The sequence below is a fragment of the Streptomyces europaeiscabiei genome (genome assembly GCF_036346855.1).
GTDB lineage: Bacteria > Actinomycetota > Actinomycetes > Streptomycetales > Streptomycetaceae > Streptomyces > Streptomyces europaeiscabiei.
The window spans coordinates 8,268,749-8,326,419 of sequence record NZ_CP107841.1; the positions used below are offsets into that span (position 1 = coordinate 8,268,749).

Sequence of the window (57,671 nt, forward strand, 5' to 3'; positions counted from 1 at the left end):
TGAGGAGGCGAACAACGACGACGGACGACCTCTTACGTGACGTCGGGAGCGAGGAGAACGGGATGGGCAGCCGCACCGCACTGGTGGAGGACCTGATGGAGAGGTTCCCGCACGTGCCACGGGAAGCCGTCTTCAAGGAGGACCTGCTCAGGGGTGGTGTGGCCTTCGACGCCTCCGCGCTGAGCGACAACGAGAAGGGCGACGTCAAGCCGAAGTCGTACTTCATCTTCTCCTTCGACCACGGCACCCTGCCCGAGCTGGGCGAGGCCGCCCTGCGCCGCCCGCCGGAGGAGATCATCCTCACCGGCGGCCCGTACGACCTGCGGCGCACGGTCGTCTCCGTACGGGTCAACCCGTCCTCGCCCTACCGGGTGGCGTCCGACGAGGAAGGCCTGCTCGGCCTCTACCTCGACGGCCGACGCATCGCGGACGTCGGCGTCCCGCCCATGCCGGAGTACTACCGGCACACCCTCTCCAACGGGAAGTCCGTGATGGAGGTGGCCCCGACCATCCAGTGGGGTTACCTGATCTACCTCACCGTCTTCCGCGTCTGCCAGTACTTCGGCGCGAAGGAGGAGTGCCAGTACTGCGACATCAACCACAACTGGCGCCAGCACAAGGCGGCGGGCCGGCCGTACACGGGTGTGAAGGACGTCGACGAGGTCCTCGAAGCGCTGGAGATCATCGACCGGTACGACACGGCGAAGACGTCCACCGCGTACACGCTCACCGGCGGCGCCATCACCAAGACGGTCTCGGGCCGTGACGAGGCCGACTTCTACGGCCACTACGCCAAGGCCATCGAGGAGCGCTTCCCGGACCGCTGGATCGGCAAGGTCGTCGCCCAGGCGCTGCCCCTTGACGACGTCAAGCGCTTCCACGACTACGGCGTGAAGATCTACCACCCCAACTACGAGGTGTGGGACGAGTACCTGTTCAAGATGTACTGCCCCGGTAAGGAGCGTTACGTCGGCCGCGACGAGTGGCACAAGCGCATCCTGGACTCGGCGGGTGTCTTCGGCGCGCGCAATGTGATCCCCAACTTCGTGGCGGGCGTGGAGATGGCCGAGCCGTTCGGGTTCACCACGGTCGACGAGGCCATCGCGTCGACCACCGAGGGCCTGCGTTTCTTCATGTCGCACGGCATCACGCCCCGTTTCACGACCTGGTGCCCGGAGCCCACGACCCCGCTCGGCAAGGCCAACCCGCAGGGCGCGCCGCTGGAATACCACATCCGGCTGCTGCAGGCCTACCGCGCCACGATGGACGAGTTCGGGCTGTCGTCGCCGCCCGGGTACGGTCCGCCCGGACCCGGCAACGCCGTCTTCTCCGTCAGCTCCTTCATGGACAGCCTCCCGGCCGTCGAGGAGACCGCCTCGGAGACCGGCACGGAGAGTGCCGAAGAGGTTTCCGCTCAGTAACTCCTGTGGCGGTTGAGTCGATCGGGGTCGGCGTACGTACAACTCCACAAGCGTGACCACTGGTAGCCGCGTTGCGAGACGCGGCTTGTCAGTTGTGTGGGAACCGTGAAAAGCTCTGGGGCGTTCGCAAGGTGGTCCCCCCAACTCCCCTGAAACAAAGGGCAGTTGACCACTTTTGCGAACTTCCCCCCTCGCTCTGTGGATGCAGGAGACCCATGCCTGACCTGCCGAAGCCCCAGGACGCCGCCGAGGCCGCGTTGTTTTCGGAGTGCTGGGACGCGGTCCTTTCGTACGCCGACCTGTGCACGTCCGGTTCGACCGCGGCGACCGAACTGGCCACCGAGGCGTTCACGAACGGCATGCACGAGGCGCACGCCCTGGAGACCGAGGCGGGGGGCGACCGCGGCGCCGGACGGCGTGCCATGCGGCTGCCTCGAATACCGTTCCTCCTGACCTGGGTCAGGACCAGCGCCGCGGCGTGGGAGACGGGCGGCCAGGGCCACCGGCTCGACCCCGACCTGCGCCTCTGGCTCAACTCGGACAAGGCCGCGCGCTACACCGGCCCGCCGCTGCACCGCCCCCTCGCCCTGCGTGCCCTGCGGGACATGCAGGAACCCGACGCGGCCCTGCTGTGGCTGGCCGAGGTCGAGTCGCTGCCGCTGGGCTCGGTGGCCCGCCGACTCGGCCTGGATCCGGCGGTCGCCAGGAGCGAACTCGACCAGGTGCGGGCGCTGTTCAGGGACCGGTGCCATCGCAGCCAGATCGACACGCCCATGCACGTCGACTGCCGCAGCTACGCCCGGCTGCTGGACGCGGTCACGCGTTCACCCGGCACCGACACCCCCGACGACCTGTCGCGGCACCTTGCCACCTGCGTGGAGTGCGCCGAGGCCGCGGCCTGCCTCGGCCTGCACGGCGGCGGCCTGCCCGCGGCGCTCGCCAGCGGCGTGATCGGCTGGAGCGGACTCGCCTATCTGGAGCGTCGCCGCCGCGCGGCCGACGCCGGGCTGCTCCCCGGGTGCGCCGACGCTTCCGGCGCCGACCGGGGGCTCTCGCCGGGCAGGGAAGCAAGGCCCCGGTTCGGCCGCAACGGGCTGCTCGCCGGAGCAGGCCTCGTCTCCGTGCTGGCGCTCGCCGTCTCCCTCATGCCCTTCGGCGAGGACGAGACGGTCGCCGACGGCACCTCCGCCGGCGAGTCGTCGGTGGTGCAGCGGGACCCGCGGTTCCCGGTGACCCTGCCCCCGTCCGGCGGCGGGTCCGAACTGCAGAGCACCACCCGGCCCCAGGCCACCGGCTCCGGCGACGAGGACGACAAGGGCGAGGGCGGCGGCAACGGCAACGAGGAGCCCCAGGGCGACTCCTCGACGCCGGCCCGTGTCTCCCACAAGCCGGTCGACCCCGGCAAGTCGCCCGACGCCACCTGCCACGTCCGCTACCAGATCGTCAACGAATGGCCCGGCGGCTTCCAGGCCACCCTCACCGTCACCTCGGCCAAGGCCGTCGACGGCTGGCAGGTCGGCTGGACCTACGCGGCCGACCAGCGCGTAACCCAGATGTGGGACGGCGCCTTCGACCAGAACGGCTCCCAGGTCGCCGTCACCGCCGCCGACTACAACAAGACCGTCGCGGCGGGCGGCACCTTCGGCGTCGGCTTCCTCGGCATCTGGCAGGGCTACGACAACCCCGAACCCGTGGACTTCACGCTCAACGGGAGCCCCTGCGAGCGGGGGGACTGAGCACCGGTGGGGCGTGGACGGGAAGCGATCGATTCGGTCGGCGCGGGCCCATGAGCCCTCGCCACGGTGAGATCACCGAGCGCGGCGGCCGTTGAGGCCGCCGTCACCGGACGACGAGTGGGACCGGAGGTGCCGGCCGATGGCTGTCACCGCGATGGGCTCTGCCCGCGTCCGGGCATCCGTCGAGTCCACCTCGACGGTCACCGGGCTGACCCCCATCCACGGGTAGTAGGCACTGGTTCGTTTTCTCGCCCCCTGGCCCCTGGCCCCCTGGCCCCTGGCCCCCTGGCCCCCTGGCCCCCTGGCCCCCTGGCCCCCTGGCCACGAGCCACTGGCCGCCGGGGAGTTCGAGGCTTCCGGGAGGTGGAGCGGTTCCTGCTCACGACGTACGACGGCGGCCACGCCCTCACCCGGGCCGAGTGGTCCAAGGGCTGGGGTCAGACGACCGGGACGACTCCGGTGCGGACGCGCTCGCCCCGGACGGCGCCGAGGGCCTGCTCGCCGACCGGCCCCGGAAGGTCGGCCTGCGTCGTCACGACAGCGGTGGACCGTGCTGTCGACGGCGATGCGTCGTGCTGACCCCTCGCGGCCCGGTGTCATGGCTTCGCACCCGGGCCAACCGCCCATGAACGCGCAGGCGAACGAGCGCTCTGCCCACCAGTGACCAGACCACCCCCACGGATCTCGGCCTCCGCGCGACGCGGCTACGACCAGGTGGGTCAGGCGGTCCGGGCGGGTCAGGCAGGTCCGGGCGGGTCAGGCGGTCCAGGCGGGTCAGGCGGGTCAGGCGGGTCAGGCGGTCCGGGCGGGTCCGGGTGGGTCAGGCGGGTCCAGGCAGGTCCAGGCGGGTCAGGAGGTCCGGGCGGGCCAGGCAGGCCAGGCGGGTCAGGCGGGTCAGGCGTCGGACTTTCGCGACGGCCATCAGCCGCATGATCGGCGGACAGGTTCTTCAAAGGTTCTTCATCGTCTCCGTCCTACGGTCGGCCTGCCCGTCGCATTCGCGCACGGTCCGACAGGAGAGCAGGAGAACCGATGGGGAAGAGTCGGGTATTACTGGCCGCGGTGGCCTCGGTCGTGGCCTTCACACTGACCGGCTGCGGCGGCGACGACGCCGGCTCGAGGGTCCCGACGGCCGGCGGTGGGGACTCGTCCACCTCGGCCACGGCGACGGGCGAACAGGGCGGCGGGGACGAGGTGGCCGCGTACGTGAAGGCGCAGCGGGACTGGGTGCGGTGTCTGCGGGACAACGGCGTCGACGTGCCGGACCCGGACGAGAAGGGTGAGGTCGACTTCGGCGGCGGCGACGGAACACGTGCCTTGAAGAAGGATCCGAGATTCCTCGACGCGTCGAAGAAGTGCGCCGACAAGAAGGCCACCGTTCCCGAGAGCATCGAGGATGCCAACCGGCCCGAACTCACTGCCGCGCAGATCAAGGCCGCACGAGACTACGCCGCCTGCATGCAGAAGAACGGTGCCCCCGACTACCCCGACCCCGGCCCCGACGGATACCAGAGGAACAACAACTCGGGCATCCCCGAGTGGGACCAGAGCTCGGCCGGTGCGCAGCGCGCGACACGTATCTGCGCACCGATCTCCGGCAACCCGACGAACCAGCCCCCGGCCAAGGGCTGACGATGACGGAGACAGTGACGCGGATCGACGACGCGGGCGGGACGGCTCCCGCGCCGCCTCCGCCTCGCGAGCCGCTCCTCGGCCGACGCGGGCGGCGTACGGCGCTGATCGCCTCGGCCGTCGTCGTGGCGGCGGTCGCCGTGGTCGGCGCGCTCGGGCTCGGCGGCAACGAGGACAAGGGGCCGAGTGTCCCGCCCCGGACCGGCTCCGTCGTATCGGTGACGCGGGAGACACTGACCGAACGCACCACGGTGGAAGGCCAGTTGGGCTACGGAACGGAACTGCCGCTGCCAATCAAGGCGACCGGGACCGTGACCTGGCTGCCCGAGCAGGGCGCGACGGTGGAGCGCGGCGACGAGTTGCTCCGGGTCGACGACCGGCCGGTGATCCTCATGTATGGACCGCTGCCGATGTACCGGAGCCTCGGGCTGACCACCCAGGACGACGAGCGGGACCCGGCGGTCGACCAGGACCCGGGCGGGCGGCAGCCGAGCACCGGGGACGGCAAAACCCCGGCCCCTTTCGGTTCCCCGGCCCCTTCCGGTTCCCCGGCGCCGGAGGGCACCGGAACCGGAGGAGACACCGGCGCCTCCCGGACGCCGGGCGAACTGTGGGGCATGGATGTCATGCAGTTCGAGACCAACCTGGCCGCCCTGGGCTACACCGGCTTCACGGTGGACGAGCGATTCACCACCGGCACCGCCGCGGCGGTCGAGCGTTGGCAGAAGTCGCTCGGACTGGCCGAGACCGGCGTGGTCGGGGTGGGCGACGTCATCCACTCCGCCGGGAAGGTACGGATCGGCTCCGCCGTCGCCCGGCTCGGCTCGGCGGCCGGCGAGAACACCCTCACGTACACCGGTACCGCCCGGAAGGTGATCGTCAACGCCTCCGCCGCGGACGCCTCCTGGGCCGTACGCGGGTCCGCCGTCACGGTCGAACTGCCCGACGGCACATCCGTGAAGGGCAAGGTGGCCTCGGTGGGCAAGCAGGCGACCACGCCCGACGGTGGCGGCGAGGGCGGCTCGGGACAGCCCGCCGCCACGATTCCCGTGACCATCACGATCGAGGACCAGAAGACCATAGGGCGGTTGGAGAGCGGCCCGGTGACGGTCGAGTACGTGGGCAACGAGGCCAAGGACGTGCTGGCCGTCCCGGTCGCCGCGCTGGTCGCCCTCGCCGAGGGCGGGCACGGCCTGGAGACCGAGGACGGCCGGTTCGTCGCCGTGCGGACCGGTCTCTTCGCCGACGGCGACGTGGAGGTCAGCGGTCCCACGGTCCGCGAGGGCATGAAGGTGAGGATCCCGGAGTGACGGCGGTCGTGGAGTTCGACGCGGTCTCCAAGACCTACCCCGGAGGCGTGGCGGCGGTACGGGATGTGAGTCTGCGCATCGGACGGGGTGAACTGGTCGCGATCGTCGGCCCGTCGGGCTCCGGGAAGTCGAGCATGCTCAACCTCATGGGCAGCCTCGACCACCCCTCCGCCGGCCGGGTCCTGGTCGACGGCCACGACGTGGCGAGCCTGTCGGACCGGGAGGTCTCCGCACTGCGGGCCACCCGGATCGGCTTCGTCTTCCAGCAGTTCCACCTCTCGGTCGGCGTTTCCGTTCTGGACTCGGTCGCGGACGGCCTCCTCTACGCCGGCGTGCCGATACGCCGCCGCCGTGCCAGGGCGGCGGCCGCGCTGGCACGGGTCGGGCTCAGCCACCGCGTGCACCACCTGCCGCACCAGCTGTCCGGAGGCGAGCGCCAGCGGGTCGCGGTCGCCCGGGCGGTGGTCGGCGGACCCTCGGTGCTGCTGGCCGACGAGCCGACCGGAAACCTCGACTCGGCATCGGGCACGACCGTCCTCACCCTGCTGCGGGAGTTGAACGCCGCCGGTACGACCGTCGTCGTCATCACCCACGACCGCGACATCGCGGCCGGGTTGCCGCGCCGCATCGAGATGCACGACGGCCGTCTGGTCGCCGACACGGCACGGAGCACGATGATCGGGGCACCTCGGTGACGGACCGCACGACGAACTCCTCCGGGCAGGACCCGGACTCCCGTCCCACGGCGGCCGGGGCCCCAGATTCGGAGACCCCGGAGTTCCGCGCCCCGGCGCCCCCGTCCTCCGACACCACCGCTCAGGTCCCGGAGCCGGCGCGGCTGCGCGCCGCGCGACTCGGTCCCGTGGACGTCGTACGGCTCGGCGGCACCGGCCTGCGGACCCGTCCGCTGAGGGTCTTCCTCTCCGCGCTCGGCATCGCCATCGGTGTCGCCGCGATGATCGCGGTGGTCGGTATCTCCGGCTCCGGGCGGGCGGAGGTCGACCGTCGGCTCGACGCCCTCGGCACGAATCTGCTGCGGGTGGCCCCTGGCCGGACACTCGCCGGTGACGAGGCCGAGCTTCCCGCGGAGTCCGTGGCGATGATCCGCCGTGTTCCGCCGGTGCGACAGGCCGCCGCCACCGGCGAGACCGGTGCCGACATCTACCGCAACGAACGCATCGCCATCGGCCGCACCGGCTCCCTGCACGTCCTGGCGGCAGGCGCCGAGCTGCTGCCGGCCGTCGGCGGACAGGTCCGCGAGGGTCGCTGGCTGGACTCCGCGACGGAGGAGTACCCGGCGGTGGTGCTCGGCTCGACCGCCGCCCGGCGGCTCGACGTGTACACCCCCGGCACCCGGGTCTGGCTCGGCGAGCGCTGGTTCTCGTTGGTCGGCGTCCTCGATCCGGTACCGCTCGCACCGGAGATCGACAGTGCCGCCCTGGTCGGCTGGTCGGCTGCGGAGAGGTACCTCCGTTTCGACGGCCGTCCCTCGACGGTGTACGTCCGTGCAGAGGACAGTCAGGTCACGTCCGTACGGGCGGTGCTGGCGGCCACGGCGTACCCCGAGAAGCCCGACGAGGTGCAGGTCTCCCGCCCCTCGGACGCTCTCGCGGCCCGCGAGGCCGCCGAGTCGGCTCTGACCGGCCTGCTGCTCGGCCTCGGCGGCGTGGCACTCCTGGTCGGAGGGGTCGGTGTCGGCAACACCATGGTCATCTCCGTCCTGGAACGCCGCTCCGAGATCGGCCTGCGCCGCGCCCTGGGAGCGACGCGGGGGCAGATCCGCACACAGTTCGTCACGGAGTCCCTGCTGCTGTCGCTGATCGGCGGGCTCGGCGGAACGGCGCTCGGGACGCTGATCACGGCCGGATACGCCCTCAGCCGCGACTGGCCGACGGTCGTCCCGCCGTGGGCGAGCGCGGCGGGCATCGGTTCGACGCTCGTCATCGGCATGATCGCCGGCCTGTATCCGGCGGTCCGAGCCAGCAGGCTGGCCCCGACGGAGGCGCTGTCCGGTACATGAGCCGACCGAAACCGGTGGCCTTCCGTACGGTGACCTTCCGTGCAGTGGCCTTCCGCGCGGTGGCCTTCCGTGCAGTGGCCTTCCGTACGGTGACCTCCCGTACGAACCCGGGGCGGTCTCGACCGGGACCGCCCCTGACCCGGCACCATCCAGAAGGAGTCCCGTGCGATGAGTTTCCGGCTCCGGGTCCTCGCCCTGCTCATGCTGGTCGCGATGGCCGCCACCGCCGCCACCGCCTGGCTGACCCTGCGCCAGGCGAACCGCCAGGTGCGGGAGACCGTCACGGCCGGTCGGCAGGAGGTCTCCCGGATCACCGGCGAACTCCGTGCGTACGGGTTCGCGCACGGCACGTGGGACGGACTCTCGCCGACGGTGGCCCGGCTCGCGAAGGACACCGGCCAGCGCGTCCGGGTGGCCACGGATTCCGGCGTACTGATCGCCGACTCCGACGCCCTCGCCGGCCGTGATCCCCGAGCGCCGAGCAGCCAGCCCCCGGTCCTGGTCGACCCACGTCCCGTCCTGCGGCTCCCCGAGGGCCAGGTACCGCGGCTCTCGCTGAAGCAGGCCGCCCTGGCGATCGCCGACTACCGCGCCGCAGTGGCGTACGCGGCCTGCCTCACGCGGGCGGGGGCCGAGCCGACGGCCAGGCCGGACGAGCGGGGTGTTCCCCGGATCAGCACGGACCGCCGACCCACGCGGTGCGAGGAGCCCGACGGGGCAACGGATCCGCGCATTCAGCAGGATCTCGACGCACTGTGGGTATGCGAGTCCGAGCCGCGGTTCACCGCCTGTGTGCAGCGGGTGTTCGACGAGCGGGTCGGTTCCGTCGCCCCCGCGCGTCTGTCGATCCGCCTCGGTGTCCGGAACGAGATGCCACCCACCCTGGCCGCCGCGCCCACCGTGGCCGTCGCGGTGGGGGTCGCCCTCGCGGTCATCCTCGGCGCCCTGCTCCTGAACAGGGCCGTACTGCGCCCCGTCCGTGCCATGACGCTCGCCGCGAAGGGGCTGGGCGAGGGCGAACTGGGGCGGCGGGTCCCCGTCTCCGGCCGCGACGAGATCGCGCAGCTCGGCGGCGCCTTCAACCGCATGGCCGACTCCATCCAGGCAGGCGAGGAACGCCAGCGGCGCCTCACCAGCGACATCGCACACGAACTGCGCACCCCGCTGGCCAATCTGCGCGGCTATCTGGAGGCTCTGCGGGACGGGATCGTCGAGCCGACCCCCGACCTGCTCGCCTCCCTCCACGAGGAGGCGCTGCTGCAGCAACGGATCGTGGACGACCTCCAGGACCTCGCCCTGGCGGAGGCCGGCGCACTCACCTACCACCGCTCCGAGGTCGACCTGCGCGAACTCCTGGAGACCGGCCGCAGGGCCCATCGGGCCCAGGCCGAGGCGCTGGGCATCGGACTTGAGCTGGAGGCGCCACGGCCCGTGTACGTGACCGCCGACCCGGACCGGCTGCGCCAGGTCGTCGGCAACCTGGTCGGCAACGCGCTGCGGGCCACGGCCCCGGGCGGCACCGTGACCCTGGCCCTGATCCCGAACGGCGAACCGGCCGTCGTGGAAGTACGCGACACCGGCAGGGGGATACCGGCAAAGGACCTGCCGTATCTCTTCGACCGTTTCTGGCGGGCGGACGCGGCACGGGGCCGCACGACCGGCGGCAGCGGCCTGGGGCTGTCCATCGCCCGCCAGATCGTCACCGACCACGGGGGGACGATCGATGTGCGCAGTGCGGTCGGGGCAGGCACGACGTTCACCGTCGCACTGCCCACGGCTCCCGGAGGAGACCTCTCAGGAGAGCGCTGAGCCCGAACCGTCCGCGAGGCGGTAGCCCCGCCCGTACACCGTCTCCAGGTGGCCGGCCCGGCCCGGAGCCACCTCCAGCTTCCGCCGCAGATTCATCACGTGCGCATCGACGGTCCGTTCCTGCACGTCCCGGTCGAACCCGAAGACCCGCTCGATGATCTGCGCCCGGGTGAAGACCCTGCCCGGTTCACGGGCCAGTGCCTCCAGGATGGAGAACTCCTTGGCGGTCAGCGCCACCGGCCGCCCCTCCACCCGGACTTCGAAGCGTGCGGTGTCCAGCCGCACCTCGCCGACCCGCAGCACCGCGGGTTCCCCCGTGCCGCCGGTCTTCTTTGACCTGCGCAGCAACGCCCGTACGCGCGCGGTCAGTTCGCGGGGACTGTACGGCTTGGTGAGGTAGTCGTCGGCGCCGAGATCGAGGCCGAGGAGCATGTCCTCCTCGGTCGTGCGGGCGGTGAGCAGCAGAATCGGGACGTCCGACTCGGCGCGCAGAATGCGGCACACATCGAGCCCGTCGACCAACGGCAGCATCACATCGAGAACGATGAGATCCGGCTGCGCCGAACGTGCCCGTTCCAGCGCCGCGCGGCCGTCGGCCACGACCTGCACCGCGTTTCCTTCTCGCTCCAGATAGATCCGGATCAGTCGAGACTGCTTCTCGTCGTCCTCGGCGACCAGAATCCGAGCGCTCAACGATTCTCCCCCAGCAAGGTTTTGCGCATCCCGGAACCGTAGTGAACCGTAGTACAGAAACAGTCGGCACTTCCCGTCCGGGGCCGGCCGCCCGCCTGTACGCGTCGGAGCGGTGACAACCCTTCCCGGGCAGGTGCCGACGGATGAGGGAGACGGAGAGGTGGCCGGTCGTCGTGAGTGAAGAGCGCCGACGACGTCCTGAGACGGTTTGCCGCATATCTTGATCGACTTGTGGGTGCAGGCCCTTAACATGGGGATATGGGCACTCCCACCTCGCTGTTGCGGGCCTTTCGGCCCCAAGTCCAAGAGCGTCTCTACGACTTCTACGAAGAGTTGAGGAGCGCCGACGATGTCTTCTGGGACCGCGCCCTGGGTGCCTGGGTCGCCACCGGGCACGCGGTGGTCAGCAGAGCCGCAGGTGACCCGGGGCTGTCCTCGGTGCGCTATCCCGACATCGAGGCCGTCCCCGAGGAACTCCGGCCGCTGGCCCGGGTCCTTAGGGCGTGCAGATCATTAACTCGCGGCTTTCTGCTCGGTGGTTCGTTGGTCTGGCATGAGCGGGTTGAATGGGCAACGGGCCGTGCTGGCAGCCAAGTTCGAGGCGATTTTGCCGCACCTCGACGAGCGGCAGCGTCGCTTGTTGATAGGGGCGGAGGCCCAGTCCCTCGGCCACGGCGGGATCAGAGCGGTCGCCCGTGCCGCCGGTGTTCGCGAGGCCACTGTGTCTGTCGGAGTGCGGGAACTCGACTCCGGCCAGGCTCCGTTGGGACGTATCCGCCGGCCCGGCGCCGGCCGCAAACGCGTCGTCGACCGCAACCCTGCCGTTCGGGAGGCACTCCTTGCGCTGGTCGAGCCCGACGTCCGCGGAGATCCCATGTCGCCGCTGCGCTGGACCACCAAATCCACCCGCAAGCTCGCCGAGCAACTGACTCGGCAAGGCCACAGGATCTGTGCGGATACGGTGGGCGACCTCCTGCGCGAGGAGGGCTTCAGCCTGCAGAGCAACGCCAAGACCATGGAAGGCAAACAGCACCCCGACCGGGACGCACAGTTCCACTACCTCAACGAACAGGCCCGCGACCACCAGGACGGCGGAGCTCCAGTCATCAGCGTGGACACCAAGAAGAAGGAACTGGTCGGCCCGTTCAAGAACAACGGCCGTGAATGGGAGCCGAGAGGCGAGCCGGTGCGGGTCGACACCCACGACTTTCCCGACCGCGAGCTGGGCAGAGCGGTGCCCTACGGCATCTACGACGTCGCCGCGAACACCGGCTGGGTCAACGTGGGCACCGACCACGACACCGCCGCGTTCGCCGTCGAGTCGATCCGCCGCTGGTGGAACGGCGCCGGGAAAGCCGCCTATCCGACGGCCGGCCGACTGCTGATCACCGCCGATGCGGGCGGCTCCAACGGCTATCGCACCCGCACCTGGAAGACCGAACTCGCCCGGTTCGCCGTCGAGGCCGGCCTGACGATCACTGTCTGCCACCTGCCTCCGGGCACGTCGAAGTGGAACCGGATCGAGCACCGGCTGTTCTCCCACATCACCATGAACTGGCGCGGCAGGCCCCTGACCAGCCACGAAGTCATCGTCGAAAGCATCGCGGCGACCACCACTAAAACCGGCCTGACCGTGCATGCCGAACTCGACACCAACGCCTACCCCACCGGCATCCAGGTCAGCGACGACGACATCGCCGCCCTGCCGATCACCCGGCACCGCTTCCACGGCGACTGGAACTACACCCTGCACCCCCGGCACCCGCTGGACGCGACGCCGGACAACAGCACCTCAGACCAGGCCCCGGCGACCAGACCGCCCGGCCTCACGCAGCACGCGCTGCAGGACCCAGAACTGACCGGCATGACCCGCCAACAGCTCAGCGAACTCATCAACGCGCTCACTCCTGCGCTGGAGGTTCAACGCGAGCAAGTGCTCCGCACACGTCGCGGTCACGAGCGCCTGGTCGCCCCTGGCACTGGTGCCAAAGCCAAGCTCACCCCAGCCGACCGGATCCTGGCCACCGTGCTCCACCTGCGCAAACTCGCGACTATGGACCTCCTCGGGCAGCTCTTCGACGTCACCGCTCCGACCATCAGCCGCGCGAAACAGGAAGTCCGCCCACTCCTGGAAGCACACGGCCACCACATCAACGCCTCAACCGCACGCCTCCGCACACCAGCCGACGTCGCGACCTTCCTCGTTTCCGACCCCACTCGAAGCAAGGTCAAAAAGACGAGTTAATGATCTGCACGCCCTTAGGAGTCCTTGCAGAAAGATCGTGTTGTGGCACGGTGGAGATGTACGTGATCCCGTCTTCTGTGGGGTGTGAGCATGGCGCGGCGGAAGCCGTGGGAGATCAGCGACGAGTTGTGGGCGGTGATCGAGCCGCTGTTGCCGAAGCATGAGCGGCGGTTCCGGTACCCGGGGCGCAAGCGGATCGATGACCGCAAGACGCTCCAGGGAGTCCTGTTCGTCCTGTACACCGGTGTCCAGTGGGAGTTCCTGCCGCAGGAGTTGGGGTTCGGTTCAGGTCCCACCTGCTGGCGGCGGCTGGCCGAGTGGCAGGAGGCCGGAGTGTGGGAGGAACTGCAGCGGGTGCTGCTGGACCGGTTGCGGGCTGCGGACCGCCTGGACTTCTCCCGCGCCACGATCGACGCCTCGCACGTGCAGGCCAAGCGGGGGCGTGGCAGCCCAAAAGTCGGTCCGAGTCCGGTTGACCGCGGGCGGCCGGGCTCGAAGCATCACGTGCTGACCGACGCGCATGGCACCCCGCTGCGGGTGTCACTGACCGGCGGTCACCGCCACGATGTCACCCAGCTTCTGCCGCTGGTCGACGGGATGCCGCCGGTGCGGGGCAAGCGGGGCCGGCCCCGGCGCAAGCCCCGGACCCTGTATGCCGACCGCGGCTACGACTACGACGTCTACCGCCACCGGCTGCGTGAACGCGGCATCACACCGAAGATCGCCCGGCGCGGACAGCCGCACGGTTCTGGCCTGGGCAGGGTCAGGTGGGTTGCCGAGTCCGCCATCGCCTGGCTCCACGGCCCCCGCCGCTTACGGACCCGCTGGGAAGCCCGAGACGACATGCACGACGCCTTCCTCCAACTCGCCCACTGCATGATCCTCGCCCGCAAGAACCCAGCATTCTGAAAGGACTCCTTAGCCGGCAGATGCTCTACAGCGACGCCCCCGACCACTCCCGGCTCCGGGCCCTGATCAGCAGGGCCTTCACTCCCCGGGCGGTGGAGACACTCCGCGCCCAGATCTTCGAAGCCGTCGACCGGATCATCACCCAAGCGGCGCCGACCGGGCGGATGGACATCGTCGCGGACCTCGCCCGACCGCTGCCGCTCACCATCATCTGCGACCTCCTCGACGTACCGCAGCAGGACCGCCCCGCCCTCCACGCCTGGTCCGAGCCGGTCGCCGAAGCCATAGGCAACTCCCGGCTCGACGCCGACCGCAACCGCGAGGCCTCGCAGAGCATGACGGACATGCTCGCCTACTTCCGCGAACTCCTCACCCGCCCCGACACCCGGCCGGCCCCCCACACCCTGCGCGCCCTGGTGACCGCGCAGGCCGAGAACACCGACCAGGACTTCGACGAACTCCTCGCCAACTGCGCCCTGCTCCTGATCGCGGGCCACGAGACCACCACCCACTTCATCGGCAACGCCACACTCGCCCTGCTCCGCCACCCGCACGCGGCCGACCAACTGCGCCGTCGGCCCGATCTGATGCCCGCCGCGGTCGAGGAACTCCTGCGCTACGACGCCCCGGTACAGCTGATGCTGCGCCGGGCGCGACACGATCTGGACCTGGCGGGCCGCACCGTCTCCGAAGGGCAGACGGTGCTCCTGGTGTGCGGCGCGGCCAACCGGGATCCGGAAGTTTTCCCCGATCCGCATGTCCTGGACTTCGAGCGGCCCGGCGGGCGGCACCTGGCGTTCGGACACGGCCCGCATTTCTGCCTCGGTGCCGCGCTGGCCCGGCTGGAAGGCGCGATCGTCCTGGAAGCACTCCTCACCCGGCTCCCCGGCCTACGGCTCGACGGCACCGCGCCGCAGTGGCAGCGCAGCCTCAACTTCCGCGGTCTCACCCGCCTGGACGTCGCCTTCACGCCGCCTTCGGACGATCACGACAGCGGTACGCGGGCCATGCCGACCGAGGATTCCCGAGGCGGCCCCGGCAACGCGACACCGGTCGGGACCTGCCCCGTCAGCACGGGGGCCGGCGGTGTCGCGGGCGCTTGACGGGGCTCCGGCGCGCCGCCCCGGACGTGGCGCGGGCCGACGACGACCGTGGGCTCGCTGCCACTGAGCCGACCGGCCTGGCGGACGCGTTCCGCCCGGCCGCGTTCCGCCCGGCCGCGTGCTCGGTCCCCGGCGGCTGCCGACGCTCGCGCACCGCGTCGGTGCCCCTGCCCTCCGGCCCGCCGCGAGAGTGACGTCGCCACCCTGTTCGACGGCCAGTTCCATTAGCCACGCTGTAGTGCCACTTCAGAAAATCTTGCTTGTAGTGAAGCCGCACTGCACGGATGATCGAGTCATGAACGAATGCGACGAGCTGTGGCGTGTGCGGTTCGACGCCGACGTGACCTCCCTGGGCGGTGGTGGCCCGCGCACCCAGGGTCTCCTGTTGGACGTGACCGCCCCGAAGTCCGACGCCCCTGACCCGGCCCACCTGTTCGTCCGCCACCACGGGCTGCCGATGGTGGACAGTCAGTGGGCCGTGGACCGGGAACTGCCGCTTTCGCACGAGGTCACCGGGACGGGCACCTCTCCGGCGCGGGCCCTCGGGCCGGTCGACCACGAGGCAGGCGAAGGCAACGATCGGGGTCAGGGCCGGTGACCTGGGCCGAGGGGCTCGTCGCCGCCATCGGCTGGGGCGGAGCAGGGCTGTTGCTCACCGCGTACGCGATGGCGTCGACCGAACGGATCTCCGCCGGGGGCCGCGCCTTCCAGCTGCTGAACCTGTTCGGAGCCGCCGCCCTGACCGTCAATTCCGGATACCACCAGGCCTGGCCCTCCGCCCTGCTCAACACCGCCTGGATCGGCATCGGCCTGGTCGCTCTCACCCGCCGCCCGCCCTTGGTCCCGTAGCCGCGCACGCACTTCAGTCGCGCCCGCACGTCGGCGAATCCCGCACCGCCCCTCCCACGGGGATGCGTGTTCGTCCACGGGGGACAAGGCATGCGGTGGCCGGTCGCACCGCGCGTCCTACCCGGACGCCGTTCCGGGCTGCCTGTGCGTTCTCGGGCCGGGAATGCCGCCGACGGATGCGACGTAATTCGATGGCGTCGAGGCTCGTGTACCTCTAGGGTCGGTGGTGTTCGAGCGGCAACCCGAGGTTGTCGCGGTGGTTCGGCTTGGTTCGGGAGGTGTGACCGATGGCTGTCGTTGAGATGGGCGCTGCCCGCATCCGGAAGTACATCAAGTCCACCCCCGTGGCCTCCGGCTGACCTCTCCACCTCTCCCGCGCCCATGAGCGCGGTGCCGGGGCCACCCTTTGAAGGGTCACCCCTTGTCTTTCTCTTCTCTCCCGGGTTCGTCCTCGTCTTCTTCGCATCCGCTCGTGCCGTACGGCTGGGATGCGGGCTGGGAGGCGGAGTTCGCTCCGTATGCCGGGCAGGGTCTGCTGCCCGGTCGTGTCGTCCGGGTCGACCGCGGTCTGTGTGACGTCGTCACCCCGGCCGGTACCGTCCGCGCCGACACCGAGTTCGTCGTGCCCCGTGACCCGATGAAGGTCGTGTGCACGGGGGACTGGGTCGCCGTCGATCCTGCGGGCAGCGACCCGTGCTACGTGCAGACACTCCTCCCGCGCCGGACCGCCTTCGTACGCTCGACCTCGTCCAAGCGCTCCGAGGGCCAGGTCCTGGCCACCAACATCGATTACGTCGTCATCTGTGTGTCGCTCGCGGTCGAACTCGACCTCGGGCGGATCGAACGGTTCCTGGCGCTGGCCATGTCCGGTGCGGGCGGTGAGACACCGCTGCATACGCAGGCACTCTCCTGGGAGTCCCAGGCGCGGCCGGTGGTCGTGCTCACCAAGGCCGACCTGGTGCCGGACGCCGCCACGCTGGGGCATCTGGTCCAGGACGTGGAGACCGTCGCGCCCGGCATCGCCGTGCTGCCGGTCAGTTCCGCGCTCGGTGAGGGCCTCGACGTCCTCGCCGCGGTGCTCTCCGGCGGCACCTCCGTACTGCTCGGGCAGTCCGGCGCAGGCAAGTCGACCCTCGCCAACGCGCTGCTCGGCGAGGACGTCATGGACGTCCAGGCCATCCGCGACGTGGACGGCAAGGGACGGCACACCACGACCACCCGCAACCTCCTCGTCCTGCCCGGCGGCGGAGTCCTCATCGACACACCCGGTCTGCGCGGCGTCGGCCTCTGGGACGCCGAGAGCGGGGTCGGGCAGGTCTTCGCCGAGATCGAGGAGTTCGCCGCGGACTGCCGGTTCCACGACTGCGCGCACCTCGCCGAGCCCGGCTGCGCGGTCCTCGCCGCGGTCGAGTCCGGTGAACTGTCCGAGCGACGGCTCGACAGCTACCGCAAGCTGCTCCGCGAGAACCAGCGGATCGTCGCGAAGAGCGACGCGCGGGTGCGGGCCGACATCCGGAGGGAGTGGAAGCGCAAGCACGCGGAGGGGCGCCTGGCGATGGAGGCCAAGCGGGGCGGCCGGCGCTGACCTCCGGCGGCGGGCCGGTGGCCGGCACTGAGCTCCGGCCGCGGGCCGGTGGGGCCGGTCGCGCGGTTCCCCGCGCCCCTGGAGAAGCGAGGCCGTGCCTCTGCTTCTCCAGGGGCGCGGCCCCGTGGCGAGCGCCATGTCCGATTCCCGCCAGCCCGGACGATCGGCGTGCTCGACACTTGATGTCATGAAGGACGAGGACACCGGGTACGAGGCCGTGCGCAGCAGGGAGGACACCAGGTACGAGGCCGTGCGCAGCAGGGACGGGCGGTTCGACGGGGAGTTCTTCTTCGCCGTCGGGACGACCGGGATCTACTGTCGGCCGAGCTGCCCGGCGGTGACGCCCAAACGGGAGAACGTCCGCTTCTACGGGACAGCGGCCGCCGCCCAGGGCGCCGGATTCCGGGCCTGCCGACGGTGCAGGCCGGACGCCGTGCCCGGGTCGGCCGAGTGGAACGTGCGCGCGGACGCCGTGGGCCGGGCCATGCGGCTCATCGGGGACGGCGTCGTCGACCGGGAGGGCGTCGCCGGCCTGGCCGTGCGGCTGGGGTACAGCGCACGCCAGGTCCAGCGGCAGCTCACCGCCGAGGTCGGCGCCGGGCCCGTCGCCCTGGCCCGCGCCCAGCGGGCCCACACCGCCCGCGTCCTCCTGCAGACCACCGCCCTCCCGGTCACCGAGATCGCCTTCGCGTCCGGCTTCGCCAGCGTGCGCCAGTTCAACGACACGGTCAGGGCGGTGTACGCCATGACGCCGAGCGGCCTGCGCGCCGGGGCACCCCGGCGCCCGGCCGGCTCGCCGACCGCCGGAATCCCGCTCCGGCTCGCTCACCGGGGCCCGTACCGGTCCACCGCGCTCTTCGACGTCCTCGCGGCCGAGGCCGTCACCGGCGTCGAGGAGATGACCGGCGGGCGCGGCCACCGCACCTACCGGCGCACCCTCCGCCTCCCGTACGGCACCGGAATCGCCGAGGTCGACGAACGGCCGTCGGGCGGGCGGCAGCGTGTGGTGTCGCCCCCGCGCCGACCCGCGGCCCCGCATCCCGGCGGCTGGCTCGACGCCAGGCTCCATCTCACCGACCCCCGGGATCTCACCACCGCCGTGCAGCGGCTGCGGCGGCTGTTCGATCTGGACGCCGATCCTTACGCCGTGGACGAGCGCCTCGGGGAGGACACGCGGCTCGCCCCGCTCGTCGCCGCCAGGCCGGGGCTGCGCTCGCCGGGCGCGGCCGATCCGGAGGAGTTCGCGGTACGGGCGCTCGCGGGCCGCGAGGAGGCGGAACGGCTCGTTCGGGTGTACGGGAAGACTTTGGACGTCCCGCACGGAACGCTGACGCACCTGTTCCCCGAACCGGCCGCGCTGGCCGGTGTGGACGGTCCGCTCGGCGCCCTCGCCACCGCCCTCGCCGACGGCACCGTCCGTCTCGACGTGGGCGCGGACCGGGACGAGACCGAGGCGGCACTGCTCGCACTGCCGGGCCTGGCCCCCCGTACCGTCGCCGCGATCCGCACCCGCGCCCTCGGCGACCCGGACGTGGCACCGCCGGACGAGGCTGTGCCGGACGCCTGGCGGCCATGGCGGTCGTACGCCCGGCAACACCTCAGGACAGCGGGCGAGCCGGCCACGGCCGCACGGCGACCGACACGGACACAGGCACAGACACTCGCGCAAGCACCGGCGCAGTCGCAGAAATCGGCACAGGGACAGGGAGTTCAGCCGTGAGCACCGAGCAAGGCACGTACTACACCGTCGTGGACAGCCCCGCCGGGCAACTCCTCCTCACCGCGGACGAGTTCGGCGCCCTCACCTCCCTCTCCGTGCCGGAGCAGAAGGGCGGTCGGGTGCCGCTGCCGGGCTGGCTGCGCGACCCGGCGCCGTTCCGCGCGGCAGAGGAACAGCTCGCCGCCTACTTCGCCGGTGAACTCAAGGAGTTCCAGCTGGAGTTGCGCGGCGAGGGCACCGACTTCCGGCGACGGGTCTGGGCCGCGCTCGACGAGGTCCCGTACGGCGCGACCACCACCTACGGAGCCATCGCCGCCCGCATCGGGGCGCCCAGGGCCGCCGTCCGGGCCGTCGGCGGCGCGATCGGCGCGAACCCCCTCCTCATCCTCCGTCCCTGCCACCGGGTGATCGGCGCGAACGGCACCCTCACGGGCTACGCGGGCGGTCTCGACCGCAAGCGCCTCCTCCTCGGTCTGGAGGGCGTGCTGTAGCGCGGCCCCTGGTGGGAGGGCAAGGGGGTCCTGGGTCGCCGGCGGCGGCGCCGCGCTCGGTGACTCGATCACGGACGGCAACGGCTCGACGGTCGATGCCGACCGGCGCCGGCCCGACCGGCTCGCCGACCGGCTCTGCGCGCTGCCCACCGACCGCCGGCCCGGTGCCTCGACGCGCGGCATCTCCGGCAACCGGCTGCCGCGTGCCGAAGTGGGACCGAGAGTTTCCGACAGGTGCGACGCCGACGTTCTGATCCGCACCGGCGTAGGCGGGCTGATCGTCGCTGTGGGCACCGACGACAGCAAAGGGCACTGGCACTCCGAACAGCACCGATCCGGCTGTCCGAGGCCCCTGGGGACGGTCTCAGTCGGTTTTCGGCCGGTCTCAGCCCCCGAACACGACGCCCACCCACGCCCCCGCCACCAGCAGGCACGCGAAGAGCTCCGCCAGGACGCTCGACCCGCCCGAGCGCATCGCCCTGCGTGTGGCGTCCTTCGCCGCGTCGTGGCGGCCCAGGCGGAGCCGCTCGGAGAGGTAGATGCCGGCGACGAAGCCGGGGATCGTGCCGAGCACGGGGAGGAGGACGAAACCGAGGAAGGCGCCGGAACCGGCGTACACGCCCATTCGGGGGGTTGCGCCGCTCTCCGTCAGGCGCCGGGGCGGCAGGCTCCAGCGGACCGCCCAGGACACGAGCAGCACGACGGTGGCGCCCACCAGCACCCACCAGGCGACGGGCCGTGGGTCCTCCAGAGCCCACCACATGACCCCGGCCCACACCAGCCAGGACCCCGGTACGCCGGGCACCAGCACTCCGCACAGGCCGAGCAGCAGCACCACCGCGACCAGCAGGAGTTCCCACGCTCCCATCTGCCCAGGGTGCCGGATCGCGGGAGAAAGCGCAGGTCAGTGGTATCAGTCCTGGATCACCCAGGGCCGCATCTCCAGGTAGGTGTCGTGCGCCCCGAGTGTGAGCCGGCGCGCGAGGTCCGGTGCGCCGGTGGCGCGCCCGCGGACACTGGTGCCCGGCGCGCCGAATCGAGCGTTCCGGCGCGCCGCCGCCTCGGCGCATCGTCACCGCACCGCGCGTTCACATCCCACCGACGAGGCGGGGTCCCACAGCGGAATGCCAGGTACATGCCTCACACTCGGGCCGACCGGCCCACGCGCCCGCACCGCGCCCTGGTCGCCCCGGCGCCGCCGGGCGGTTTCTCCTGTGGGGGGTGGCACCGCCCGGCGGTCTCTTCCTGGACCCTCGGAAGGGCCGGCGCATGTGCCGGACCCCACCGATCCCTCGACTCCCTTGCCTCGCACCGGAGTTCGACGTGTAGTCCGACACGCCGTGAGGTCGTCGGCTCTGCGGACCGATTTTCCGGATGCCCCGTTTTCATACGGCTCCTGAGGTGGACAATTAGGGGCATGAGCCAGCAGGGGGAGAAGCCCACCGGTCACGAGGACGACTGGTGGCGGCAGTTGTACGACGACACCAACGGGGACACGGGCCCCTCGGTCGCGGCCGATTCCCTCGACGACCGCTTCGCCTCGGCGGCGGACACGGTCGGGAAGCCGTCGGAGACTCCGACGGCACCGGCCGATCCGGCGAGCGGGCCGGACGCGCCGGGTGCGCCGGGTGCGACCCATCCGGCGAGTGCGCCGGGTGCGTCGACTCCGGCAACCCCGGCAACCCCGGCAACCCCGGCAACCCCGGCGAGCGCGCCGAGGACGTCGAGGACGTCGAGGGCGTCGGGCACCCCGGGGACCTGGGGGGCCGTACCCGGTACGTCGGGCGCCTGGGCAGCCGTGCCGGGTACCTCGCCCGCGAGGGGAGCATCGCGTGGCGGGTCCGACAGGAGGCCGGGCGGATCGGGCGAGGGGCCGAACACCACGAGCGGACCACGCGCAGACCCGCAGACCTCGGACCCTGCCCCGAGCACCCCGGGCTCCCTCTCGGACAGGGTGCCTCCACAGGGTCCGCCCGGCGGACCCAGGGGCTGGGGAGGCCGGAGCGACGATGGATCCGGCGAACCCGGCAGACGAGGCGGGCAAGGCGGGCAGAGCGGCCTCGGCGATCCCGGCGATCCCGGCGATCCCGGCGGATCCGCCGGATCCGCCGGGCGGGCCGGGCGAGACGAACGAGGCGAACGAGGCGACCGGCCGGGCCACCCCCCGGTTCCCTCCTCAGCCCCCAGCCCCACCCCGTTCACCGACCCCGTCTCTCCTCCCGCCCCGACCTCTCCTCCCGCCCCCACCTCTCCTCCGGGCCGCACCCCTCCCCCCTCGGACCGCACTCTTCCCCTCACTCCCGCCACAGACCCCCTCCGCCGCAGCGGTCTCGTCCCGCAGCCCGCGCCCTGGGAACCGCCGCCCGTCCAGCCGTCGGGGCCGGTGACCTTTCCGCCCGCACCCACCCCGCCGGGCTTCCTCGCGGCCGCGCCCTGGCGGCGGGCGCCCGCGCAGCGACCCACGGGCGGCGTACCCGCCATGGGCCCCCCGGCCGGCGCGGTGCCCTCTTACGGCGGCAGCCGTCCCGACGACGCGTCTCCCGGCGATACGCCCCCACAGGACGCCGTCCGAGGCGGCACGCCCCCACGGGACACGTCCCGCAGTGCCACACCCTCCCCGGACACGTCCCGCAGTGCCACACCCTCCCCGGACACGTCCCGCAGTGCCACTCCCTCCCCGGACACGTCCCGCAGTGCCACACCCTCCCCGGACACGTCCCGCAGTGCCACTCCCTCCCCGGACACGTCCCGCAGTGGCACGCCCTCCCCGCCCTCGCCGATGCCGTCCTCGTCTCCCGGCTCGGCCGCCGAACCGTCCGACGCCCGGCCCCCCACCCGTCTCGACCTGCCCACCCTCCAGGCACAGGAGGTCACCCTGGTCACCGGGACTCAGCGGGTGCGGGTCGAGTACGTGGGGTCCGGGCCGCCCACGTACGACGCGGAGCCGACCGCGCTGCCGCCGGCGGATCCGGAGGATCTGGGGGATCTGGTCGCGGACACGGTGCTGGACGGCGCGCGCTACGGGGCGTGCACGCTGCGCGCCGCGTCGTTGCGCGGCGACTCGGCGCGCTACCGGGGCGAGCCGCGGCGGGACGCACTCCTGACCGCCCGTTTCGGCCTGGGGGAGCAGGCGCTCGTACTGGTGGCCATGGCGACCGGTGCCCGGGCCACGCCGGGTGCGCACCGCGCGGCGGCGGAGGCGTGCCGGTGGATCGGGCGGGCCGTCGGGCTCAGCCACGCACGGCTGGTGGAGGACATCCGCGCGGCCCGGCGCGGCGACCTCAAGTCCGGGCTGCACCGGCTCACCGACCGCAGCCTCGGCAGACTGCGCGCCAGCGCGGCCGAGCAGGGGCTCGACCCGGAGGAGTACACGGCGAGCCTGCGCTGTCTGTTGATCCCGGCCGACCCCCGGTGCCGTACGCGGGTGTTCTTCGGGGTCGGCGCCGGCGGGCTGTTCCGGCTGCGGGACGGGGACTGGCAGGACATAGAGCCCCGGGTCGCCGACACGGCGGGCGCGCCGGTGCTCGGCTTCGGCTCGCTGCCGCACGAGACCCCCGACGGCGACCGCCTCACCATGGACCTCGGCATCACGACACCCCCGAGCCCGTACGAACCTGCCTCCGCCCCACCCCGTGAACCCTTCCGCTTCCGTGCCTCCGTGGCCCGGGAGGAGGACGTTCTGCTCCTGTGCACCGGCGGGTTGGCCGAACCGCTGCGCGGGGAGGCGCCGCTCGCCGAGTATCTGGCGGCGCGCTGGGGAGCCGCCGAGCCACCCGGCCTCGCCGCGTTCCTCGCCGACGCCCAGGTCAGGGTCAAGGGGTACACGGACGACCGTACGGCCGCCGCCGTGTGGGAGGCCTGACGGCGGCCCCCGGAGGACGGGGACGGGCGTCAATCAGCCGCGCCCGGCCGCACGTTGGCCTGTACCAGCGCAGGATTCCGGCCAATCAACATCATCGGGGCGGGCGACCCGTCCCGGGCGCGGAACGCGGCGCGCGTACGGAAGTCGTGTCCCGCTGACATACGGCCGGATCTGTAGCCCCGCCTGGGCAGTTGGGTCCGGCTTCCGCAGTCGGGGCGAGGGTGCCCGGAGTGGGGCGGGGTGGCGGGTCGGTGGGGCCGTGGGGCGGATTCATGGGGCGGGAAGCGCTGTCACACGGTACCGGCAGCTGGCTTGACTCTGTGCGTTTGAAAGCGTACGTAGGGTCGTTGACGATTCGACATGAGTGCCGCGATCCGGACGGGGCATGGATCCCCGTGTACGTGTTCGGGCAGGAGGGGAATCGTCATCGGCACGTGGGCGGGGGTCATGAAGAGGCAGGCACGAGGAGGCGGTCCCGTGGTGACAGGGGCCTCCTCGGCAGAGGTGGTGGAGGAAGCAGCCGACGACTCGACGGACAGGGCCGGCGCCGGACAGCTGAAACGCAGACTGGGCCGGGCGGACCTGAAGGCGGTGCCCGAGGCGCGCAGGGCCCTGCGGGAGCTGCTGCGGCAATGGGGGAGGCCGGAAAGATCGGAGATTGCGGAACTGCTGACGAGCGAGCTGGTCACCAACGCGCTCGTCCACACCGACCACGACGCGGTGCTGACCGCCACCGTCTCACCGCGCGGACTCCACGTGGAGGTCCGGGACTTCGTGGGGCGCAGGCCCCGACCCAGGGTGCCGAACGCCGACGACAGCACGCATGGACGCGGTCTCTTCCTCGTCCAGGCTCTCGCCGACACCTGGGGGGTACGGGCGCACGGGGTGGGCAAGGCGGTGTGGTTCGACCTCGACGGCGGACTGACGCAGTGACGTCCGGGCGTCCGTCGAAGAGGGCGCCGACCATGAGGCCGACCATGCGGGCGGACGCAAGGACGGACCCACGTCCGGACGTGACACGAACCGTGCATCGGACGTGAACGGACGGGCATCGGACCGCGAAACGGACAGGGGCGCGGCTTGTGCCGCGCCCCTGTCCGATGTGTGGCTCGTGATCAGCCGAACTGCTGCTCCAGGTCCTTGAGCTTGCGCTCCAGGGAGTCGAGCCGCGGCAGGGCCATCGTGTCGTCCTCCGCGGTGAGGTCGACGGTCAGCGACTTGTCAGCACCGTTGCGCACGGGCTGGAGGGAGGGACGCGACCGCACGGGCAGCTGCTCCGGCGTCGATATGGCAGGCTCCGAGGCGACCTGGGCCGCCGGCACGCGCTCCACGGTGGTGTCCACCTGGCGCCCGCCGCCACCGCCGCCGCCCCGGCCGGGCAGACCCCGGTGGCCCCGGCTGATCGCCTTGAGGTGGGCGCGCTCCAGACGCTCCTGCTCCCGCTTGCGCGTCCGGGTCTCTTCCTTGATCCGCTTGTCCTCGCGCACCTCGTCCACGGCCTCGTCCAGGCTGCGCACGCCCTCCAGGAGCATCAGCGACCAGGCCTTGTACGTCTCGCGCGGGGCCCGCAGCCAGCGGACGATACGGATCTGCGGCAGCGGACGCGGCACCAGGCCCTGCTCGCGCAGCGCGGCCCGGCGGGTCTGCTTGAGCGCGCGGTCGAAGAGCACCGCCGCGGACATGGACATGCCTGCGAAGAACTGCGGGGCGCCGTCGTGGCCGAGGCCCCTGGGAGCGTGCACCCAGTTGAACCAGGCCGCCGCACCGGCGAACGTCCAGACGAGTATCCGTGAGCCGAGGGCCGCGTCACCGTGGCTGGCCTCGCGCACGGCGAGTACCGAGCAGAACATGGCGGCGCCGTCCAGGCCGAACGGAACCAGGTACTGCCACCCGTTGGAGAGGCCCAGGTTCTGCTCGCCGAAGCCGACCAGGCCGCGGAAGGAGAGCGCGGCTGCGACCGCGGCACAGCAGAAGAGGAGGATGTAGGAGGCCGTGGCGTAGAGGGCCTCCTTGCGCCTGCGGCGCTCCTCGCTGCGTTCCCACGAATCCTCGGTCTTCGCGTGCTCCCCGGAGCGCTTGCCGCGCGCGAGCACCGCAACCGCCGCCAGCATGCCCAGGAGCAGTACGGCGCCCGGAAGCAGCCAGTTCAGCGATATGTCGGTCAATCTCATCAGGGGTCCCTTGCATTGGGATAGGGCGTAACGCCCGCCATAGTGGCCCAATCCTCGCGGCCCTCAGGGGGTTTCGGGGCAAGAGACCGCCAAAGAAGTGCAATGAGTGACGCCAGGCGGCATTCTGCTCGAACTACCGCGCGAGGGACGGGAGTTGAGTGCGAGTGAGATTACCCGTTCGAGTGGTTCCACGGAAAGTTCCTGCGACAAGTGAGGAATTTGTGAACCACCTGTAACCAAACGAGGGTCCCACCCGGATTTGATCTTACGGCACATGCCGCGGGCGATCGCCGGGGGGTCGCCCGGCGAGAAGCATCCCCGTCCGGCGAGGGTCCGTCAACTGTTGGAGGCGGTCGTCAGTTTGGTGATCCGGTCCGCATCGCAGGTGCGTGGACAGGTCACACAGGTGTCGTCCGGGGCCAGTGTGTAGAACATGCAGCAGCTCGCCCGGTCCCGGGTGGGCAGCGACTCGCCGCCGGGGCCGGTCAGTTCGCGGAACCCGGCACCTCCCACGTACGGCCGGGTCGTGCCCGGCAGCAGCAGCTCCAGCTCGCGCCGGCAGCGCTCCTGCTCGTCGGCGCCCAGGAGTTCGGCTATGTACCAGATCCCCTCGACGATCTCGTCGGTCGCCATGCCCCACAGTGCGCGCCCGCGCCGTCGCATCCGTGGTCCGAAGCCGCCGAGAACCGGTTCTATGTGCTCGGCGAACGCCGCCCGCACCTCGGCCCGCAGCGCCTCCTCGTCCGGAACCACCCGGGCGCCGGGCTCGCCGGCCGCCGGATCGCCCGGCAGGCAGCTGAACGTTTCGCCACGCACCACCAGCCGGCTCTGCTCGCGCTGGAACGCCACATGCCCGGCGGGGAACCGTGGCACCCGGCGCTGCAGGAACCAGGGGACCGTGAAGAGCAGGCAGGCGTACCAGGAGTACCGGTGCAGCCCGAAGGCCGCCACCACGTCCGGGCGGCCCTCGCGGCCGTAGTCCCGCAGTATCTGGGTCTCGTCCCACGCGAGGAACGCGTCCAGCTCGGCTCCGGCCGCCGCGAGCCCGGCGGCACGGACCCACCCCTCACCCTCGGGCAAGGGGTCCGTGGGAGAGAGTTCTGTCACGCTCACCATCGGCAGGACCTCGGTCAGGCGGGTGTACGCGGCCGTCACGGGCGACGTGCGTGACGTGGGGGACGGTGCCTGAGCTGAGTGGGGCATACGGGGACCGCCGTTTCGCCGTCGCTGCCAAGTAAGGGTGACCTTACCCGAGGCGGTCGAGGTTTGAACTGAGGGCATGTGCGCCTATGGTGCTTTACGACCGGTAACAACCCCAGTAATGACCTAAGCGCCCCCATGTACCCAGTCGGCCGCACCACCGGGCCCACTCGACACACGACTCGGCTCGGAGGAGGACCCGTGGAACAGGCCGGACCGCGCTCGCGCCAGGCCGCCGCGAGTGCGCCGGACGCCACCGCCGCCCGTCCGGCATCGGCCTACCGCGTGCCCATGCAGCCCGGAGTCGCGGACGTCGACCGGGAGCGGGGCATCGCGGCGGACGGCGCCACGGCCCGCGGCGAGCACACGCACAGCGAGACGCCCATTCCACTGCCGCGCTCACCGGAGCGCCCCGTCGTTCAGCGGGCCTCCGTGCGGGGCCAGATCCTCGACGCGCTGCGGGCCGCGCTCGCCGGTGGGGAGCTGACGCCGGGGGAGGTGTACTCGGCGCCCGCGCTCGGTGACCAGTTCGGGGTCTCTGCGACTCCCGTACGCGAGGCGATGCAGCAACTGGCCATCGAGGGCGCGGTCGAGGTCGTGCCCAACCGGGGGTTCCGAGTCGTACGGCGGGGCGCCCGGGAGCTGGCCGAGCTCGCGGAGGTGCGGGCGCTGCTCCAGGTGCCGGTGATCATGCGGCTCGCGCGCACGTTGCAGGCGGACCGCTGGGGTGAGCTGCGTCCGCTCGCCGACGAGACGGCTCGTGCGGCGTCCTCCGGGTGCCGGGCGACGTACGGGGAGGCGGACCGGGCCTTCCACCGCGGCGTGCTGGGGCTGGCCGGGAACGAGCAGCTGCTGCAGATCGCGGACGACCTCCACCGGCGTACCCAACTGCCGTTGGGGATCGGCCGCCTGGGTGACGTGGGAAGCGGTGGCAGGGTCGAACTCATGGCTGATGCGGCGGAGCACATCGCGTTGTTGGACGCGCTGATGGCGGAGGACCTGGAAGCGGCCTGCTGTCTGGTGGAGAAGCATTTCGGCGTGGTGGGGTAAGGGGCGACCCGACGCCGTTGGGGCTGCGGAGCGTTGCCGACCCCGCCGGTCGGCCGTGACTGGTCGCGCAGCTCCCGGCGCCCTGGTGTCCCGCGCCCTGGTGTCCCGCTTCGGAGGTTGCCGGACAGTTCCGGCTGCGCCGTGGACGGTCGACGCGGCTGGTCGGCGGTGGGAATTCGACCGGCGACGACGTGACGGGTCTGTCTGCCGACGGATTCAGGCGCAGGACAACCAGGAGACTCCGGGCGCGGCCCATGCCGTCGAGGGGCGCGGGGAACCGGGCGACCGGTCCCCACGCACCCGCGGACGAACAGCCTCCTGACCGGTCAGGCCGTAGCAGCCGGTGGTGGTGCCAACTGCCTTGCCAGCCACGTCGGTACACCTCCCAGAAGACGGAACAGCCGCCCGGCCTCCTCGCGGAGTCGGGACGCCTCCGGTTCGGATTCGGTGTCGGCCAGGGAGACGAGGGCCGGGGCGGTACCGACGAGGTAGCCCAACTCCTCGCGCAGACGCAGGGATTCGGCGAAGCCGTGGCGGGCCTCGGCCAACTCGCCGTCGTGGAGCGCGAGCCCGGCGAGGTGCCGCCAGGTGAAGGACTGCAGCAGCAGGTCGCCGTGAGCGGTCGCGCCCGCGTGGGCCCGGCGGTAAGCGGCACGGGCGGCCTGCGGGGAGCGGGTGAGGTTCTCGGCGAGAACACCCCGGCGGAAGTCCAGCAGGGCCCGGCCCGGCGCGCCGGGAGCGATCAGGGCCGCGGCCCGGCCGAGTGCGGCCCGCGCCTCGTCGGCGCGGTCACGGACATGGAACAGTGTGGCCGCGTACGCCAGTTGGCCGCGCTCACAGGCCGCCGCGCCCCGCTCGTCGTCGGTCCGGGCCTGTGCCTCGGCCGTGCGCAGCGCGTCCTCGGCCTCCTCCCAGCCCTGCTCGGTGTAGAGGCAGCGCTCGACGAGCAGCGAGGTCCGCTGCAGAGAGGCCTGTGGGGTGTCGGGCTCGATCAGGGCTGCCGCGTCGACCCAGCAGGCGCGTGAGCGCAACCGCCATACCGCGGTCTGGAGTGGATCGTCGCCGGCGGTCGTTCCGTTACCAGACATGGCGGTATGCGCCACGTTGCCCTCCCCGAGCACGCCCTTGAGCTTTGAGTGGTGGCCGCATCTCAGCACGGATTCCGGGGCCCGGCCAAGGGGGTGGGTGAAGGAATTCACAAAGTCATGGGGTGCGGACGGCGCACTTCGATCTTCGCCCACCACCCCATGACCTCAGCTCATGCGCAGGGCCAGGAAGAAGTCCAGCTTGTCCTCCAGCCGGGAGAGGTCCCGGCTCGTCAACTGCTCGATGCGGCCCACCCGGTACCGCAGCGTGTTGACGTGCAGGTGGAGCCGCGCGGCGCAGCGCGTCCAGGAGCCGTCGCACTCCAGGAACGCCTCCAGGGTGGGGATCAGCTCGGCGCGGTGCCGGCGGTCGTAGTCGCGCAGGGGGTCGAGGAGACGGGCCGTGAAGGCCCGGCGCACGTCGTCGGGGACGAAGGGGAGAAGCAGCACGTGCGAGGCCAGCTCCTGGTGGCCGGCCGCGCACACCCGGCCGGAGCGGGCCGCGGCCACCCGGCGGGCGTGCCGCGCCTCCTCCAGCGCCCCGCGCAGGCCCTCCGCCGAGTGCACGGCCGCGCTGACACCGAGGGTGAGCCGCCCGTCGTCGTCGAGGCCGGCGGTCAGCGGGTCCCGTACGGCGGCGAGGAGGGTGTCGGCGTGGATGCCGGACCCGGCGCCGTCGGGCTCCGAGAGGACCGCCGGGAGGGGGACGAGGGCGATGGCCTCCTCTCCCGTGTGGGCGACGGCGATCCGGTCCGAGGGCTCGGGGCCCGTCGCCAGGGGATCGACGAGGATCTCCTCCAGGAGCGCCTGGGTGACCGGACCGCTGTCGACCTGGCCGCCGTCCCACTCGACCCGGGCCACGACGACCTGCCAGTGCGGCGCCGACCCGAGGCCGGGCAGCAGCACCGGCGCGGCGACCCGCAGCCGGGCCGCGATCTCGGCCGGGGCCGCCCCCGCCTGCACCAGCTCCAGGACCTCCTGGGCGAGCCGGCGCCGAACCGTACGGGCCGCGTCGCGCCGGTCGCGTTCGACCGCGATCAGCTGGGTGACGCCGTACAGCAGGTCGAGCCGCTCGGCGGGCCAGTCCCCGGCGTCGGCCTCGACGGCGAGGAGCCAGTCGGACAGCACGGTCGTGCGCACGTCACGGGCGGCGGCCCCGCCGGGGCCCGTGCCGCGGCCGGCACTGCTGATCGGGAAGAGTGAGTACGTCGTGGTGCCGACGGCCACGCGGTGCGGGCCGTGGCGTCCCGTGCGCGTCGCCGCCAGATGCTCGGCGGACAGGCGCGCGCACAGCTCGGCGGGCAGGGCGGGCCCGGCGTCCTTGGCGCCCGCGACGAGCCGGCCGGCGGGGGAGAGCACCCAGGCGCGAAGGTCCAGGTCGGAGCCGAGCAGGTCCAGGACCACGTCCGGGCCGCCGCCCGCCGGGCCGGAGGTCATCATCCGGCGGTGCCGGTCCACCACGGCCGCCAGGTCCCCGGCGCGCTCGCCGGAGACCTGCCGTACGACGTGCTCGGTGATCGTCGCGAAGGCCACCGACTCGTTGACCGCGAAGAGCGGGAGCCGGTGCCGGGCGCAGGCCACGACGAGGTCCTCCGGGATGTCGCCCAGCTCGGCCTCCCCGGCCGCCAGCGCGGTGACCCCGGCTCCGGCCAGGAGCCGTACGAAGGGCTCGGAGTCGGCGGCGTCACGGCGCCAGGCCAGGCCCGTGAGCACCAGCTCGCCGCCGGAGAGGTAGCGGCTGGGGTCCCTGAGGTCGGTGGTCATCACACCGCGCACGGTGCGGTCCAGCTCGTCCCCGCCGCCGAGCAGCCGCAGACCCAGCGCGTCGGTGTCCAGCAGTGCGCGCAGGCGCATTCTCGTCGCCGCCGTTCTTGTGTCGTGTTGTCCGGGTGTCTCGAAATCAACGTTCGGTTCGCCCGGGGAGCGTGCCCCCGGCTTCCGGTGGAGGGTGGTATCGGAGACCGGGGCAGGTCCGGGGCAATGGCCTGGGACTTTCGGAATCGTGCTCTCCGGGCCCCGGGTGTGTTCTGGATGTTTCCAAGGGAAAACCAAGAGGTTGCTGATGGCCTCCGTTCATACGAATCTACAAGATGCGCCCCCTGGCCAGCCAACTCCTTCATGTATTCCGTGACTGACCGGGGCGGAGCGAGGCGCTGTGTACTGAAGACCGAGACACGTGAACAGCCCATGGACGAGCCGGGCCCGCCGCACACGATCTGGCTCAAAGAGAACGACACAAGACGAAGAAGAGAGCCGGTCACATGGACTTCCTTCGCCCCGCCAGCTGGGAGGAGGCGCTCGCCGCGAAGGCCGAGCACCCCACCGCTGTGCCGATCGCCGGCGGCACCGATGTGATGGTCGAGATCAACTTCGACCACCGTCGGCCCGAGCATCTGCTCGACCTGAACCGCATCGGCGAACTCTCCGAGTGGGAGGTCGGCGAGGAAACGGTTCGTTTGGGCGCGTCCGTCCCCTACACCCGGATCATGGAGAACCTCCGGACCGAGCTGCCCGGCCTCGCCCTGGCCTCGCACACGGTCGCCTCCCCGCAGATCCGCAACCGAGGCGGCGTCGGGGGCAACCTCGGCACCGCCTCCCCGGCCGGTGACGCCCACCCGGCCCTCCTCGCGGCGGGCGCCCAGGTGGAGGCCGAGTCCGTACGGGGGACCCGGCTCATCCCCATCGACGCCTTCTACACCGGTGTGAAGCGCAACGCCCTCGCGCCGGACGAGCTGATCCGCGCCGTGCACATCGCGAAGGCGGACGGCCCGCAGCAGTACTCCAAGGTCGGCACCCGGAACGCCATGGTCATCGCGGTGTGTGCCTTCGGGCTCGCCCTGCACCCGTCGTCGCGCACCGTCAGGACCGGCATCGGCTCGGCCGCGCCGACCCCGGTCCGGGCCAATGCCGCCGAGGAGTTCCTGAACGCGGCACTCGACGAGGGCGGCTTCTGGGACAACGGCAGGATCATCACCCCTTCGGTCGCCAAGCAGTTCGCCGACCTGTGCGCCGGCGCATGCAATCCGATCGACGACGTCCGCGGCACCGCGAGCTACCGCCGCCACGCGGTCGGCGTCATGGCCCGCCGCACGCTGATGTGGACCTGGGAGTCGTACCGCGGCACCGCCGCCACGGAGGGAGCTGCGTAATGCGCGTCAATTTCACGGTCAACGGCCGTCCCCAGGAAGCCGACGATGTATGGGAGGGCGAGTCCCTGCTGTACGTGCTGAGGGAGCGGATGGGACTTCCGGGCTCCAAGAACGCCTGTGAGCAGGGCGAGTGCGGGTCGTGCACCGTCCGGCTGGACGGCGTGCCCGTGTGCTCGTGTCTGGTCGCGGCAGGACAGGTGGAGGGCCGCGAGGTCGTCACCGTCGAGGGGCTGGCGGATTTCGCCAAGCAGCGGGCGGAGCACGGTGGTTGCGCGTCGGGCGCGTGCGGTACGCCCGCTGCGGGCGGGACTTCGCTCGACTCGGCCAGGCAGTGGGCCGCCCGAGGGGCCGACTCGCAGACCGGTGAAGAGGCCGACGTATCCCCGCGTGCGACGCTCTCTCCGATCCAGCAGGCGTTCATCGACGCCGGCGCCGTCCAGTGCGGCTTCTGCACGCCGGGGCTGCTCGTCGCCGCCGACGAGATGCTGGAACGCACCCCCGACCCGAGCGACGCGGACATCCGAGAGGCGCTGTCGGGCAACCTGTGCCGCTGCACCGGCTACGAGAAGATCATGGACGCGGTCCGCCTCGCGGCCGCCCGGCAGTCCGAAGGGGTCTGAACATGGGAACCACCGGCCTGCCCACCAACATCACCCAGGGCTCCCGCACCAGAGGCGGCATCGGCGAGTCCACGCTGCGCCCGGACGGCACCCTCAAGGTCACCGGCGAGTTCGCGTACTCGTCCGACATGTGGCACGAGGACATGCTCTGGGGCCAGGTCCTGCGCTCCACGCTCGCCCACGCCGAGATCGTCTCCATCGACACGGCCGAGGCCCTCGCCACACCCGGTGTCCACGCCGTCATGACGTACGACGACCTGCCGACCGAGGTGCGCAACTACGGCCTGGAGATCCGCGACACCCCGGTCCTCGCCCACGGCAAGGTCCGCCACCACGGCGAGCCCGTCGCGATCGTCGCCGCCGACCACCCGGAGACCGCCCGCCGCGCCGCCGCCAAGATCAAGGTGGAGTACCGGGAACTCCCGGTCATCACCGACGAGGCCTCGGCGACCGCGCCGGACGCGCTCTTTGTCCACGAGGGCCGCGACGACCACCACAGCGGCCATGTCGCTCACCCGAACATCGTCCACCGCCAGCCGATCGTCCGCGGCGACGTGGCGGCGGCCCGCGAGCGCGCCGATGTGATCGTCGAGGGCGAGTACGTCTTCGGCATGCAGGACCAGGCCTTCCTCGGACCGGAGTCCGGGCTCGCCGTGCCCGCGGAGGACGGCGGCGTCGACCTCTATGTCGCCACCCAGTGGCTGCACGCCGACCTGAGCCAGATCGCGCCCGTCCTCGGTCTGCCCGAGGACAAGGTACGGATGACACTGGCCGGCGTCGGCGGCGCCTTCGGCGGTCGCGAGGACCTGTCGATGCAGATCCACGCCTGCCTGCTCGCGCTGCGCACCGGCAAGCCGGTCAAGATCGTCTACAACCGCTTCGAGTCCTTCTTCGGTCACGTCCACCGCCACCCCGCCAAGCTCCACTACGAACACGGGGCCACGAAGGACGGCAGGCTCACCCACCTCAAGGCCCGCATCGTCCTGGACGGCGGCGCGTACGCGTCCTCCTCCCCGGCCGTCGTCGGCAACGCCGCCTCGCTCGGCGCGGGCCCGTACGTCGTCGAGGACGTCGAGATCGAGGCGATCGCGCTCTACACCAACAACCCGCCCTGCGGCGCCATGCGCGGCTTCGGCGCGGTCCAGGCGTGCTTCGCGTACGAGGCGCAGATGGACAAGCTGGCGGCGAAGCTCGGCATGGACCCGGTGGAGCTCCGGCAGATCAACGCCATGGAGCAGGGCACCCTCCTGCCGACCGGCCAGGCCGTCGACTCCCCGGCCCCGGTCGCCGAACTCCTGCGCCGGGTCAAGGCGATGCCCCTGCCGCCCGAGCAGCAGTGGCTCGCGGCGGGCGAGGCCGCGGACGTACGACAGCTGCCGGGCGGCCTGTCCAACACGACGCACGGCGAGGGTGTCGTCCGGGGCGTCGGCTATGCGGTCGGCATCAAGAACGTGGGCTTCTCCGAGGGGTTCGATGACTACTCGACCGCCCGCGTCCGTATGGAGGTGGTGGGCGGTGAGCCCGTCGCCACCGTCCACACGGCCATGGCGGAGGTCGGCCAGGGCGGCATCACCGTCCACGCGCAGATCGCCCGCACCGAGCTGGGCGTCGCCCAGGTGACCATCAACCCGGCGGACACGCAGGTGGGTTCGGCCGGCTCGACCTCCGCGTCCCGGCAGACGTACGTCACGGGCGGCGCGGTCAAGAACAGCTGCGAGCTGGTCCGCGAGAAGGTGCTGGAGCTGGGCCGGCGCAAGTTCGGTACGTACCACCCGGCGTGGGCGACGGCCGAACTCCTCCTGGAAGGCGGCAAGGTCGTCACCGACGCCGGAGAGGTCCTGGCCGACCTGGTGGACGTCCTCGGTGACGAGGCCGTCGAGGTCGAGGCGGAGTGGCGGCACCGGCCGACCGAGCCCTTCGACCTGCGCACCGGGCAGGGCTTCGGCCACGTCCAGTACTCCTTCGCCGCGCATCGCGCGGTCGTCGAGGTCGACACCGAGCTGGGCATGGTCAAGGTCGTCGAACTGGCCTGCGCCCAGGACGTCGGCAAGGCCCTCAACCCGCTCTCCGTGGTGGGCCAGATCCAGGGGGGCACGACGCAGGGCCTCGGCATCGCGGTGATGGAGGAGATCGTCGTCGACCCGAAGACCGCGAAGGTGCGCAACCCCTCCTTCACGGACTACCTCATCCCCACGATCCTCGACACGCCGACCATCCCCGTCGACGTGCTCGAACTCGCCGACGACCACGCGCCGTACGGGCTGCGCGGCGTGGGCGAGGCCCCGACCCTGTCGTCGACTCCGGCCGTCCTCGCGGCCATTCGGAACGCGACGGGCTTGGAGTTGAACAGGACGCCGGTACGCCCGGAACACCTGACGGGTACGGCGTAGTAGTCGCCGCCCGGGTCGCCCATCAGCTCGGGCGGTTCGGTTCGGTTCGGCGGCGGGTCGGGTGCGGGTGAGTGGGGGCTTCGCGCGCAGTTCCCGGCGCCCCTGAGGGCCTACGGCCCTTGCGGGCCGAAAAGCACGGGGCGCAGCCCCTGCTTTTCAGGGGCGAGGGGAACTGCGCGACCAGCCCCCCACTCACCCGCACCCGACAACGCCCACCGAAAGCACCACGTTCGTCTCGGGCCGTCCCCCGGGTCGGGCACCTTCCCAAATCCCGCCGAAGCCCGGTGCAACGGCAGGGTGTCCCTGTGAACCTTGGGAGAAGGCCCACATGACCCAGCAGTCACTGAAGCCGAGCAGTACAGCCGACGAAACGGACACCATCCCCCGCGTCCCCGCCGGCAGGCCCTCGCTCGACCGGTACTTCCACATCACCCGGCGAGGATCCTCCGTCGCACGCGAAGTCCGCGGCGGCGTCACCACCTTCATGGCGATGGCGTACATCCTCCTGCTCAACCCGCTCATCCTGTCCGGCCCGGACGCGGCGGGCGCCACCCTCGGCCAGAAGGCCCTGATCACGGCGACCGCGCTCGCGGCGGCCGTCACGACCCTCCTCATGGGCTTCGTCGGCAGGGTTCCGCTCGCCCTCGCCGCCGGCCTCTCCGTCTCCGGCGTCATCGCCTCGCAGGTCGCCCCCCAGATGACCTGGCCGCAGGCGATGGGCATGTGCGTGATGTACGGCGTGGTCATCATGCTCCTGGTCGTCACCGGCCTCCGCGAGATGATCATGAACGCCATCCCGCTGGCCCTGAAGCACGCGATCACGATGGGCATCGGCCTGTTCGTCGCCCTGATCGGCTTCTACAAGGCCGGCTTCGTGCACCAGGGCGAGGCGACCCCGGTCAGCCTCGGTCCCTCCGGTGAACTCGCAGGCTGGCCGGTCCTCCTCTTCGCGGTCACCCTCCTCGCGATCTTCATGCTCCAGGCCCGGGGTGTCCCCGGCGCGATCCTGCTCGGCATCGTCGGCGGCACGGTCCTCGCCGTGATCCTCAACGCCCTCGACGTCATCGACCCGAAGCAATGGGCCAGTGGCGCACCGGAGTTGCACGGCAGCGCGGTCTCGATGCCCGACTTCTCGCTCTTCGGTCACGTCGAGTTCGGCGGCTGGGGCGAGGTAGGCGCGATGACGGTCGGCATGATCGTCTTCACCCTCGTGCTCGCCGGGTTCTTCGACGCGATGGCCACCATCATCGGCGTGGGGACCGAGGCCGGGCTCGCCGACGACAAGGGCCGGATGCCGGGCCTGTCGAAGGCACTGTTCGTCGACGGCGCGGGCGGCGCGATCGGCGGCGTGGCCGGCGGCTCGGGCCAGACCGTGTTCGTCGAGTCGGCGACCGGCGTCGGCGAGGGCGCCCGTACGGGTCTCTCCTCCGTCGTCACCGGCCTGCTCTTCGCGGCCTGCCTGTTCTTCACCCCGCTCACGGCGATCGTGCCCGGCGAGGTCGCGGCCGCCGCGCTCGTCGTCATCGGCGCCATGATGATGATGAACGCCCGGCACGTCGACTGGTCCGACCGCGCCACCGCGATCCCCGTCTTCCTGACCGTCGTGATCATGCCCTTCACGTACTCCATCACCGCGGGCGTCGCCGCCGGAGTCGTCTCCTACGTCGCCATCAAGCTCGCCCAGGGCCGGGCGCGGGAGATCGGCGCGTTCATGTGGGGTCTGACGGCGGTCTTCCTCGTATTCTTCGCCCTCAATCCGATCGAGAGCTGGTTGGGGGTGCACTAGGGGTTCGACAGTTCGTCCGTTCGCTGCAGGTCGCAGGTCGCAGGTCGCAGGTCGTGGGTTCGTAACTCCGTAAGTTCGTAACTCCGTAGGTTCGCAAGTCCGCAAGTTCGTTAAGGAGACCGAGAGATGCTGGACATCGCCGAAGAGCTGCACCGGTGGGTCGAGCAGGGACGCGACTTCGCCGTGGCCACCGTGGTGGCCGTCGGCGGCAGTGCGCCCCGCAGTCCGGGCGCCGCCCTGGCGGTGGACGCCGACGGCACGGCGATCGGCTCGGTCTCCGGCGGTTGTGTGGAGGGCGCCGTCTACGACCTGTGCCAACAGGCGTTGAGCGACGGTGAACCGGTCCTCGAACGCTTCGGCTACAGCGACGAGGACGCCTTCGCGGTCGGTCTGACCTGCGGCGGCGTCATCGACATCCTCGTCACACCGGTGCGGGCCGGCGATCCCGTCCGCCCGGTGGTCGCCGCCGCGCTCTCCGCCGCCGCGAGCGGGGAGGCGGCGGCCATGGCCCGGATCGTCTCCGGCCCGGCGGACCTGCGGGGCCGCGCCCTGCTGGTCCGCCCGGACGGCTCGTACGACGGCGGCTACGGCGCCCACCCCGAACTGGACCGCACGGTCGCCGCCGAGGCCCGCGCCCTCCTCGACGCCGGCCGCACGGACACCCTGGAGATCGGAGAGCAGGGGTCACGATGCGGAGCACCGCTCACAGTCCTCGTCGAGTCGTCCGTCCCGCCACCCCGGATGATCGTCTTCGGCGCGATCGACTTCGCGTCGGCGCTGGTCCGCGTCGGTAAGTTCCTCGGCTACCACGTCACGGTCTGCGACGCCCGCCCCGTCTTCGCGACCCGCGCCCGTTTCCCGGAGGCGGACGAGATCGTCGTCGAGTGGCCCCACAGGTATCTGGAGCGCACGGACGTGGACGGCAGGGCCGTCCTCTGCGTCCTCACCCACGACGCCAAGTTCGACGTCCCACTCCTCCAGCTCGCCCTACGGCTCCCCGTCGCCTACGTCGGCGCGATGGGCTCCCGCCGCACCCACCTAGACCGCAACGAACGCCTGCGCCAAGTCGGCCTGACCGAGCTGGAGTTGGCCCGACTCAGGTCTCCGATCGGGCTCGACCTCGGGGCGCGCACACCGGAGGAGACGGCCCTGTCCATCGCCGCAGAGATCGTCGCCGACCGGCGGGGCGGCAGCGGCGTCTCACTGACCGGCGCACACACCCCGATCCACCACGACGGTTCGCCCGGCATCATGGAACTGCCCAGCCTGCGGGTCTCGTGAACCCGAACCCGAACCTGACCCGACCCGAACCCGACCCGAACCCGACCCGAACCCACGCCCGTGACTTGACCCCCAGGGGCGGCAGGGCCGACCGTTGCGATACGACAAGAGCACTACGGGGGCGGACAGTTGGGTACGGCGAGCAGGGGAGAGCGCGCGGACGGGGGCGTGGGCGGAGGCCCGGACGGCGCGCCGGGCTCGGGCGTGGGGAACGGCGGTTCGGGCGCGACCGACGGCGCGGAGCACGGCCGTAGCGACGCGGCGGGCGGCGCGGAGAGCAGCGGTACAGGCTCGGGCGGAAGCGGAAGCGGAAGCGGAAGCGGAAGAGGAGACGGGAGCGGAAGCGGCAACGGCACCGCCTCGGGCGGCACCGCCTCGGGCGGGAGCGCCGACGGCGGCGACACGGCTTCTGGCTCGGGTGACGGCTTGGGCGACGGCTCGGCCGGTCCCGGCGCCGACGGCGCCCGTGACGAGCGGCGGCTGTCGACCGTGTCGACGGCCCTGCTGGGCCTCTTCCTCCTCGCCGACGTCGTCTTCGTCTGCGGAGCCCTCGTGACGCTCTGGCCGGCGGTGCTGGCGACGGTGGAGCCCGGGGCGGACCCCACGGCCACAGCGCGCTGGTCGCCCTTCGGCCTCGGGGACTGGGCGCTGACCGCCGACACCGCGATGCTGCTTGCCGTGGTCGTGTGCAGCGCGCTCGGCAGCTTCGTCCACGCGGCCACGTCCTTCGCGACGTACGTCGGCAACCGGCGGCTCTACGCGAGCTGGCTGTGGTGGTACCTGCTGCGCGCCGGCATCGGTGTCGCCCTCGCGCTCCTCGTCTATCTCCTGCTGCGCGGCGGCCTGTTCGCCGGCAGCTCCGGCGCCGGTGCGACCAACCCGTACGGCTTCTCCGGCATAGCCGGGCTCTGCGGACTGTTCTCCAAGCAGGCCACCGACAAGCTCCGCGAGATCTGCGACACCCTCCTCAGCACCACGGGCGACGGCGACCGCGACCGCCGCGACGGCCTGGCCGCCGCCCGCAACGGGGACCCGGGCACGTCCTGACCGGGCCCGCCCCGTCCTCAGGGCTCCCGGCGGTTCATTCCGGCTTGCGCGCCAGCACGTACGCCTGGGGAGTGCTCGCCGTGGTGCCGGGGCCGTCGGCCTCCCGTACCAGCCGCGCCGACTCGACGAACCCGGCGTCCCCCAGCAGTTCCGCGATCAGGTCCGGCGGGAAGCGGTAGACGTCGAGATCGAGGGGGTGGCCGTAGGCATGCGCCAGGTGCACGGACTCGTCGCCGACCTTGTACGCCATCGCGAGGAGGCCGCCGGGGGCGAGAACCCGGTAGAACTCGCCGAAGAGCGGCGGGAGTTCGGCGGGCGGGGTGTGGACCGTCGAGTACCAGGCGAGGGCGCCGGCCAGGGAGCCGTCCGCGAAGTCGAGCGCGGTCATCGTGCCCACGTCGAACCCCAGTCGAGGGTGGGCCCAGCGGGCCACGGCGATCATCTCCGGCGAGAGGTCGATCCCGCAGATGTCGAGCCCCAGCGAGGCCAGGTGCCCGGTGACCCGCCCCGGGCCGCACCCCAGGTCCGCCACGCGTCCACCCCCGGCGCCCAGCACCCGCTCGGCGAACACATCCAGCATGGCCCGCTCGAACGGGCTGCTCGCCAACTCGTCTCTCAGCAACTTCTCGTAGTCGGCGGCGACGGTGTCGTAGGACGCCCGGGTGGCGTGCAGGTGGTGTGTGGTCATGGCGCCGGACGGTAGCCGGAGGGACTGACAACGGCCTCGAACGCCGGGGCCGGGGGTAGGCCCGTCGGGGCTCAGCTCGAACGTCGGCCGTCGGTCGCGAGCAGCCCGTCCATCGCCCGCCCGAACATCCGCCGCGCCAACCCGCCCAGCGGCCGGTCGAAGAGGCCCGGCAGTCCTCGCACCCGCAGGTCCTCGCGCCACACCACACGGGACACGCCGTCACCGTACGGATGGACCTCGATCTCGGCCCACCCGGTGACGAACGAACCGTGCTTGACGAGACGGCACTTCCCGCCGGCCCGCCCCTCGGGCGGCTGCCAGACCGTGACCTCCATCGGGTCGTCGAAGGCGACCGGCCCGATGCCGCTGCGGGCCACGAACACCGTGCCCTCGCCGGTCGGATGACGCGTGCGGACGGTGATGTGGGTCAGCGGGACGACTTCGGCGTGCCGGGGCCAGTCCGTGAGACGCTGCCAGGCGCGGTCGGCGGGGAGCCGGGGGAGGCGTTCGAGGAGGAAGAGAACCACGGGGTGATCGTAGGTGGACGGGACCGGTCCAACCCCTCCCGACCCGCAGGACCGTCCCGCCGCAGAGCCTCTACCGCCCTGCCCCGCCGTACGGCACCATGAGCGCGACCGCACGCCCGCCCCTGGCCGGAAGGTGCTCCCGTGGACCCTGAACTGCACCGCAGACTCGACGAGTTGCAGCGGGATCCGTATCCGCACTACGCGCGGGCCAGAGCGGCGGAGGGGCTGACGTACGTCTCCGAGCTTGACTCCTGGCTGGTGGCCCGGGACGCCGACGTACGGGAGGTGCTGCGGCGTCCTGAGGACTTCTCGTCGGCCAACGCGCTGCGCCCGGACGTCATGCCCGCACCCGCCGCGCTGGCCGTGCTGGGCGGCGGCTTCGGCGGCCGCCCCGTCGTCGTCACCGCCGACGGCACTCTGCACCAGGAGCTGCGGGCACCCATCGTGCGGGGGCTGTCGCCCGCGAGGGTCGCCGCCGCCCTGCCGTATGCCGCCGAACGGGCCGCAGCCCTGGTCGACGGCCTCATCAGGAACGGCGAGGAGGGCGGTGGCGGCGACGGCAGGAGCGAGGCGGACGGCGAGGACGGCAAGGGGAAGGGCGACGAGGGCGGCCGGGTCGAGCTGATGTCCGCCTACGCGGGACGGCTCCCCGGGGAGGTCATCGGGCACCTCGTCGGGTTCGACCCGGACGACGTACCGGCGTTGGTCCGCGGCGGTCACCGGGCCGAGCAGTTGTTGTTCCGTCCCATGACGGAGGCCGAACAGATCGCCGCGGCCGAGGACGTGGTCGCCACGGCCCACCGCCTCGACGCGTTCGTGCGCGCTCGGCACGCCGACCCGCGCGAGGACCTGGGCACCGAACTCATCATGTCCGTCGCCGGAGCCGGAGCCGGAGCCGGAGCCGGAGCCGTCGCAGGAGCAGGAGCAGGAGCAGGAGCAGGAGCAGGAGCCGTCGCAGGCGCAGGCGCAGGCGCAGGCGCCGACGAGCTGACGCTCGATCAACGTCACCAGATCGTCGCCCACCTGCAGAACCTGCTCATCGCCGGACACCTGACCACGACCGCCCTCATCGGGACGACCCTCCTCCACCTCCTGCGCGACCGCCCGCAGTGGGAGCTGCTCTGCGCCGAACCGGAGCGCATCCCGGCCGCTGTCGAGGAAGCCGCGCGCTACGACACGGCCTTGCAGGGCTTCCGCCGCGTCACGACCCGCCCAGTCACCCTTGCCGGCACCGAACTCCCTGCCGGAGCGCCGGTGTTCCTCGCCTTCGGCAGCGCCAACCGTGACGGCTCCCGCCACCCGAACCCTGACGACTTCGACATCACCCGCCCCACCGGCAGCCGCCACCTCTCCTTCGGCTTCGGCACCCACACCTGCCCCGGATCCCAGCTCGCCCGCGAACAACTCCGCATCACTCTGGAGCAGTTGACCAGCCGTCTGCCGGGCCTGCGCCTCGCGGAAGGCCAACGGATCACCATGCGCCCGACATTGATCCACCGCTCCCCGGAGCGCCTCGAACTCGTCTGGTGACCTCCTGAGACACCCACCCGGCTGCGCACCCACCCGGCTGCGCACCCCCGGCGCGGGTTCGGCGGACGGCTCACACGTCCAGCAACTCCCGTGCCGCCACCGGCACCCCCGTCTCCAGCGACCGGTTCGCCGCCAGCCCCGTCACCAGCGACCGTGCGCCGTCCACCGCGTCGGCCGCCCGGCCCAACCCGTCCGGTACGCGCTCCCCGAACAGGTCGGCCAGCATCCGAACGTCCCCGCCGCCGTGCCCGCCCTCCCCGGTGGCCGGCTTCACCTCGCGCGGCCGCTCCCAGAGGCGGCGTACCAGCAGTTCGGTCCGGCCGGCCTCGTCGCCCGCCTCGACGCCGTGCACGACCGGGCTCGCGCCGGTCGTGCGGACGTGGGGGCGGGTCCAGGTGGACTCCTCCACCAGCAGCTCGATGCGGCCCTCGCTGCCGTTGAAGGCGACACGGTAGCCCTCCCAGGGGGAGTAGGCCGTCAGGTGGTAGGTCAGGGTGGCGCCGGAGTCGTAGCGGACGAGGACCGCCATGTCGTCCTCGATGGAGATGCCGGGGGCGAAGACGTTCTGGTCGCGGTGGTAGCCGTCCTCCCGTTCGGCGTCCAGATAGAGCGAGGTGAGGACGGCGGAGTCCTTGAGGTGGAGGGCGAAGGGGTCGGTCTCGGCCGCCGGGGAGCCGTGGGCGCGGGTGTAGTCCCGGGCGAGGCCTCGGCGGCGGCCCGCCTCGTCGCCGTAGAAGAAGAGGCCGCCCTGGGCGAAGACGGTGTCGGGGCGGGTGCCGAGCCACCAGTTGACCAGGTCGAAGTGGTGGGTCGACTTATGGACGAGCAGGCCGCCGGAGTTCGCCTTGTCGCGATGCCAGCGGCGGAAGTAGTCGGCGCCGTGCCGCAGGTCGAGCAGCCACTCGAAGTGCACCGAGCCGACCTCGCCGATCTCACCGCCCGCGATCAGCTCCCGTACGGCCGAGTGCACCGGGTTGTAGCGGTAGTTGAAGGAGACGCGCACCTCGCGGCCCGTCCGGCGCCGGGCCTCCAGGATGCGGTGGGCGCGCTCGGCGTCGGTGGTCATCGGCTTCTCGGTGACGACATCGCAGCCCGCCTCCAGCGCACGCACGATGTAGTGGTCGTGGGACCGGTCCAACGAGCACACCACGACCAGATCGACCCGCTCGCGGCGGAGCATCTCCTCGAAGTCGTCGGCTCCGTACGCCGGCACGGGGCTGCGGCCCGGATGGTCGGCCGCGATCCAGGAGTTGTGGACGGCCATGCGGTGCGCGTTCGTGTCGCAGAAGCCCACCAGGTCGATCCGTTCCGCGAAGGGTCCGGTCAGTGCCTGGGTGAACATCCGTGCCCGGGCACCGAGCCCCACCACGGCAGCACGGCGGTGTCGCGCGGAGATGATGCGGGGGTCTTGTTCTGACATCCGGACCTTCCCTAGGGTCAATAACGGGGGGAAGCGCTTTCTAGCGAAAGAGGTGACCCACTCATGCCCCGAATCAGGACGAGGAAGTCCTGGAAACCCCGTGCGGCGGCCACCGCGCTGGCGCTCTGCGCGCTGCTCACCGGCTGCTCCGGACCGGACGGGTCGGGCAGTGTCGGCGGCGATGTCGTCCTGCGTTACACCTGGTGGGGCAACCCGGACCGGGCCGCCAGAACCCAGGCGGCCGTCGACCTCTTCGAGGAGCGGAACCCGGGGATCGACGTGCAGACCTCCTTCGCCGGCTACGAGGCCTACAAGCAGAAGCTGGCCACCCAGGCCGCCGGAGGCGACGCGCCCGACGTGATGCAGCTCGACTACCGGATGATCGACCAGTACGCCTCCGGGGGTGTGCTCCTCGACCTCGCCGAGCAGCGACCGGTCCTGCGCACCGCCGAGTTCGAGCCGGGACTCCTCGCCACCGGCAAGGTGGACGGCAGGCAGTACGCCGTACCGCAGGGTCGCGGTACCGAGACCATGGTCTACGACACCGAGAAGTGGCAGGCCGCCGGTCTGGAACCGCCCCGCGTGGGCTGGACCTGGAGCGAATGGGCCGACGCCATGCGGACGGTGGCGGCGGAGACGGGGGTGCCGGGCGGCACCGATCCAGGTCAGAGCGAGGACGCCTTCGAGATCTGGCTGCGCGGCCAGGGCAAGTCCCTCTACACCGACGACAGGCGTCTCGGCTTCACCGCGGCCGACCTGACCCGCTGGTGGACATTCACCGACCAGCTGCGCCGCGAGGGCGCCGTCTCGCCCGCCGAGCAGACCACCCAGCTCGACGGCACGGTCGAGAACACCCCGCTCGGCCGGGGCAAGGCCGCCTCGGACGTCAACTGGGACGCCCCCGCGAGCGGTTACCTCGCCCTCGTGCCGACCGGCATCTCCCTCGCCCCCATGCCGGCGGGCGAGAACGGCACCCCCGGCCAGTACTTCAAGCCCTCGATGTTCATGGGCGTGGCCGCGGACTCCGGCCACCCCGAAGAGTCCGCCCGGCTCGTCGACTTCATGCTCAACGACGACGAGGCCGCGAAGATCCTCGGCGCCACCCGGGGCATCCCCGTCAACCAGTCGATCCGCGAGGACATCGCGGCCGGTCTCAAGGACTTCGACAAGACCATCTACGACTACCAGGCCACGGTCGAAGGAAAGCTCGACCCGCCTCCCCAGGCGCCTCCTTCCGGCGACAGCGCCCTGCAGACCACCTTCCAGCGCGACTACGACCAGGTCTCCTACGAGCGGATGTCCCCCCGTGAGGCCGCCGAGAACTACCTCACCGAGGCGAAGGCGGAGCTGAGGTCATGACCACTACGCAGCTGCCAACGACCGTACGAACAAAAGGAGTTGTCCGACCGGACCGGTCCAACAGGCGACGCCGACGCGAGGGCGCGGCCTGGGTGTTCCTGTCGCCCTGGGTGCTGGGAGCCTGCGTACTGACCCTGCTCCCGATGGCCGTCTCGCTCTATCTCTCCTTCACCGACTACGACCTTTTCAACGCCCCCAACTGGGTGGGCCTGCGCAACTACACCCAGATGTTCACCGAGGACCCGCGCTACTGGCGCTCGGTGACGACGACCCTGATGTACGTCGTCATCGCCGTACCGCTCCAACTGGCCCTTGCTCTCCTGGTGGCCCTGGCCCTGAAGAACATGAAACGGGGCCGCGGTTTCTACCGCTCCGCCTTCTACGCCCCCTCCCTCCTCGGCGCCTCCATGTCCATCGCCCTGGTCTGGCGGGCCATCTTCAACGACGGCGGTACGGTCGACAACCTCCTCGGGACAGGCGGCTGGGTCAACCGGCCCGGCTGGGCGCTGCTCGCGGTGGCCCTGCTCACGGTGTGGCAGTTCGGCGCCCCGATGGTCATCTTCCTCGCCGGACTCCAGCAGATCCCCGGGGAGTTGTACGAGGCGGCCGAGGTGGACGGCGCGAGCGCCTGGCGCCGTTTCGTGTCGATCACGGTGCCGATGCTGTCACCCGTGATCTTCTTCAACCTGGTCCTCCAGACGATCCAGGCCTTCCAGGTCTTCACCCCGGCGTTCGCGATCAGTGCCGGCAAGGGAGGCCCCGCCGACTCCACCCTCTTCTACACCCTCTACCTCTACGACCGGGGCTTCGTCGCCTCCCACATGGGCTACGCCTCCGCCATGGCCTGGGTCCTGCTGCTCGCCATCGGCGCGGTCACCGCGATCCTCTTCCGCACCTCCCGCTCCTGGGTCTTCTACGCCTCCGAGGGGGACCGATGACCACCACCACGCCCTCAACTCCCGTAGTCCGCAGGCCGATCGCCTGGCGACGCGTGGCCCTGCACACCGGCTGCCTGGCCGCGCTCCTCGTCATGCTGTATCCGCTGGCCTGGCTTCTCGCGACCTCCGTGAAGCCTGCCAACGAGGTCATCGCCAGCCTCGACCTGCTGCCGAGCCGTCTGGAATGGTCCAACTACGAGACGGCGCTCGACGGTGTGAACGACGTGTCGGTGGGCCGGCTGCTCGGCAACTCCCTGCTGATCGCCGGAGGCGCGGTCGTCGGCAACGTCCTGTCCTGCTCCTTGGCGGCGTACGCGTTCGCCCGCCTGCGGTTCCGCTTCCGTGGACCGCTCTTCGCCTTCATGATCGCGACGATCATGCTGCCGCATCACGCCGTGCTGATCCCGCAGTACATCATCTTCAACCAGCTCGGAATGGTGAACACCTACTGGCCGCTGATCCTGCCGAAATTCCTCGCCACGGAAGCCTTTTTCGTCTTTCTCATCGTGCAGTTCATGCGTGGACTGCCGAGGGAACTGGAGGAGGCCGCGCGCATCGACGGATGTGGACCGTTCCGGAGTTTCTTCTCGGTGATCCTTCCGCTGACCAGGCCCGCCCTGATCACCACCGCGATCTTCACCTTCATCTGGACCTGGAACGACTTCTTCACCCAGCTGATCTATCTCTTCTCGCCCGAGAAGTTCACCCTGACCCTGGCGTTGAGGTCTTTCGTCGACGCGTCGAGCACCTCGGCCTTCGGCCCGATGTTCGCCATGTCCGTCATCGCCCTCCTGCCGATCGTGCTGTTCTTCCTCGCCTTCCAACGGTTCCTGGTGGAGGGCATGGCCAACTCCGGGATCAAGGGATAGAGAGTGAGCACCATGCGCACGAGCAGGGAACGGGAAGCGGGCGAGATCTTCGGTCCCCGGATGACGCTGTTCGCGGACGTGCTGAGCGTGGGGATCGCCGTGGCGGTGGTGAGCCTGCCCCTGGTGACGCTGCCCGCCGCGCTCTCCACGGCCTGCGCGATCCTGCGGGGCGTACGGGAGGACCGCCCGGCCACGGCAGGCCGGTTCCTCGTGGCGCTGCGGCGGCGACTGCGGCCCGGTGACCTGGCCACCGGGCTCGTGGCACTCACCGGCCTGGCCCTCGTCCTCGCCGATCTGGCCCTCGCGGGCGCCGGACTCCCCGGCGGCCGGGCCTTCGCCCTCCTCGCCTCCGTCATGGGCGTCGGCGCCGCCGTGGTCGGCCTGCGCGCCTGCGCACGTCCCGAGTCGGTCGGCGACTGGCCCGCGGCGGTGCGGGGAGCGGCCCGCGACGCGGTGCGCGATCCCGGCGGCAGCGGACTGGTCGTCCTGGCCGTGGCTACGGCAGCGCTCAGCGCGTGGATGCTGCTGCCGCTCGCCTTCCTCGTACCGGGACTGCTGGCGCTGGCGCTCACGGCCGTCGACGTACGCGCCGTGGACGTACGCGCCGTCGACGTACGTGCTGTCGACACAGGTGCTGTCGACGTACCCGGAAAAGAGGTCGCCCCGCACCAGGTTGTGTGATGGGCTGCGGCTTCGGAATGTCCTCGGGAGGGTGAGCGGCGCGGTGAACAGGCGACAGCGGAAGAAGCGGTCCAAGCGGCTGGTGCTGGCCGCGATGATCGGTGACACCGCCGGTGTCGACGCGCTGCTGCGCGCCGGAGCACCCGCGGAGACGACCGACGCCGAGGGGACGACGCCCCTGTACGCGGCATCCGTCCACGGAGCGGCCGACACGGTTCGCCGACTGCTGGCGGCCGGGGCCTCGCCCGACACCGAGAGCGGACACGGCACGGAGGGCACACCGTTGTGCGGCGCCGCGTGCTGGGGGCACACCGAAACCGTGCGCGAACTCCTCGCCCACGGCGCCGACCCGAACCTCCGCGAGGACCACGGCACGGGCCGTGCCCCGCTCGACTGGGCGGAGGGCGGCCCCCACCCCGAGACGACGGCCCTGCTGCTCGCCGCCGGGGCGCGTCCTTCCTAGAGCGCGTGCGGACCGGTCAGAGAGCGCGTGCGGACCGGTCAGAACGAGTACGGCCCGAAGCGGCCCCAGGCCACCACGGCCGCCAGGATCAGGAACACCGTACTCGGAAGGATCGCCTGGTTCTCCTTGCGGCGGACGTGCACGACGACCGCGCCGATCATGGTGACGACGAGACCGGTCGCCGCGAGCGGAACGAACACCGGAGCCGTGTCGAGGGCGGCCGGGAGGATCAGGCCGACGGCTGCCAGTGCCTCCAGCACGCCGATGGCCTTGACCATGCCCGGGGAGAAGTCCTCGACCCAGGTCATGCCCGAGGCCGCCAGCTTCTCCCTGGACCGGGTGGTCTTCATCAGGCCGGCGGCCAGGAAGGCGGCCGCGAGCAGGCTCGTGATGATCCAGAGGGTGACGTTCATGACGGACTCTCTCAGGCTATGAGTTGATTGTTCAAGGGAAATGGGGGTTCAACGTAGAGCCGATTGACTTGAAGCGTCAAGTAAATCGACGATCGATCACTTGAAGCGGCACGTAGAGTGGGCGCCATGGAGACACCGGAACAGTCGCGTTGGCTGACCGACGAGGAGATGGAGACCTGGCACGCGCTGGCGGGCGTGATGGTGAGACTGCCGAGTGCACTGGACGCGCAGCTGCAGCGGGACTCGGGGGTCAGTCACGTGGAGTACCTGGTGATGGCGATGCTGTCCCAGACGGAGGAACGCACCCTGCGGATGAGCGACTTGGCCGGATACGTCGGTTCGTCGCTGTCCCGGCTGTCCCATCTCGTGAAACGGCTGGAGAAGAGCGAGTGGGTGCGCCGGGAGCCGGACCCCACCGACGGTCGCTACACACTGGCCGTCCTCACGGACGCCGGGCACGCCAAGGTCGTCGAGAGCGCGCCGGGCCACGCCGACGCCGTACGACGCTATGTGTTCGACGCGCTCACCAAGCCCCAGCAGCGGCAGCTGCGGGACATCGGCCGACGCATCTGGCAGACCGTCGCGCCGGACGACCACTGCCTGCTGCCGCCGAGCTGACGCCTCAGTGGCGGCCGGCCGGCGGGCCCGTCGTACCGCGGACCTCCAGGGTCGGGGTGGTCAGGACGACCTTGGCGGCGCGGGTCGGGTCGGCGATGCGGTCGAGGAGACACTGGGCGGCGGTGCGGCCGACGTCGCGGCTGGCGTTGTCCACGGTGGTGAGCCAGAGATGGCGCAGGCGTGAGACGTAGGTGTTGTCGTAGCCCACGAGGGACAGGTCGCGCGGCACCCTGAGGCCCAGTTCCTCGGCGGCGGAGAGGGCACCCACGCAGGCCATGTCGTTGAACGCCACGATGGCGGTGGGGCGTTCGGGAACGCCGAGCAGCCGCACCGTGGCGCGGTAGCCGCCCTCCTCCGTCAGATCGCCCCGCTCAACGGACGCCAGGTCGCCCAGACCGTGCTCGCGCATCACCGTCTCGAAGCTGCGGCGGCGCAGCGCGCCGACCACGCCGTCGCCCGCGATGTGCGCGATACGCCGGTGCCCGAGGCCGATGAGGTGCTCGGTGGCGAGGCGGGCGCCGTGCTGGTCGTCGCCCGCGACGACGTCCACATGGGGGAGTGTGGGCTCGCGGGCGCCCGCGACCACGGTCGGGATGAGCCCGGCCGCCATGCGCAGGGCCTCGGACGGCGGCAGGGTACCGACCGCGATCAGCCCGTCGACCCGCAGCTCGGTGAAGGTGCGGGTGAGGTCCTCGCCGAGCCGCCGGTTGAGGTGGCCGTCGGCCAGCAGCATGCGCAGACCGTTGTCGTGCAGGCGGGAGTTGAGACCGTCCAGCAGTTCGACGAACCAGGGGTTGCGCATGTCGTTGAGGAGGACGCCGACCGTGCGGGTGCGGCGCTCGCTCAGGCTGCGCGCGGCGGCGTTCGGCCGGTAGCCCAGCTGGTCCACGGCCGCCAGTACGGCCTCCCGCTTCTCGGGGCGCACCTGGTCGGAGCCGCGCAGCACCAGGGAGACCAGTGACTTCGACACGCCGGCCCGCTCGGCGACATCGCGGATCGTCGGGGGTCTCATGGCGTGGACCGTTCCACAGCCGGAGCGCGGTTGTCAAAGGGGTTGACAGCGGTGAAGACGGCCCAGCATGGTGAGCGGCGTACGTTCTGGAACGGTCCAAAACGCGGGTGCGAAGGTGGCGCTGACCACGGTCGCGCCGGTGTGTTCCAGTGAAGGTCCGAGGAAGGTCCGGGAAAGGGCAGTCATGGTGAGTGCGCTCGGTGTCGCCGTCGTGGGGTTCGGCTGGATGGGGCGGGTGCACACCCAGGCGTACGCCCGGGTGCCCCATCACTTCCCGCAGTTGCCCCTGCGGCCCGAGCTGGTCACCGTCGTCGAGGAGGTGCCCGGACGTGCCGAGGAGGCGGCCCGGCAGTTCGGGTTCGCCTCGACCGCCCGGGACTGGCACGAGGTGGTCGCCGACCCGCGGATCCAGGCGGTCAGCATCACCGCGCCGAACTTCCTGCACCGGGAGATCGGCGTCGCCATGGCCGAGGCCGGCAAGCACATCTGGATCGAGAAGCCGGTCGGGCTCACCGCCGCCGACGCCCGCGCCGTCGCCGACGCGGTCACCAAGGCCGGTGTCCAGGGCGCCGTCGGCTTCAACTACCGCAACGCGCCCGCCGTCTCCGCCGCCCGCGAGCTGATCGCCGCCGGCGAGATCGGCACGGTCACACACGTCCGCATCCGCCTCCTCAGCGACTACGCGGCCCACCCCGAGGGCGCCCTGACCTGGCGGTACGAGCGGGAGCGCGGCGGCAGCGGCGTCCTCGGCGACCTCGCCTCGCACGGCGTCGATCTGGCCCGCTTCCTGCTCGGCGACATCGTCTCCCTCACCGCGGACACCGCGATCTTCGTCCCCGAGCGGTCCCGGCCCACCGGCGCCACCGCTGGCCACACCCGCGCCTCGGGCGGCGAACTGGGCCCCGTCGAGAACGAGGACTACGTCAACTGCCTGCTCCGCTTCGCCTCCGGCGCCCGGGGTGTCCTGGAGGCCTGCCGGGTCTCCGTCGGCGAGCAGAACAACTACGGTTTCGAGATCCACGGCACCGAGGGTGCGCTCTTCTGGGACTTCCGCCGTATGGGTGAACTGGGCGTCAGCAAGGGGAACGCCTACCAGGACCAGTCCGTCCACACCCTCTACGTCGGCCCCGGCCACGGCGCGTACGCCGCCTTCCAGCCGGGCTCGGCCAACGCCATGGGCTACGACGACCTCAAGGTGGTGGAGGCGTACAACTTCCTGCGCTCCGTCGCCGAGGGCACCCCGCACGGCACCACCCTGGCCGACGCCGTGCACAGCGCCACCGCGCTGGACGCGATGAGCCGCTCCGCCGAGTCCGGCGCGTGGGTGGACCTCTGAGCCCTTGGACCGGTCCGGTCCGGGCCGTGCCCCTGAAGTGCCCGGGAGCCGCCCCTGGCCCGGCACCGCTCGCAGGCACCGGTCGCAGGCGTCAGTTGCGGACGAGGAGCTGGAAGTCGAAGGAGTAGCGCGAGGCCCGGTAGACATGGGTGCCGTACTCCACCGCGCGCCCGGTGTCGTCGTACGCCGTGCGCTGCATGGTGAGGAGTGCGGCGCCCTCAGGCTCGCCGAGGCGCTCGGCCTCGTCGGAGGTGGCGATGCGGGCGCCGACGCTCTGGTGGGCGCTGTGCAGGGTGATGCCGGCGTTGCGCATCATGCGGTACAGACCCGTCGACTCCAGCCGCTCGGTGTCGAGGACCAGCAGCCCGGCCGGGACGAAGTTGGACAGGAACGCCACCGGCTGGCCGTGTGTGAGGCGCAGCCGCTCGAAGAGGTGCACCTCGGCGCCCTCGGCGATGCCCAGGGCGGCCGCGACCTCGGCGGAGGCATGCCGGATCTCGCTCAGCAGCACCTTGGTCGTGGGCTGCTGGCCGGCCGCCTCCAGGTCGTCGTACAGGCTGCTCAGCTCCAGCGGCCGTTTGACCTGGCTGTGCACCACCTGAGTGCCGACGCCCCGGCGGCGTACGAGCAGGCCCTTGTCGACGAGCGACTGGATGGCCTGGCGGACGGTCGGCCGGGACAGACCGAGCCGGCCCGCGAGCTCGATCTCGTTGCCCAACAGGCTTCCCGGGCCGAGCGCACCGTGTTCGATGGCCGACTCCAGCTGCCGGGCCAGCTGGTAGTACAGCGGCACCGGGCTGCTCCGGTCGACGCTGAGGCCGAGACTCCCTGTACTCCCCGTAGTCGCGCTGGTCACGCCCATGAGGGTATCCGTCCGTCCGGATGACAGGAACCCCTGTCATCGCATTGTCCTTACATGACCGGGAGATTGGCCGGGTTGAGGCCACCGCCAGGCCCGGGAAAGGTGCCTGTCGGACCCCGGAAAGGTGCCTGTCGGACCCCGAAAAGGCGCCTGTCGGGGCCCGGGAGAAGCCACCGAGGGGCCCGGAGAGGCCCCTCGGAAACCGCCGACGACCTGTCAGAGGTGGCGGCGCCGGTCGGCCACCTCGCGGTCGTACGTCGCGCGCGCCTCGACGGCCGCCGGGCGGGAGGCGGTCTGTGCGACCGGGACGTCCCACCAGGCCTGTGCCGGGGGAGCGGTGGGCGCCGGGTCGGTCTCGACGTACACACAGGTCGGCCGGTCCGAGGCGCGGGCCGTCGCGAGGGCGTCGCGCAGTTCCTTCACCGTCTTGGCGCGGATGACGTCCATGCCGAGGCTGGCCGCGTTGGCCGCCAGGTCCACCGGGAGCGGGGCGCCGGAGAAGGTGCCGTCGGCGGCGCGGTAGCGGTAGGCGGTGCCGAAGCGCTCGCCGCCCACCGACTCGGAGAGACCGCCGATGGAGGCGTACCCGTGGTTCTGGATGAGGACCAGGTTGACCGGCAGGCCCTCCTGGACCGCCGTCACGATCTCCGTCGGCATCATCAGATACGTGCCGTCCCCGACCAGCGACCAGACGGCCGTGCCGGGCGCCGCCTGCTGGACACCGATCCCGGCGGGGATCTCGTAGCCCATGCACGAGTAGCCGTATTCGAGGTGGTACTGGCGGGGGCCGCGGGCCCGCCACAGCTTGTGCAGGTCGCCCGGGAGCGAGCCGGCCGCGTTGATGACGACGTCCTCGTCGCCGACGACCGAGTCCAGGGCGCCGAGCACCTGGGTCTGGGTGGGCACGGCGTGCTCGTCGGCGGCGGTGTAGGCGGCCTGGACGACCTGCTCCCAGCGCTCCTTGCCCGCCCGGTACTCGGCCTCGTACGCCTCGTCCACCCGGTGGCCGTCCAGCGCCTCGGTGAGCGCCGTGAGACCGGCCCGCGCGTCGCAGACCACCGTCCGGGCGGCCAGCTTGTGGGCGTCGAAGGCGGCGATGTTCAGGTTGACGAAACGGACGTCCGGGGTCTGGAAGAGCGTGTTCGAGGCGGTGGTGAAGTCGGTGTAGCGGGTGCCGACGCCGACGATCAGGTCGGCGGTGCGGGCGAGGTCGTCGCAGACCGCTGTGCCGGTGTGGCCGATGCCGCCGAGGTCGCCCGGATGGTCGAACCGCAGGGACCCCTTGCCGGCCTGGGTGGACGCCACCGGGATGCCCGTGGCGTCGACCAGTGCCTTCAGCGCCTCCTCGGCCTCGCTGTGGTGGATGCCGCCGCCCGCGACGAGGAGCGGACGCCGAGCGGCGCGGATCGCCCGGACCGCCTCCGCCAGCTCCACCGGGTCCGGCACGGGACGCCGTACGCGCCACACGCGCTCGGCGAAGAACTCCTCCGGCCAGTCGTACGCCTCCGCCTGGACGTCCTGGGGCAGGGCGAGGGTGACGGCGCCGGTGTCGGCCGGGTCGGCGAGGACCCGCATCGCGTTCAGGGCGGCAGGGATCAGGGCCTCGGGGCGGGTGATCCGGTCGAAGTAGCGGGAGACCGGGCGCAGGGTGTCGTTGACCGAGACGTCGGCCTCGGTGGGGTGCTCCAGCTGCTGGAGCAGCGGGTCGGCGGTGCGGGTGGCGAAGTAGTCGCCGGGGAGGAGGAGTACCGGCAGACGGTTGATCGTGGCCAGGGCGGCGCCGGTGACCAGGTTGGTGGCGCCGGGTCCGATGGAGGTGGTGACCGCCTGTGCGGAGAGGCGGTTGAGCTGGCGGGCGTAGCCGACGGCGGCGTGCACCATGGACTGCTCGTTACGGCCCTGGTGGAACGGCATCGTCTCCTCACCGGCCTCCAGGAGGGCCTGGCCGAGCCCCGCGACATTGCCGTGGCCGAAGATGCCCCAGGTCCCGGCGATCAGCCGGTGGCGCACTCCGTCGCGCTCGGTGTACTGCGCGGACAGGAACCGCACCAGCGCCTGGGCGACGGTCAGACGGCGGGTGGGGGACTGGGGCATCGGGACCTCACTGGGACGGAGACGTTCGCGGGTTACGGGGTGGTGATGTTCGCGGGTTACGGAGTTCGGTGATGTTCGCGGGTTACGGAGTTCGGCGACGTCCGGGCTTCAGAGCAGCCCGACCGCGGTGTCGACCGCGGTCTCCACGCTGCCCTCGGCGGGGTAGAGCAGTGAGCGGCCGACGACCAGGCCCTGGACGGTGGGCAGACGCAGTGCCTTGCGCCACCGCTCGTAGGCGCTCTCCTGATCCCTGCCCACTTCGCCGCCGAGCAGCACGGTCGGGAGGGTGGCGGTCTCCAGGACCCCGGCCATGGCGTCGGGGTCGTCGGTGACGGGCAGCTTGAGCCAGGTGTAGGCGGAGGTGCCGCCGAGCCCGGCCGCGATGGCGATGGAACGCGTGACGGCCTCGGCACTCAGGTCGTTGCGGACCTTCCCGTCCACGCGCCGGGAGACGAACGGCTCGACGAACAGCGGCAGCCGGCGCGCCGCCATGTCGTCGACCGCCCTGGCCGTGGAGTACAGCGTCCGCAGGGAGCCGGGGTCGTCGTGGTCGATGCGCAGCAGCAGTTTGCCCGCGTCGAAGCGGAGCCGCTCGATGTCCTCCGGGCGGTGGCCGGTGAAGCGGTCGTCCATCTCGAACGAGGCGCCGGCGAGCCCGCCGCGGTTCAGGGAGCCCATGACGACCTTGTCCTCCAGGACGCCCAGGAGCAGCAGGTCCTCCAGGATGTCGGCGGTGGCGAGCACGCCGTCGACGCCGGGGCGGCCCAGCGCCACACAGAGCCGTTCGAGGAGATCGGCCCGGTTCGCCATGGCGAGCGGACGGTCGCCGACGCCGAGTGCTCCGCGGGCGGGGTGGTCGGCGGCCACGATCATCAGGCGGCCGGTGTCGCCGATCAGGGGGCGTCGGACCCGCCGGGCCGCGGCTTCGGCGACGGCCTCGGGGTGGCGGGCGCGGACGCTCACGAGGTCGGGGATGCGGATGGTCAAGTGGGGCTCCGTTCCAGGGGCTGGGCCCCTTTGACCCCTGGGGCGGCTGAGAGCTCGGGGGTGCGGGTGGTGTGGCGGGTGTGGTGGGTGCGGGTCCGGTGGGGGCTGGTCGCGCAGTTCCCCGCGCCCTGAGAAGCAGGGGCTGCGCCCCGTGCCTTTCGGCCCGCAGGCCCGCCGCCCTCCAGGCCCGCGGGGCCTGGGGTTTCAGGGGCGCAGGGCCTGGGGTGACAGGCCGCGGGGCTGGGGTTTCAGGGGCGTGCGGCCTTGGCTGTCAGGGCTGCGGGGCCTGAGCTTCGAGGGGCGCGGGGAACTGCGCGACCAGCCCCCATCCACCCGCGGACGGAGGCGAACCGCATGGTCACCCACCCGTCAACAGCTCCTCGACCTCCTCCTGCGTCGGCATCGCCGAGGAGCAGGCGAGCCGGGACGCGACGATCGCCCCGGCGGCATTGGCGTGGCGCATGATCCGCTCCAGGTCCCAGCCGCGCAGCAGCCCGTGGCAGAGGGAGCCGCCGAACGCGTCGCCCGCGCCGAGCCCGTTGACGACCTCCACCGGCACCGGCGGCACCTCGGCGACCGTGCCGTCGCGGTGGATGGCGAGGACACCCTTGGGGCCCTGCTTGACGACCGCCAGCTCCACACCCGCTTCCAGCAGCGCCTCGGCACAGGCCCGCGGTTCGCGGACACCCGTGGCGACCTCGCACTCGTCGAGATTGCCGACGGCCACGGTGGCGTGCCGCAGGGCCTCGGCGTAGTAGGGGCGGGCCGCCTCGGGGTCCGTCCAGAACATCGGGCGCCAGTCGAGGTCGAAGACCGTGATGCCGGACCTGCCCCGGGCCTTGAGTGCGGCGAGCGTGGCCGAGCGGCTGGGTTCCTCGCTCAGACCGGTACCGGTGATCCAGAAGATACGGGCCGCGCGCAGGGCGAAGCAGTCCAGCTCGTCGGTGCGGATCTCCAGGTCGGGGGCCTTGGGACGGCGGTAGAAGTACAGCGGGAAGTCGTCCGGCGGGAAGATCTCGCAGAACGTGACCGGCGTCGGGTACTCCGCCACGGGAGCGACGAACCGGTCGTCGACACCGAACTCCTTGAGCGCCTCGTGCAGAAACGTGCCGAAGGGGTCGTCGCCGGTCCGGGTGATCACGGCGGTGGTGTTGCCCAGCCGCGCGGCGGCCACCGCGACGTTGGCGGCCGATCCGCCGAGGAACTTTCCGAAGGACTCGACGCGCGCGAGTGGGACGCCGGTCTGCAACGGATAGAGATCGATTCCGATACGGCCCATCGTGATCAGATCGAAGTATTCGGCGGACTCGGGCATGCGCGTCGCTCCTCGGGCGGGGGGATGCGGGCCACCGGAGGCCCGCGGCGCGCGGGGATGCGAGCACTCGGGTCCGGATGTATCCCAGGTGTAGGACCCGAAGCGACCCTCTGTCAAGACTTTGTACTGACATCCTGACCTGCTTGTGAAATGATGTCTTAACAAAGTCTTGACAGGGGGCCCTGCCAGGGGTTTGTATCCCGTCCCAACGAAACAGCGCAGTCGGCCTACCGGCACAATGATCCGGACTTCGAATGTCCGGGTCCGCGCGGGCGATCCGCCCGACGCTGTCCCGTTCCCTTTCCCCCTGTCGCACAGTGAGGTGCAGGAAAGATGGACCGCACGTTTCACTCCCGCTCACGCAGAGTGGCCCCCTTCTTCGCCATGGCCGCGGCGTCCGCGTTGCTCATAGCCGGCTGCTCCAGCGGTTCCGGCGGCAAGGAGTCCGAGGAGAGCGCGGCGGACGCCTCCGCGGGCAAGGCCGACACCCCCCGTATGAAGGTCGCGCTGGTCACCCACCAGGCCCCCGGCGACACCTTCTGGGACATCGTCCGCAAGGGCGCCCAGGCGGCGGCCGACAAGGACAACATCGAGCTCATCTACTCGGCGGACCCGAACGCCGGCACCCAGGCCAACCTGGTGCAGAACGCGATCGACCAGAAGGTCGACGGCATCGCCATCACCCTCGCCAAGCCCGACGCGATGAAGGACGTCGTGGCCAAGGCGACGAAGGAGGGCATCCCCGTCGTCGGCCTCAACTCCGGTCTGAGCGACTGGCAGAACCTCGGTCTGATGTCCTTCTTCGGGCAGGACGAGAGCGTGGCGGGCGAGGCGTTCGGCAAGCGGCTCAACGACGTCGGCGCCAAGAAGGCCGTCTGTGTCGTGCAGGAGCAGGGCAACGTCGGCCTGGAGCAGCGCTGCGCCGGTGTGGAGAAGACCTTCGAGGGCGACACCGAGATCCTCAACGTCACGGGCACCGACATGCCGTCCGTGAAGTCGACCATCACCGCCAAGCTCAAGCAGGACACCGCCATCGACTACGTGGTCGCCCTCGGTGCCCCCTACGCCCTGACCGCGGTCCAGTCGGTCGCGGACGCCGGCAGCAAGGCGAAGGTCGCCACCTTCGACCTGAACAAGGAGCTGACGGACTCGATCAAGAGCGGTGACATCGAGTTCGCCGTCGACCAGCAGCCGTATCTGCAGGGCTACCTGGCGGTGGACTCGCTGTGGCTCTACAAGAACAACGGCAACTACAGCGGCGGTGGCGAGGAGGCGGTGCTGACCGGCCCCGCATTCGTCGACAAGAAGAACGTCGACGCGATCGCCAAGTTCGCCGCGAAGGGCACTCGGTGATCTGAATGTCCCAAGCAACGGCACCGGCGGCGAGTTCCTCGC

At 71.5% G+C, this 57,671-nt stretch carries 50 protein-coding genes and 1 pseudogene (1 of these 51 cut by a window edge); 35 read left to right on the forward strand and 16 right to left on the reverse strand.

What is annotated here, in order from left to right; all coding sequences use genetic code 11:
* Window positions 1-62 precede the first annotated feature (62 nt).
* From OG858_RS35970 to OG858_RS36000, 7 genes are all read left to right on the forward strand, one after another.
* The gene (locus OG858_RS35970) at window positions 63-1,421 is read left to right on the forward strand and encodes a radical SAM protein (protein WP_319267844.1); all 1,359 of its coding nucleotides are present in this window, start codon (window positions 63-65) and stop codon (window positions 1,419-1,421) included.
* Window positions 1,422-1,636: 215 nt separating this feature from the next.
* Complete coding sequence (locus tag OG858_RS35975; RefSeq protein ID WP_328544057.1) at window positions 1,637-3,157, forward strand: cellulose-binding domain-containing protein; 1,521 nt, start codon at window positions 1,637-1,639, stop codon at window positions 3,155-3,157.
* Window positions 3,158-4,189: 1,032 nt separating this feature from the next.
* Window positions 4,190-4,789 carry a hypothetical protein gene (locus tag OG858_RS35980; protein WP_086750063.1) on the forward strand — a complete coding sequence of 200 codons (600 nt, stop codon included), beginning with the start codon at window positions 4,190-4,192 and terminating at the stop codon, window positions 4,787-4,789.
* Window positions 4,790-4,791: 2 nt separating this feature from the next.
* Window positions 4,792-6,099: a peptidoglycan-binding domain-containing protein gene (locus tag OG858_RS35985; RefSeq protein ID WP_319064287.1), complete on the forward strand. Its 1,308-nt coding sequence runs from the start codon at window positions 4,792-4,794 to the stop codon at window positions 6,097-6,099.
* Entirely contained in the window at window positions 6,096-6,794 is a 699-nt protein-coding gene (locus OG858_RS35990; protein WP_086750078.1) for an ABC transporter ATP-binding protein, read from the forward strand. The genes OG858_RS35985 and OG858_RS35990 overlap by 4 nt, the downstream gene beginning before the upstream one ends.
* Window positions 6,795-6,937: 143 nt before the next feature.
* The gene (locus OG858_RS35995; protein ID WP_086750086.1) at window positions 6,938-8,119 is read left to right on the forward strand and encodes an ABC transporter permease; all 1,182 of its coding nucleotides are present in this window, start codon (window positions 6,938-6,940) and stop codon (window positions 8,117-8,119) included.
* A 168-nt stretch (window positions 8,120-8,287) separates the two neighbouring features.
* A complete protein-coding gene (locus OG858_RS36000) occupies window positions 8,288-9,928 on the forward strand; it encodes a sensor histidine kinase (protein WP_086750079.1) in 1,641 nt (546 codons plus the stop codon).
* Here OG858_RS36000 and OG858_RS36005 read toward each other — a convergent pair.
* Window positions 9,914-10,621 (reverse strand): response regulator transcription factor, encoded by a 708-nt coding sequence (locus OG858_RS36005; RefSeq protein WP_319064285.1) that lies wholly within the window; start codon window positions 10,619-10,621, stop codon window positions 9,914-9,916. The two genes, OG858_RS36000 and OG858_RS36005, sit on opposite strands and share 15 nt — an antisense overlap.
* 553 nt (window positions 10,622-11,174) lie before the next feature.
* Here OG858_RS36005 and OG858_RS36010 point away from each other — a divergent pair.
* The 9 genes and pseudogenes from OG858_RS36010 to OG858_RS48300 form a co-directional block, all read left to right on the forward strand.
* Window positions 11,175-12,866 (forward strand): ISAzo13 family transposase, encoded by a 1,692-nt coding sequence (locus OG858_RS36010; RefSeq protein WP_328544056.1) that lies wholly within the window; start codon window positions 11,175-11,177, stop codon window positions 12,864-12,866.
* A gap of 90 nt (window positions 12,867-12,956) precedes the next feature.
* Complete coding sequence (locus OG858_RS36015; protein ID WP_319064969.1) at window positions 12,957-13,775, forward strand: IS5 family transposase; 819 nt, start codon at window positions 12,957-12,959, stop codon at window positions 13,773-13,775.
* 20 nt (window positions 13,776-13,795) lie between these two features.
* A complete protein-coding gene (locus OG858_RS36020) occupies window positions 13,796-14,878 on the forward strand; it encodes a cytochrome P450 (protein ID WP_328544055.1) in 1,083 nt (360 codons plus the stop codon).
* Window positions 14,879-15,173: 295 nt separating this feature from the next.
* Window positions 15,174-15,476: a hypothetical protein gene (locus OG858_RS36025; protein ID WP_086750082.1), complete on the forward strand. Its 303-nt coding sequence runs from the start codon at window positions 15,174-15,176 to the stop codon at window positions 15,474-15,476.
* On the forward strand, window positions 15,473-15,727 hold the full coding sequence (locus tag OG858_RS36030; protein ID WP_086750083.1) for a CBU_0592 family membrane protein: 255 nt from the start codon (window positions 15,473-15,475) through the stop codon (window positions 15,725-15,727). The genes OG858_RS36025 and OG858_RS36030 overlap by 4 nt, the downstream gene beginning before the upstream one ends.
* A 421-nt stretch (window positions 15,728-16,148) precedes the next feature.
* Complete coding sequence (gene rsgA / locus OG858_RS36035; RefSeq protein WP_086750084.1) at window positions 16,149-17,312, forward strand: ribosome small subunit-dependent GTPase A; 1,164 nt, start codon at window positions 16,149-16,151, stop codon at window positions 17,310-17,312.
* Window positions 17,313-17,499: 187 nt separating this feature from the next.
* On the forward strand, window positions 17,500-19,032 hold the full coding sequence (locus OG858_RS36040) for an AlkA N-terminal domain-containing protein (RefSeq protein ID WP_319064273.1): 1,533 nt from the start codon (window positions 17,500-17,502) through the stop codon (window positions 19,030-19,032).
* Window positions 19,029-19,523, forward strand: coding sequence for a methylated-DNA--[protein]-cysteine S-methyltransferase (locus OG858_RS36045; protein WP_319064271.1), 495 nt, complete (start codon window positions 19,029-19,031; stop codon window positions 19,521-19,523). Before OG858_RS36040 ends, OG858_RS36045 begins: the two co-directional genes overlap by 4 nt.
* A 67-nt stretch (window positions 19,524-19,590) precedes the next feature.
* Window positions 19,591-19,959 (forward strand): annotated as a pseudogene (locus tag OG858_RS48300) (hypothetical protein); the annotation flags it as partial.
* Here OG858_RS48300 and OG858_RS36050 read toward each other — a convergent pair.
* Window positions 19,909-20,391 (reverse strand): DUF456 domain-containing protein, encoded by a 483-nt coding sequence (locus OG858_RS36050; RefSeq protein WP_319064270.1) that lies wholly within the window; start codon window positions 20,389-20,391, stop codon window positions 19,909-19,911. The pseudogene OG858_RS48300 and the gene OG858_RS36050 sit on opposite strands and share 51 nt — an antisense overlap.
* 578 nt (window positions 20,392-20,969) lie before the next feature.
* Window positions 20,970-21,455, reverse strand: a complete 486-nt coding sequence (locus tag OG858_RS36055; RefSeq protein ID WP_328544054.1) for a hypothetical protein — start codon at window positions 21,453-21,455, stop codon at window positions 20,970-20,972.
* 847 nt (window positions 21,456-22,302) lie between these two features.
* On the opposite strand from OG858_RS36055, the gene OG858_RS36060 reads away from it, so the two are divergent.
* Window positions 22,303-23,385, forward strand: a complete 1,083-nt coding sequence (locus OG858_RS36060; protein WP_406199811.1) for a protein phosphatase 2C domain-containing protein — start codon at window positions 22,303-22,305, stop codon at window positions 23,383-23,385.
* Window positions 23,386-23,832: 447 nt separating this feature from the next.
* A complete protein-coding gene (locus tag OG858_RS36065; protein WP_319064268.1) occupies window positions 23,833-24,318 on the forward strand; it encodes an ATP-binding protein in 486 nt (161 codons plus the stop codon).
* Window positions 24,319-24,500: 182 nt separating this feature from the next.
* Here the strand turns inward: OG858_RS36065 and OG858_RS36070 are convergent, their stop codons facing one another.
* Window positions 24,501-25,556 (reverse strand): DUF2637 domain-containing protein, encoded by a 1,056-nt coding sequence (locus OG858_RS36070; protein WP_037692499.1) that lies wholly within the window; start codon window positions 25,554-25,556, stop codon window positions 24,501-24,503.
* A gap of 336 nt (window positions 25,557-25,892) precedes the next feature.
* Window positions 25,893-26,759: a (2Fe-2S)-binding protein gene (locus OG858_RS36075; RefSeq protein WP_179200838.1), complete on the reverse strand. Its 867-nt coding sequence runs from the start codon at window positions 26,757-26,759 to the stop codon at window positions 25,893-25,895.
* Window positions 26,760-26,957: 198 nt separating this feature from the next.
* Between OG858_RS36075 and OG858_RS36080 the strand changes: the two genes are divergently transcribed.
* A complete protein-coding gene (locus tag OG858_RS36080) occupies window positions 26,958-27,806 on the forward strand; it encodes a GntR family transcriptional regulator (protein WP_107482267.1) in 849 nt (282 codons plus the stop codon).
* Window positions 27,807-28,132: 326 nt separating this feature from the next.
* On the opposite strand, the gene OG858_RS36085 is transcribed toward OG858_RS36080, so the two are convergent.
* Window positions 28,133-28,909, reverse strand: a complete 777-nt coding sequence (locus tag OG858_RS36085; RefSeq protein ID WP_086747050.1) for a hypothetical protein — start codon at window positions 28,907-28,909, stop codon at window positions 28,133-28,135.
* Window positions 28,910-29,059: 150 nt separating this feature from the next.
* Window positions 29,060-30,745: a PucR family transcriptional regulator gene (locus OG858_RS36090; protein WP_319267880.1), complete on the reverse strand. Its 1,686-nt coding sequence runs from the start codon at window positions 30,743-30,745 to the stop codon at window positions 29,060-29,062.
* Between the two features lie 407 nt (window positions 30,746-31,152).
* Here OG858_RS36090 and OG858_RS36095 point away from each other — a divergent pair, with 407 nt between their 5' ends.
* The 6 genes from OG858_RS36095 (at window position 31,153) to OG858_RS36120 (ending at window position 39,164) form a co-directional block, all read left to right on the forward strand.
* Entirely contained in the window at window positions 31,153-32,040 is an 888-nt protein-coding gene (locus tag OG858_RS36095; protein ID WP_319064267.1) for an FAD binding domain-containing protein, read from the forward strand.
* The gene (locus OG858_RS36100) at window positions 32,040-32,660 is read left to right on the forward strand and encodes a (2Fe-2S)-binding protein (protein WP_086747048.1); all 621 of its coding nucleotides are present in this window, start codon (window positions 32,040-32,042) and stop codon (window positions 32,658-32,660) included. The genes OG858_RS36095 and OG858_RS36100 overlap by 1 nt, the downstream gene beginning before the upstream one ends.
* Before the next feature lie 2 nt (window positions 32,661-32,662).
* Window positions 32,663-35,050, forward strand: a complete 2,388-nt coding sequence (locus OG858_RS36105) for a xanthine dehydrogenase family protein molybdopterin-binding subunit (protein ID WP_319064266.1) — start codon at window positions 32,663-32,665, stop codon at window positions 35,048-35,050.
* Window positions 35,051-35,378: 328 nt separating this feature from the next.
* Window positions 35,379-36,836, forward strand: a complete 1,458-nt coding sequence (locus OG858_RS36110; protein ID WP_319064265.1) for an NCS2 family permease — start codon at window positions 35,379-35,381, stop codon at window positions 36,834-36,836.
* Window positions 36,837-36,962: 126 nt separating this feature from the next.
* Window positions 36,963-38,117, forward strand: coding sequence for an XdhC/CoxI family protein (locus OG858_RS36115; protein ID WP_319064264.1), 1,155 nt, complete (start codon window positions 36,963-36,965; stop codon window positions 38,115-38,117).
* Window positions 38,118-38,285: 168 nt separating this feature from the next.
* Window positions 38,286-39,164: a hypothetical protein gene (locus OG858_RS36120; protein WP_327745239.1), complete on the forward strand. Its 879-nt coding sequence runs from the start codon at window positions 38,286-38,288 to the stop codon at window positions 39,162-39,164.
* A 34-nt stretch (window positions 39,165-39,198) separates the two neighbouring features.
* On the opposite strand, the gene OG858_RS36125 is transcribed toward OG858_RS36120, so the two are convergent.
* Window positions 39,199-39,852, reverse strand: coding sequence for a class I SAM-dependent DNA methyltransferase (locus OG858_RS36125; protein WP_319064262.1), 654 nt, complete (start codon window positions 39,850-39,852; stop codon window positions 39,199-39,201).
* A 71-nt stretch (window positions 39,853-39,923) separates the two neighbouring features.
* The gene (locus OG858_RS36130; RefSeq protein WP_319064261.1) at window positions 39,924-40,379 is read right to left on the reverse strand and encodes an SRPBCC family protein; all 456 of its coding nucleotides are present in this window, start codon (window positions 40,377-40,379) and stop codon (window positions 39,924-39,926) included.
* A 141-nt stretch (window positions 40,380-40,520) separates the two neighbouring features.
* On the opposite strand from OG858_RS36130, the gene OG858_RS36135 reads away from it, so the two are divergent.
* Complete coding sequence (locus OG858_RS36135) at window positions 40,521-41,909, forward strand: cytochrome P450 (RefSeq protein ID WP_328544052.1); 1,389 nt, start codon at window positions 40,521-40,523, stop codon at window positions 41,907-41,909.
* Between the two features lie 70 nt (window positions 41,910-41,979).
* Here the strand turns inward: OG858_RS36135 and OG858_RS36140 are convergent, their stop codons facing one another.
* On the reverse strand, window positions 41,980-43,329 hold the full coding sequence (locus OG858_RS36140) for a Gfo/Idh/MocA family protein (protein WP_328544051.1): 1,350 nt from the start codon (window positions 43,327-43,329) through the stop codon (window positions 41,980-41,982).
* Window positions 43,330-43,392: 63 nt separating this feature from the next.
* Between OG858_RS36140 and OG858_RS36145 the strand changes: the two genes are divergently transcribed.
* The 5 genes from OG858_RS36145 to OG858_RS36165 are packed head-to-tail and all read left to right on the forward strand — an operon-like array spanning window position 43,393 to window position 47,639.
* Entirely contained in the window at window positions 43,393-44,688 is a 1,296-nt protein-coding gene (locus tag OG858_RS36145) for an ABC transporter substrate-binding protein (protein WP_086747176.1), read from the forward strand.
* On the forward strand, window positions 44,685-45,626 hold the full coding sequence (locus tag OG858_RS36150; RefSeq protein ID WP_319317554.1) for a carbohydrate ABC transporter permease: 942 nt from the start codon (window positions 44,685-44,687) through the stop codon (window positions 45,624-45,626). Before OG858_RS36145 ends, OG858_RS36150 begins: the two co-directional genes overlap by 4 nt.
* Window positions 45,623-46,495 carry a carbohydrate ABC transporter permease gene (locus OG858_RS36155; protein WP_319317557.1) on the forward strand — a complete coding sequence of 291 codons (873 nt, stop codon included), beginning with the start codon at window positions 45,623-45,625 and terminating at the stop codon, window positions 46,493-46,495. Before OG858_RS36150 ends, OG858_RS36155 begins: the two co-directional genes overlap by 4 nt.
* Window positions 46,496-46,507: 12 nt before the next feature.
* Window positions 46,508-47,176 (forward strand): hypothetical protein, encoded by a 669-nt coding sequence (locus OG858_RS36160; RefSeq protein ID WP_319267893.1) that lies wholly within the window; start codon window positions 46,508-46,510, stop codon window positions 47,174-47,176.
* A 43-nt stretch (window positions 47,177-47,219) separates the two neighbouring features.
* Window positions 47,220-47,639, forward strand: coding sequence for an ankyrin repeat domain-containing protein (locus OG858_RS36165; protein ID WP_086747185.1), 420 nt, complete (start codon window positions 47,220-47,222; stop codon window positions 47,637-47,639).
* 38 nt (window positions 47,640-47,677) lie between these two features.
* Here OG858_RS36165 and OG858_RS36170 read toward each other — a convergent pair whose 3' ends face one another.
* Window positions 47,678-48,052 carry a DoxX family protein gene (locus tag OG858_RS36170; protein WP_319317560.1) on the reverse strand — a complete coding sequence of 125 codons (375 nt, stop codon included), beginning with the start codon at window positions 48,050-48,052 and terminating at the stop codon, window positions 47,678-47,680.
* Window positions 48,053-48,178: 126 nt separating this feature from the next.
* Here OG858_RS36170 and OG858_RS36175 point away from each other — a divergent pair, with 126 nt between their 5' ends.
* Window positions 48,179-48,670, forward strand: coding sequence for a MarR family winged helix-turn-helix transcriptional regulator (locus OG858_RS36175; protein WP_086747179.1), 492 nt, complete (start codon window positions 48,179-48,181; stop codon window positions 48,668-48,670).
* 4 nt (window positions 48,671-48,674) lie between these two features.
* Here the strand turns inward: OG858_RS36175 and OG858_RS36180 are convergent, their stop codons facing one another.
* Window positions 48,675-49,682: a LacI family DNA-binding transcriptional regulator gene (locus OG858_RS36180; protein ID WP_086747180.1), complete on the reverse strand. Its 1,008-nt coding sequence runs from the start codon at window positions 49,680-49,682 to the stop codon at window positions 48,675-48,677.
* Between the two features lie 184 nt (window positions 49,683-49,866).
* Here OG858_RS36180 and OG858_RS36185 point away from each other — a divergent pair, with 184 nt between their 5' ends.
* A complete protein-coding gene (locus OG858_RS36185; protein WP_319064254.1) occupies window positions 49,867-51,018 on the forward strand; it encodes a Gfo/Idh/MocA family protein in 1,152 nt (383 codons plus the stop codon).
* Between the two features lie 91 nt (window positions 51,019-51,109).
* Here the strand turns inward: OG858_RS36185 and OG858_RS36190 are convergent, their stop codons facing one another.
* The 4 genes from OG858_RS36190 to iolC form a co-directional block, all read right to left on the reverse strand.
* Entirely contained in the window at window positions 51,110-51,880 is a 771-nt protein-coding gene (locus OG858_RS36190) for a GntR family transcriptional regulator (RefSeq protein WP_086747182.1), read from the reverse strand.
* A gap of 216 nt (window positions 51,881-52,096) precedes the next feature.
* On the reverse strand, window positions 52,097-53,974 hold the full coding sequence (gene iolD, locus OG858_RS36195) for a 3D-(3,5/4)-trihydroxycyclohexane-1,2-dione acylhydrolase (decyclizing) (RefSeq protein WP_319267902.1): 1,878 nt from the start codon (window positions 53,972-53,974) through the stop codon (window positions 52,097-52,099).
* Window positions 53,975-54,082: 108 nt separating this feature from the next.
* A complete protein-coding gene (locus tag OG858_RS36200) occupies window positions 54,083-54,961 on the reverse strand; it encodes a Cgl0159 family (beta/alpha)8-fold protein (RefSeq protein ID WP_319064252.1) in 879 nt (292 codons plus the stop codon).
* A 358-nt stretch (window positions 54,962-55,319) separates the two neighbouring features.
* Entirely contained in the window at window positions 55,320-56,276 is a 957-nt protein-coding gene (iolC, locus tag OG858_RS36205) for a 5-dehydro-2-deoxygluconokinase (RefSeq protein WP_086748273.1), read from the reverse strand.
* 333 nt (window positions 56,277-56,609) lie between these two features.
* Here iolC and OG858_RS36210 point away from each other — a divergent pair, with 333 nt between their 5' ends.
* Together OG858_RS36210 and OG858_RS36215 are read left to right on the forward strand one after the other, a co-directional pair.
* On the forward strand, window positions 56,610-57,629 hold the full coding sequence (locus tag OG858_RS36210; protein ID WP_086748272.1) for a sugar ABC transporter substrate-binding protein: 1,020 nt from the start codon (window positions 56,610-56,612) through the stop codon (window positions 57,627-57,629).
* 5 nt (window positions 57,630-57,634) lie between these two features.
* Window positions 57,635-57,671, forward strand: the 5' end (the start) of a protein-coding gene (locus OG858_RS36215; protein WP_327748244.1) for an ABC transporter permease. It continues 1,040 nt past the right edge of the window; the window shows 37 of its 1,077 coding nt (coding positions 1-37); it begins with the start codon at window positions 57,635-57,637; the stop codon falls past the right edge of the window.

Bases quoted from the DNA above. Each gene is read 5' to 3' on its own strand.
- OG858_RS36075 (WP_179200838.1), bottom strand. From the start codon at position 26,759: ATGCCCCACTCAGCTCAGGCACCGTCCCCCACGTCACGCACGTCGCCC.
- OG858_RS36190 (WP_086747182.1), bottom strand. From the start codon at position 51,880: ATGGGCGTGACCAGCGCGACTACGGGGAGTACAGGGAGTCTCGGCCTC.
- OG858_RS36175 (WP_086747179.1), top strand. From the start codon at position 48,179: ATGGAGACACCGGAACAGTCGCGTTGGCTGACCGACGAGGAGATGGAG.
- OG858_RS35975 (WP_328544057.1), top strand. From the start codon at position 1,637: ATGCCTGACCTGCCGAAGCCCCAGGACGCCGCCGAGGCCGCGTTGTTT.
- OG858_RS35985 (WP_319064287.1), top strand. From the start codon at position 4,792: ATGACGGAGACAGTGACGCGGATCGACGACGCGGGCGGGACGGCTCCC.
- OG858_RS36185 (WP_319064254.1), top strand. From the start codon at position 49,867: ATGGTGAGTGCGCTCGGTGTCGCCGTCGTGGGGTTCGGCTGGATGGGG.
- OG858_RS36105 (WP_319064266.1), top strand. From the start codon at position 32,663: ATGGGAACCACCGGCCTGCCCACCAACATCACCCAGGGCTCCCGCACC.
- OG858_RS36065 (WP_319064268.1), top strand. From the start codon at position 23,833: ATGAAGAGGCAGGCACGAGGAGGCGGTCCCGTGGTGACAGGGGCCTCC.
- OG858_RS36040 (WP_319064273.1), top strand. From the start codon at position 17,500: ATGAAGGACGAGGACACCGGGTACGAGGCCGTGCGCAGCAGGGAGGAC.
- iolC (WP_086748273.1), bottom strand. From the start codon at position 56,276: ATGCCCGAGTCCGCCGAATACTTCGATCTGATCACGATGGGCCGTATC.
- OG858_RS36095 (WP_319064267.1), top strand. From the start codon at position 31,153: ATGGACTTCCTTCGCCCCGCCAGCTGGGAGGAGGCGCTCGCCGCGAAG.
- OG858_RS36110 (WP_319064265.1), top strand. From the start codon at position 35,379: ATGACCCAGCAGTCACTGAAGCCGAGCAGTACAGCCGACGAAACGGAC.
- OG858_RS36060 (WP_406199811.1), top strand. From the start codon at position 22,303: ATGCCGTCCTCGTCTCCCGGCTCGGCCGCCGAACCGTCCGACGCCCGG.
- OG858_RS36125 (WP_319064262.1), bottom strand. From the start codon at position 39,852: ATGACCACACACCACCTGCACGCCACCCGGGCGTCCTACGACACCGTC.
- OG858_RS36090 (WP_319267880.1), bottom strand. From the start codon at position 30,745: ATGCGCCTGCGCGCACTGCTGGACACCGACGCGCTGGGTCTGCGGCTG.
- OG858_RS35980 (WP_086750063.1), top strand. From the start codon at position 4,190: ATGGGGAAGAGTCGGGTATTACTGGCCGCGGTGGCCTCGGTCGTGGCC.
- OG858_RS36180 (WP_086747180.1), bottom strand. From the start codon at position 49,682: ATGAGACCCCCGACGATCCGCGATGTCGCCGAGCGGGCCGGCGTGTCG.
- OG858_RS36000 (WP_086750079.1), top strand. From the start codon at position 8,288: ATGAGTTTCCGGCTCCGGGTCCTCGCCCTGCTCATGCTGGTCGCGATG.
- OG858_RS36020 (WP_328544055.1), top strand. From the start codon at position 13,796: ATGCTCTACAGCGACGCCCCCGACCACTCCCGGCTCCGGGCCCTGATC.
- OG858_RS35970 (WP_319267844.1), top strand. From the start codon at position 63: ATGGGCAGCCGCACCGCACTGGTGGAGGACCTGATGGAGAGGTTCCCG.
- OG858_RS36025 (WP_086750082.1), top strand. From the start codon at position 15,174: ATGAACGAATGCGACGAGCTGTGGCGTGTGCGGTTCGACGCCGACGTG.
- OG858_RS36170 (WP_319317560.1), bottom strand. From the start codon at position 48,052: ATGAACGTCACCCTCTGGATCATCACGAGCCTGCTCGCGGCCGCCTTC.
- OG858_RS36210 (WP_086748272.1), top strand. From the start codon at position 56,610: ATGGACCGCACGTTTCACTCCCGCTCACGCAGAGTGGCCCCCTTCTTC.
- OG858_RS36160 (WP_319267893.1), top strand. From the start codon at position 46,508: ATGCGCACGAGCAGGGAACGGGAAGCGGGCGAGATCTTCGGTCCCCGG.
- OG858_RS36050 (WP_319064270.1), bottom strand. From the start codon at position 20,391: ATGGGAGCGTGGGAACTCCTGCTGGTCGCGGTGGTGCTGCTGCTCGGC.
- OG858_RS36070 (WP_037692499.1), bottom strand. From the start codon at position 25,556: ATGAGATTGACCGACATATCGCTGAACTGGCTGCTTCCGGGCGCCGTA.
- OG858_RS36015 (WP_319064969.1), top strand. From the start codon at position 12,957: ATGGCGCGGCGGAAGCCGTGGGAGATCAGCGACGAGTTGTGGGCGGTG.
- OG858_RS36155 (WP_319317557.1), top strand. From the start codon at position 45,623: ATGACCACCACCACGCCCTCAACTCCCGTAGTCCGCAGGCCGATCGCC.
- OG858_RS36010 (WP_328544056.1), top strand. From the start codon at position 11,175: ATGAGCGGGTTGAATGGGCAACGGGCCGTGCTGGCAGCCAAGTTCGAG.
- OG858_RS36115 (WP_319064264.1), top strand. From the start codon at position 36,963: ATGCTGGACATCGCCGAAGAGCTGCACCGGTGGGTCGAGCAGGGACGC.
- iolD (WP_319267902.1), bottom strand. From the start codon at position 53,974: ATGCCCCAGTCCCCCACCCGCCGTCTGACCGTCGCCCAGGCGCTGGTG.
- OG858_RS36140 (WP_328544051.1), bottom strand. From the start codon at position 43,329: ATGTCAGAACAAGACCCCCGCATCATCTCCGCGCGACACCGCCGTGCT.
- OG858_RS36150 (WP_319317554.1), top strand. From the start codon at position 44,685: ATGACCACTACGCAGCTGCCAACGACCGTACGAACAAAAGGAGTTGTC.
- OG858_RS36100 (WP_086747048.1), top strand. From the start codon at position 32,040: ATGCGCGTCAATTTCACGGTCAACGGCCGTCCCCAGGAAGCCGACGAT.
- OG858_RS36145 (WP_086747176.1), top strand. From the start codon at position 43,393: ATGCCCCGAATCAGGACGAGGAAGTCCTGGAAACCCCGTGCGGCGGCC.